The organism is Pontibacillus sp. ALD_SL1, from assembly GCF_017355605.1.
Genome location: NZ_CP062975.1, coordinates 719,185 through 775,239, shown reverse-complemented (window position 1 = coordinate 775,239; position 56,055 = coordinate 719,185). Strand labels below are relative to the sequence as shown.

Genomic DNA, 56,055 nt, shown 5'->3' with positions numbered 1-56,055 from the left:
TCCTCCACTAAAAAAATCCCTGTTTGATTTTTCATTAACATCCCTTGAAAAGGATCGCTAAATGTAGATAAACGCCACTCCCTCTGCTAGTGTTCGGAGAAAGGAGGTGTCCCATGACCCGTTCATTGAAATCGATCCTTGTGGTTCAAACGCTTTACGTCATCACCTTAACGTTTAACGAGATTTACCTGAATCTTTATTTTTATTCCCTCTTTGGTGACTTCCGCTACGTGATTCTGTATACAGCATTCTACTTCCTGTTCAGCATTCTGTTCTCCCACCTGAGTTACACGATGATTAAGAAGAACAGAAGTTTCAAAGGCAACCTCCGATATTCTTGTGTGGGAGGAGTTTTGGCATTCCTATACCTTAGTTTTGTTCCTGTTACAGGAGTAATGGATCTCGTTTTCGTCGGGATCGGCATGGGGATGTTCAATGGATTTTTCTGGTCCGTTGTGAACCTGAAGGTGACAAATCTAGAAGGAGGAGATGAAATAACGGACTATTTTTCGTACTATTATCTCATCAAGCAGGCCTGGTCGTTTTTCGGCCCTTTCCTCATCGCTCTTTCGATATGGGCCCTTGGCTATGATGTATCCTTCTTAGTTGTGGGATTGTCTCTCCTGCTGTTTCTCTACCACGATACCAGAATGCCGAAGGATTCGTTACCCGTACCCCCGTCCCCTTCGTTACCTCATCAGTTACGTCGCCTGTTCCCGAAACATCCGACCTATTTTCTGGCTCAAGGTGCGAAAATCCTGTTCCACCAATACACGGCCATCCTGATCATTTATTTTGGCATCACGATCACCACAAACGAATGGGGACTGGCTTTCATTAACGCTTCCTATGCCTTGATACTGGCTGTTATGATCATGTTGCTGCCAAAAAGAGCCCATAAGGGAAGGCGGATGGTTACAGGCCTTTTCCTGATTCTTATCCCTCCACTGGCGCTTCTTGTGAACACTTCTGCTCTCACGCTGTTTTCCGTCAGCGTCTGTTTTGTCATCGGGTTTTATCTGTACAGCACCTACTTTCAGGCGGAACAGTTCGAATACATCCGCTATCTCCCGTTCGAGAGCCAGTTGGTTTTTATGTATGGACGAGAGTGGATGCTGAATGGAACGAGGGCTATCACGCTTCTCTTTCTATTCTCTTTTTGGTCCAATCCATGGGTGGTCATCGCAATGGGCGCAATCGCTGTCCTTTCAGGCTTCCTCTCGCTTCATTTATTGAAAAAACTGTCGGATCAGCCCCTCTCGGATGATTGACTCTCCTTTTTTCCTCGTTTTCAACCTCCCCTTATGTATACTGTAAGAAAAAAGAGAGGAAGATTCGAATGCGTTTTTACATGAAGGCCCGAGCAGAGGATTTCATTTTCGACGAAGAACGAATGTATGGGTACATCCCAGAGGAAAAACAACTTGTCCGACAGGGGGATTTCCGAAAAGGGGCAGGAGCCTTTCGTGATGTGACGGGAAGAGGGTACAATGAATGCTTCAACATCCTCTCTGAGTACGAAGCATATGTCGTCGCCAAGCGAGATTTCGAGAACGGAGAAGCAGTATATGTGGATTACAAGCGAAAGCACGGGGATTTTTCTTCCCATGAAACGAATTAACTTCCCCAGTGAACCTCTCTTCTAAGAGAGGTTTTTTTCATGAAAAAACGCCTCTTTTTCATTCGTTGGAGGAATCCCCGCTTTTATAGACAAAGGGGTTTAAAAGGGAGGGCGGAGGAGATGACAGAAGCCGAAGTGATTGAGAGGAACCTTGCCTATTTGAAAGGATTTGTGACGGGTACGTACACGTTTGGCATTTTGCTTATGGCCTTGCTTCTCTTCTGTGTCTTCACGCGAAAAACGATAAGATTCCGCACTTCTTTGATGGCGGTGTCTGTCCTGTTTATGGGTTGTTTTTACATGACAGGTGTCACGGAAGAGCAGCTCACCAAAAACCTTTCCTCTTCGATGGAATCAGGGTATGTTAAAGAGACAACTTACGGGGTGCGAAACGTTGTGAAACAGCCTGATACAGGATGTTTCCTTGTCATGTACGGAAATTTAGAAGACCTTTTCTGCCAGGATGAGGTGGTATTCACAGAAGAATGGCCCCGTGTGATTTTAAAGGAAGCCACAGAACGTTTGTTGAATACTTATGGCCCCTACCAAAAACGAATTGCCTATCTTCCTCATTGAAACCGACCTTTCGACATCTATCAAACATAACCCAGAGTACCCCTTCAAAATCTTTGATTTAGTGGGGGGTGAATGGGTCTTTTTTATTTCCCGCCTTAATGTTTTGCTTCATTTGAACATATACTAGATGTATAGGGAGGTGGAAAATATGACTTACGAAACTCAACAGATTTGGATTAAGAAAGGCCATAAGATGTACGGCTATTGCCAGTCTTCCTGCCAAAACGCAAAAAACATGTACAATACAACCAACTTCTATATACGGCAGGTATTTACCGCTCTTCAAAGCGAAAAACCGTTACAGCCCCTTCAAGAAGAAGTCTTAAACGAGATCAGAACCAATCTTGACGGGATGAATGAGAATCAGCTCCTTGCGTACAAACGAAAGCTAGAAAAAGAGAATAAGAAACCAAAAGAGGAACGCAAAGAGATTAAAGCGAATCTGTTCCAATTGCCAACAAAAGAGAAGCCGTTTCTTTCGTACGGCTTTTTAGATGCTCTGTTTAAATACAGGGTTCAGGCTGATTATCGTTCCCTTCCCACCCAATCCAGTCAGTGGATCATGAAGAGTGCCTTCGAGGACTGGAAAAATTTCTTCAAGTCCCTTCGGGACTATAAAAAACTTCCTCATAAATATAAAGGCAGGCCCAATATTCCAAGCTACTCCAAAGCCAGTCAAAAAGAGCTCCTCCTAACCAATCAGGACTGTACAATCAAACAGGATAGGTATTTAAAATTCCCAAAAACCAAAACCAAGCTCAATATTGGGAAACTCGGTCATAGCGGGAAGAAACTGAAACAAGTTCGCATTATTCCGAAATACAATCACTACGTAATCGAGATTGTATTTCAGGGAGAGGAAACAGATCTTTTAGAGGACAATGAGCGGTATATGGGGATTGATTTAGGCGTAAACAACCTTGCAACCATCATTACAAACACAGGGATGACCCCTGTTTTGTATAAGGGCAAGCGTGCAAAAAGCGATAATCACTACTACAATAAAAAACGTGCTCACTACGTGGGGATTCTTCGGCATGGACAAAACGAAAAAACAGGTTTGTTTTCATCCGCGCGTTTAGAACGACTTCACCGTAAGCGCTTTTTAAAACTAAAGGATCAGTTTCATAAGGTGAGCCATGGAATTATCAGGATCGCCTTAGAAGAAAACGTAAACACGATTGTCATCGGGAAAAACCTTGGATGGAAGCAAAGCGTCAAAACTGGCAAAAGAAACAACCAAGCGTTTTGTCATATCCCCCATACCCTGCTTATTAACATGATCCGTTACAAGGCGGAACGCCTTGGAATTACCGTTAAACTCGCAGAGGAAAGCTATACGTCCAAAGCAAGTTTTTTAGACGGGGATGATCTTCCTCTATATAAAGAAGGCGAAACCCATTTGTTTAGCGGGAAGCGAGTCAAACGAGGGTTGTACCGCACGAAAAACGGCATTCTGTTGAATGCCGATGTAAATGGAGCCTGTAATATCTTAAGAAAAGTAGTTCCAGAGGCTTTTAACGGGCTGGACGGAATAGAGGGGTTGTTTGTGTCAACTCCACGGGTGTTAAGCGTCCGTTAGGACGATACATCTGAAACCCCTTCAAAATGCATAGCATTTGGTGGGGGAGTATTCATCACACCTAACCCCATCCGTGATACACTGAAAAACAGATGACCAAAGAGACCAGAAAGAAGGAACCCCAAGATGAGCACGGTTAACAAAATTCTATGCACCCGTTACATACGGTTAGTAAAAGAAATGGTCCTCGCATTTGATGATGCTGATCCTTCCGCGCTCTTGTTTATCGATCCTGTGCACGGAAATACGCTCGCCACTTTTCGAGAAGAATTCCCCGATCGCATTATCCTTCCCTCCTCTTCGCTTGAAGAAATTAAGCGGTACACGGAGCATTATGAAGCAGATACGATCTTCATCTTTTTGGCCAATTCCTTAAAGAGGCGTACTTCCCATTCGTATTGGGGTCGTACGCCTATCGAAGACCTTCACACCTTTTCGCAGGAAGAGGACATTTCCATCACGTACGGCGTGCTTTAATATAAGGCTCTGTTAAAGCTTAATGTTGATATTTATATAAAAGCAGAACTCCCAATTTATGGGAGTTCTGCTTAAAATATTGTCTTATTGAATTGAACTAATGCACCCTTTATTCAAAGAACTTTATTTTGAAATACTCTTAAAAATAAAAACCCCCAGTCCAACAAATACCGCAAATATAACTATGATTAGTAGTAAACCAAAAACCCCAAAGTTTGATAACATATTGTGCCCTCCTTACTTCATGATACTGCCAAGAAATAACCTTTATACAGTAAACTTAGATAATCTAAGTGTATCATAAGTTTCTATATTTGGAATTAAATTCCCTTTTATTATCATATCGTTCATTGTGATTTCATTTCGCTGATGATGAATGCTCTCTAACACTTGAAACCAGGCAAGATAATTGTTCAAATACTTGGTCGCCACACCGTTAAAGCGCTGTATCCAACCTTTCAGTCTTCGGTGGTAGTTATTGACGTTCTGGATGTGATATAGACCCTTGGTGCGAATTTTTCCATCAGACTTGAATTGATAGATATCCATCCCCTTTTCATAAGCATAGGTTTTAAAGGCACGCCAAGCATCGGTACATAACACATTCTCGTTGGAGAGTTTATGCCCGATGGCTTTATCTAGTTGGTCTTTTGTTAATCGTCCCATTCCTAACGTCTGGGAAAAGGTCACCTTGTCGCGGTCTCTTGCGACCAGAACACATACCTGCTCTTTACTTATGCCGCGCTTCTTTGCGGAACCGCCTCTTTTACGAGGCTTTCTATTTTTAATCTTTCTTTGTCCTTTTTCAGAGTACAGGAAATAAGTCTCGTCCATTTCAACGATACCTTGGAAATTTGAGATTTCCATTTGTTTTAGTGCTGTTAGGAGCTTGTGCCTCCAATAAAATAATGTGACGTGAGTAATGTTACCAATCAACTCTGCTGATTTACGAAGAGAATAACCTTCTATCATACATTCAATAAACTTCATCCAATGATTGAGATGACGAGTTCTATATAATGCCGTATTGGTTAGGTCAGTAAAAGTCTTTCGACAGGCTTTACAGCGATAACGTTGTTTCTTCACTTCTTCCCCATCTACGATAGTGGAGTATTTTCCAAACCGCACAATGTGCTCTGACTCGCAATCAGGACAACGATAGCCATCCTTATTTTTACGTTCCGAGATTTCTTCCAATACCGTTCCTGTTGACGATGAGGCAGTAAGAGCATCGATTAAATATTCCCGTAAACGATGCTTTTCCGAAGGATTAAGTTTTTGAATGGCTTTAAGGATATCGGTTGCTCTCACAGTTATCACCCACTCACATTTGATGACTTCATTATAGAACATTTGTTCGATTTGGGCAAATATCAACAACCAACTTAAACATAGCCTAATATAAAAAAAGAAAAACCCGTGAAAGGGTTTTTTTGTATTATAAGTAGCCTAATTCTTTCATGCTGGTGTATTTCTCTCCATCACCAATGATGATGTGATCCAATAACTCGATCCCGATCATTTTCCCAACTTCAATTAGCCGTCTCGTCATCTCGATATCTTCCCTGCTTGGTGTTGCATCTCCACTTGGGTGATTGTGCGCGCAAATAACGTGTGCTGCACTATGTGTGATGGCTTTTTTGTACACTTCCCTCGGATGAACGATACAGCTGTTCAAATCACCTACAAACACTTCCTCACGTGCGATCACACCTTGTTTGGCGGATAAATAAGCAACTGTGAAGTGTTCCTGACTGTATTGGTTCAGGTAGCGAAATATCTCTGCTGCATCTTCTTGCGAGCGAACAATGGTTTTTCTGTCGAGAGAACGAGATCCTAACTTTCGGGTCAGTTGAAGCATTGCGCGTAAGCGTTCGGCCGCCACTTTTCCGATTCCTTCATAAGACAGAAAATCCGCTTCACTCATTTCCAGTAGTCGCTGAGTTGGGATGCCAGCGATTTCCTGACAAACGTCTGGTTGCGCGTTTTTTCCAATTACCAAAGCCAACAGTTCACTAATCGACGCCTCTTCTAATCCGTATTGAACTGCCGCTTCCTTCACCATCATGTTATAAGACTTCATTAGAATCATCCTCTCTTTTCTTTCGTGTCATTATTATAAGAGCCCAAAAGAAAAAAGCGCGAATAAATGTTACATTTTTTAAACAAACACACCATCCGATCTCCTTTTCGGTGTACACTATAAAAAACGATAAGGAATGATGATGATGAAACGCCTGCCTATCTTGTTCTTCTTGCTGTTACTTGCTGCCTGTTCGGCAAACGGAGAAACGAAAACAGCCGCCCCAGATCCCTACCCTTCCCTTCATAACGAAGCCTTTACAACCACCTGCCTGGAAATCGGGAGCATTATGAAAGAGTTCCATAATTTTTACCTGGAAGCCACAGCGGATGAAACAATCATCACAAGTGGCGAAGCCACAGATCATTTCAACATGTTGTTCGATCAGTTGAACGAGCTGACGGAGGTTTATTTTGAAGAAGTCAATCATATTGTGAAAGATGATTTGTATCGGGCATTCGGAGATAGCTTTGATCCCTTTTTGGATAGTGTTACGGTGATGCAACGAGGAGCTTACACGGCGGACGTGAATCGTTTCAAAGAGGCCGAAGAAGGATTAACTTTGTCACTTGAGCGGCTAGCTGGGTGGAAGTCTTTATTACAGGAGGCCAAAGACGAAGAATAAAACAAAAAAAGCTGAAGGGGTATCCCTTCAGCTTTTTCATTATTTCGCTTGAAATTCCCAAATAGCAGGATCTCCACCCATAGATGCCATAGACTGATAATGAAGTTCCATCATGCCGTCTTGTTTCGGTACGTCATAGAACAGAGACCCTTTCACTTTCTTGCCACCTGCAATATCGTTTGACAACGCCATCGGATCAGACGGAAGAGCGGTTCCCTGTTCAAATCCTTCTGTTCCGTAAAGGGTAAACTCAGACGAGTCCACAAACACGGACTCTTTGTTTGTGTTTTCTACAATCACTTTGACTTCAATCGCGTGATCTTCTGTAAGAGGCTCGTACTGATTGATTTCCCCTTCGAAAACGGAAACGTCTGTTACCGTGATTTTTACCCCATCTACGTTTAAGGTGTCTCCCACTTTTGCCATAGATGGTTCCTCTGAAACCTCTTCTTTCGAGCTTTCGTCACTTCTTTCGGTTTCCGCATCCGCTTCAGCGTTTTCCTCTTCTTGTTGCTTGTCCTCATCCATTTCCTTTTGCACTTCGTCGCTTGCCTCATCGTTTTCTACACTTTGTTCGCTGCAAGCTGCTAATACCCCGATTGTCAGGATCAGCAGAAATCCTAGTATGTACCGTTTCATGTCTATTCTCCCCTTTTCATAGTATAACTCTAGTAAGTATAGTACAAACGGAGCAGAAGGGGAACCCATATTTCTCCAAAGGATAAAAAAACCAGCCTTACGGGCCTGGTTCCATGCGGTACCTTGTTGTTTCCTTCTCAAGCCGTTCAGCCAGACGCGTTAAATGTTGAATGCTGTCGTAAATTTCCTCAACAGATGCGAATTGTTCTTCGAGCGAACTGGCCACATAATGGGCACTTTCTGTTGTCTTCTGGGAATAAACAATGGCTTCTTCTGCCTGATGTTTCGCTTTTTGATTGTAATCAGCCACAGCTCCTGATTCTGATGAAATGGTACGAAACTTTTTGGCAGAGGTTTCGGCGGATTCGGATATCGTCTGAAACACCTGCTTGGTATCTCCGATGGTTTGAATGCTTTCGTGAACCTGTTGCATCGCTTTCTTGGATTCATCCCTCACTTCTCCGATCTCTGTCCGAATTTTGGCAATCGTTCCTTTCACGGACTGAGAAGCATTTTCGGACTCCTCGGCCAGTTTCCTTACCTCATCCGCCACAACCGCAAACCCTTTTCCATACTCCCCTGCCCGCGCTGCTTCAATCGAAGCATTCAATGAAAGCAAACTGGTTTGTTCTGTAATGCGTAAGCTTAGTTCTAATACACTTTCGATTTTTTCAGAATGTGTGTGGAGTCGTTCCAGCAGCTGTGTCGTGGTTTCCACAACGGCCTGTATTTCATACACCTGATCCGTTATGTGTTCAATCCCGATATGCCCCTCCAGGGCGCGTTCCCGTATGGTTTCACTCGATCGGGCAACTTCCTGGATGTGTTCATTCATCATCTTCGTGGTTTCACTTAAACCCGTGAAGAATGAGAGCGACCCTTCCGCCAACTGGAATTGTTTTTCAGCGTGTTCATTCATTTCTTCCGTCGATCCCGATATTTCCTGATTGACCAGCTTATTTTCCTCAGCGATCACCGACAACCTTTCAGATGATTGTTTCAGAGTCAGAATCGTTTCCTTTGATTGTTCCAGCATGTTTCCAAATGCTTTCACCATTCCGTTCAAACGACGGGACAGATCTCCGATCTCATCACGCGATAAAGATGGGTACGCTGCTGATAAATCCCCGTCCGCAATCTGTTCTGAAACATCACGGATGGTTTCAATGGGTCTGAATACACGCCGATGAAGCATCGCGATAAAGCCGATGCATCCGATCGTAATGAGGGAAGCAGATAAAATGGAACTCCACAGGACGTTTCGGACAACTTCCTCCTGCGATTTAAACAGATAAGCAAGATTGTAGGAGGTTGCACAGGCATAAATGATAAACAGGGACAAAAAGAATAGGTACACTTTGGATTTGATCGTACGTAACATAGCCTCACCTTCTTCCCTGCACCTTACCCTTAAGTTTCAGACAAGTCAAAAAAACGCCGATAAAAATGCAATACAAAAACCCCTGTCAGGGGTTTTTCTTATTTTTTTCGATAGTTGACATGTCCTTTTACCGTTGCCAAAAAAACGACTACCGCATAACAGCACCCAAATCCAACAGGAATCCGTGGCAACGAGCTGAACCAAAGGAGCATCAAAAACAGAATGAACATCAGAATGGAAAACCCGTAGAAGTAACGGATGGCAAACATTTCTCGATTGTCTCCCCATTGATTCTGAACCGCTCCTGCTATTGGTTTTTGCTTCATTTATTTTTCCTCTTTTCGCGTATGCTTTCTTATATCATACATCAATTCTGTGAAATGTTTAGATAAACTCTCGGAACACTTAATAGAAAACCCTGACCAAAGATCAGGATTACGGTCCTGCTGACAGTTCCCATTGAATCGTTGTTTTATAAACAACTATGCCTCCTGGATGATCTTCTGGGTCGATTAAAACTTTATCCGCAGGAACCGTTAACACGAGCGCCTCATTTGGGAACGATGCTGCACTTACCCCTGTCCCTTCTCCATTAAGAGATGATAAAATTGTACTGGCTGACCCGTCATCAAGCACAAAGAACCCTCCAGTCAAGCTTGGCGGATTGTCCCCTGTTATGGATTCAGGAGGAAGTAAGGCGATGCTGCCTGCTGGAAACGTGAGTCCCGCCCCCCCGACCTCTGCCAAAGGCGAAGCGGAAACAGTGACATGCCAGCCGTCAGGTGAAGCCCGTGTATCGGTAATCAGGAGCGGTCCTGAAAATGACCATGTCACTTCTGCTGTTTCTCCAATGGTTGCAGAAGGAACGCCTGTCACATCTGGCGCTTCTAAGGAGAATTCCTCCGAAATCTCATTCGTATCCGCGTCTGGCAGAACGTTTTGCAGATGCGGATATCCATCATTGATAGAAGGATCGATTGCCCACACGTTCGCAAAATCCCATCCTGTGTAGGTTGATTGTTGTTTCATCTGGGAAGTGGTTTTCCCTGTTCCTGAATCAGATACGGAAACTCCTGTTGTATCCACATCCCAAAAAGAACGTAGAAAAGCATTGTCCCCATAGAACACAAGTCCTCCATCATAATAGGGGGTTGTAATCGAACCAGTTGCATAAACATTTTCTAACAAATCATTGTTACCTTCAGTTGCAGATATTCCTCCAGCCCTTCGAAGAGATGCGTTTACACCTACTCTTGTGTAAATATTCGATAATGTAGAAAAACTCATGCCACCCACTAAACCACCTACGCGCTCAACGCCTGTCGCTGTTCCAATTACAAAAACAGAACTTATTTCAACGCGTTCAGCATATCCTACAAGGGTCCCCACTACATTTTTTCCTGTTACATTGATATTCTCGATCCCGACGTTTCGTATAACGGCATCACTGATAGACGCATTAAACATCGTGTGGCCGAATATCCCGAGCGTACTCTGGGACGGGCGATTGATTGTCAGATCCATGATTTTATACCCTTTCCCGTCAAACGTTCCTACGAATTCTGCGTTATTTACGCCGATAGGAGAAAAACCCTGTCCCCCGTACCAATAAACTGTTTCGCTGCAATCCAAATCGTTTCCTAAATGAAAGACCCCGTCGATTTCCACGTTATTTAAATTGGTATCAAGTTTTTGAATGCTTTGTAGTTCAACGCAGGTCGTGATGATGTACGGATCCCCACTTGTCCCGCTTCCGCTGGGGCGGATGGAAAGTTTTGAGTCGGGCGTAACACTCTGGAGATATGGATACCCTCCATTAATCAAGGGATCGATTGACCAAATATTTGAAAAATCCCAGCCTGAATAGGTTGTTTCTTGTTTCATTTCGGCTGTGGTTTTCCCCGCACCATCCGTTGAAGTACTTTGACCTGTCTCTTCCGTGTCCCAGTAACTTTCCTCTATCTCAGAAGGTCCGTAAGTGCCTCCTGACAGTCCGCCCGTATGTGCATTTCCTGTTACAGAACCTGCTGCATAGACGTGCTTAGACCAATCAAAATAGATCTCATAGATAAACCCAACCACGCCTCCTACTCCGTCATTCCCTGTTGTGATGACATGGGAGTAGGCATTAAGGATGGTGCTGTCATTTAAAAACCCCAAGACGCCTCCCACTTGGTTTTCGCCTGTTACCGCCCCTGTCGCATAAACCGTAGAGACGTCCGTATACATAATCCCTCCAGCTAAACCTCCGACATTATTCTTTCCTGTTACATTAACAGAAACCAACCCCACTCCTTCAATTGCTGCATTCGACACTTCCCCAAATAAGCCCACATAATCTTCAGCAGGTCGATTGATCGTCAAACCCGTTATCACAAACCCTTTTCCATCGAAATGACCAGCAAATGGGCCTCTAATCGGCTCGAACCCAAGTCCTCCGTTCCAATTCACCGTTTCCTGACAATCAATGTCCTTCCCGAGCTCAAAATACCCTTGAATAGCATTTGTTCCAGCATCCGCGTCATAAGCAGGGATATTTTGGAGCCCTTCGCACGTTGTGATGATGTACGGATCCCCACTTGTTCCGCTTCCTCGTAAAGCACCTTTAGCATGCGGTTCGATCCCCTGAAGATACGGATACCCACCATTGATCGAAGGATCCATCGCCCAGGTGTTTGTGAAATCCCAGCCTGTATAAGTCGATTGTTGTTTCATTTCGGCCGTGGTTTTCCCTGTGCCCCCTCGTGTCCCCACTACACCAGAACGTTCCGTGTCCCAAAAAGAGGATTGAAAATCTCCCTCATCAAGATAAGATGTTAACCCTCCGCGATCAACGCCAGAAAGGTTGGAAGCAGAATATATATATCCAAGTTCGTTCGCCAGTATATCCCCAACATAAGCAATCGCGCCCCCAGCGTCATCCGTTGCTTCCACATCTGCCAGGGAATAGACGTTTTGAACCAATCCACCACTCCAAATCCCGAGGATGCCCCCTGCTTCGTCATACCCTGCTACCTTCCCTGTTGCGAACAGCCGATAGAGATCCGCCCTATTGTTTTGTCCCGCAATAATGCCGACATAACGATCCCCAGTGATATCCGCATCCTGGACGCCGAAATTTTGTAAGATGGCTCCATTGCCTACCTTAGAGAACAAACCCGTATAATCTTTTGTAGGGCGATGAATATAAAGATCGGTTATAATGTGTCCGTTTCCTTCAAAACTCCCTTTGAATTGACCGCCGATTGGAGCAAATCCAGCGCCCGCATTCCAGTTCCTTGCTTCCAGGCAGTCTATATCGTTTCCAAGCTCAAAATATCCCTGTATACCTCCTGTTCCGCTATCTGTATCAAGATTCTTCACATCTTGGAGTTCAACGCAGGTTGTGATGATATAAGGGTCCCCGCTTGTGCCGCTTCCGCCCAAAGCGAAAAGGGATTCTTTCATTCCGATCCAAAATCCTATTGCAATCGCAATACTACAAACCATTCGTTTCACACCCATCACCTCTTTTTGAATTCGGGTATCACAGATTCTTCAATAAGGTACCTTTTTCTCCTACCCTTTATCATTGCACCTCTTCCTCCCTTTCCCTTTTCAACGTCTTCCGTGTATATGGAAATGGGACATGTCTTCTTCCTCGTAGTAAAACGATACGACATAGACGGATACCCCCTCTCTTTAGTATACTTGGACGATCACAAGGAGGACCGAAATGAAATACGAACATCTTATTCCAGAATGGAAACAACAATATGAAAACGGGGCATCCTTACGTTCCATTGCAGAAGAATACGGGGTAAACAAAATCACGGTTTCCCGAACCTTGAAGGGTCATGTAGTCACAAGACCAAAAAGCAAATGGGCCCGCTACGCAGAAGAATGGATGAGGTTGTATGAAGAAGGGGCGTCATACCGAGACATCGCTAACCGCTACGGGACGGAACCCTCTCTTGTACAGACCCACCTCAAAAAGCTTGGTCTGAAAACGAACGGAAAGAAAAAGTTCGCTCATCTGTCGAAGGCATTCAAAGATGCTTACGAAAACGGAGATTCCTTAGCCGTGATTGGGGATCGTTTCGGGGTATCGAGACAAACCGTTCTGGACCACCTGAATGAAGAAGGGGTTACTGCGCGTACATACGGAGAATCCTCCCGATCGATCCCTTTAAACGAAACCTATTTCGACCATCTTGACCCGCAAAAAGCAGAGCATCTCGGGTGGATGTTCGCAAACGCAACGTGCTTTCTTACAGAAAAGAGCTGGGCCACGGAGTTATATATCCATGAAGATCATCTCGACATTATCCAGGCCCTTCTGCTTGGGCTTCGGGGCATATATGACCCCCATTCATACTATAAAGGGCGTGATGGTATCGTTCGGATTCGCTTTCACTCAGCGCATCTGGCTCGAACCCTTCGATCCTACGGACTCCGTATGAAACATGAAAAAGCCCTTCCTTACTTGAAAGGGGAACTCGGGAAGATGTTGTTTCGCGGGCTCCTGACACTGGGTTCGTTTTATAACAAAGAAAAAAATGATTTAACCTTTTCAGGTCCGCTTCCACTGTTAAAGAGTCTTGAGCCCTATCTCCTCCCTTTGGCGGATGAGGATTCACTCTTTTGGTACTCGTATAACGAACACCACCGCTTAACGGTATATCGGAATGAGATTGTAAACCTCATTTTTGATACGTACTGTTAGCAAAAATAGAGCAGCGAATTGTCGCTGCTCTATTTGATTATTTTGAGTACCTTTCTCTCAAAATACGGTTGGTGTATTCTGAGATATAGTAGTCTTCCTCGTTCTTGTAGTCGACTTCATTTTTCCAATCCTCGTGAACTCCCACGAAATCTTCAAATGCAACATGCAAATCTCCAACAATGGCATCGGGAGAGATAACCCCTTCCGCTTGTAACGCACCCCATATGAAGGCCACTTCAGCCACCCTTGCAAAATCCTCTTCGTCGTATGTTCTGATTGTCATTTTAACGGACACCTGAATCACGTCTCCCTTTTGGTTTTATTTTATTCCGTCCTGCTGTGTACACTCCCATTATACCTCTTATGTAATCAGGTGGGAGAAAAACGATAGTGTTTCCTGGATTAGAGGAGAGGGCTCTGTCTGGACACACGTCCCCCTTTTTATCTTTTTTCCTTGATTATACAACTATATTGAATATAGTTGCTTTATTCGGGAGGTGGGGCCATGAAGGTTTTTCAAGAAAACCGAAAAGGGGTCGTCCCTTATATTATTGTACTTGCTGTTATTTTGCTGGTAGCGGTTCAGGCATTCCCCCAGCTCAATTTCAGAGCCAAATACCAGACGAAAGAAATCGATAATAAGATCTCCTACACCATGGAGGATTCCACTTCTGGAAGCGTACACACCTCCTCTGGATCTTCTGGATACACGACATCAGGTTATCTGATCGGAAGAGAAATTGAAGGCATTATCAAAAACGTGACGATCGATATATCTCCAGACGCTCCCCCATTCTTATACCATTACAATGACACATTAAAATTAACGGCTATACCTGAAACAACTGAAGGCTACAAACCCGCTCCCCCATTCAAATGTACATGGGGAAATTACCCTTCTTACACGGGCACGGACTGTACCAACACCCCTTCTGCTCGTTTTCCGATCGGGCAGACGGCTGTAACGGTTAAACTATGCGACTCTTATGGTGCCTGCGTGTCAGGAAGACGTTTTATAACAGTCGGATACAAAGATCCGATCCAGGTGATTCATGACGAATGGGAAAATCACGTCACAACAGGGTCGAAGTCAGGGAACTGGGTGTTCGATGAAAGCACGATGACGATTAAAACTACTCAAAATGTTGGGTTCACAGGATACTACAATCCTGATGACAAAGATTTAAAGGATTACAAGATTTCCTTCAGCATGGGCGTGACGGACAGCTGGGATGATGATGCGATTGGTTTCGTGTTCAGGAGGACGGATGATCGGAATATGTACGTGTTCTCCATCGACAATCGAACAGCCAACGGAGGTGTCGGGAGTTATCACAGCGGCCTTTATAAAATCCAAAACGGGAAGAAAACACGCCTCGTTGATCTGATGCCGATGAGCTGGACCCGAAACTCGTTCATGGACGTCGAAATACAAGCGGAGGGAGGCCAAATCGAGATCACCGTAGATGGTCAGCCTGTCGTGAATGTTCGGGATTCAAACCCACTTCTGAAGGGTTCTTACGGGCCATTCACCATTTCACAAGCCAACGGAGAATTCAGAAATTTGAGTGTTGAAACCCTGCAATAAATAAAAGCAGCCGTAAAGGGCTGCTTTTTCTATATACGCTTTAAGAATCCAATCAAACGAGTCAGCCATGTTTGTTTCTCTCTGATTAGAACAGAAGGATACAGACTTCTCAGATTCTCTATCGCTTCTTTTTTTGTTCGCCCAATACCAATTTTCTTCTTATTCAGCGTAAAAATAGCAACGAAACGCTCTCGCTCATCATCCCCCCTTGCGTTTTTAGAGAAAGTTTTGATATATCGCCTCGCGGTTTGATTTCGCTCATCCTCGTATGTTTTACCTTCTTTATCTGTCACCATAAGCTCACCTGCCTAAAACATTTCACGTATTGTAGCAGGTTTTCCTATAAAGGACACCCCTATTACCTGTTTCGAACCCATGATGACAGGACATCGAGCCCCTCTCTTGCGGTTTGGGTGGTCGCATCTGCTGATGAAATGTGAGTTCCCGCCACACCCGCGCCTCCTGCGATGACGGAAACGTTTGGGACCTTTTCTTTGATGTAAGCGACCGCTTCTTCGATCACGGGTATATTTTCTTTCATGGTGCAGGATATTCCGATGTATGAGATATTCATTTTCTCCACGTAATCCGCCAGAATCTCATAAGGAAGCGGGTAAGAGACATTCACCACATCCCACCCATTCGCCCGAAGCACTTCTCCGAACAGCTGAAGAGGCATCAAATGCTTTTCATCTCCGAGTGTGGTCGTCAAAATCACTCCTTCTTTAGAGGATCCGTTACGGACGTACGTTTTTTGCTTGGTGTGCAGAATCTCGCTTGCAGCCACACTCGCCACGTGTTCTTCAGCTACACTTATACGGCCCGTCTCCCAAAGATCACCAATTTCCCGTAACGCCCCGCCAATCAGGTCAATGTACACCTCTTCCACACGTTTATTGTCGGCCAGTCGATCCAGCTCAAACTCGGCCCGACCTCTGTCCCCTTCGATTAAGGCTTCGATAAATCGGTCTTTATCGCTGTTCACATATTTTTTTCTTCCTGCCCGTCCTTGGTACGAAGCAATGAACAGGGACCGATTTACTGGAAGTTCAAACGTCTCCCCGTTTGATTCAATAAGCGGGAGGAAAGGAGCGTTTTCTTTTATGTACATCACTTTTCCCTCTTCTCCGTTAGATAGGCCGACGATGGATTGAACGGGATAAATATGAAGCATCTCCATAAACCCTTTCACAAGGCCCTCATCATAAAGGGTTGGATTTCCTGCTAATTCTTCGAGCGCTTCAAAAGAGGGAAGGGGTTGTCTGTACGTCCGTTTCAAAGTCAGGGCTGAATACACATCAAGGATAGCTATAATAGCCGTATGTCTCTGTTCGTAAGGATGAACATGTATGCCGTCTGGATACCCTGACCCGTTCAACCTTTCGTGGTGAGAACGCGCCAATCTTGAAGCCATGCATGTTCCAACTTGTTCTTTAATCCGTTTTTCTCCAAAAATGGTGTGTTCCTGAATTGCTTTAAACTCGTCAGAAGTCAACTTCCCTGGCTTTTTCAGGATGCTCGTATCCACATCGATTTTCCCGAGATCATGATACAAACACGACTCCGAAAAGACTTCGAGATCTTCCATACCGATATACATCCCGTAAAGGGTGCCGAGTACAAACACATCAAACGAATGCTGATAGGAATACGAATCATCATCCCTAAGTTGAAGCAGCGTATCGAACAACTCTTTGTTATTCATATGAGTTTGAAATAATACGTCGAGGGTTTCCATATGATTTTCTGAAAGAAGTGCGATCCCGTACCTTTTTTCAGAATAAACTTCTTTCATACTCTCGGTAAACAAGGGGTGAAACGATCGATGTCTTCCGTGTCCCAAATGCTAGATCCCCCAGTTATGCAACCTTTTTTTCACCCGATCTGTTATAACTGTCCCCTTCTTCGCGATAAGCTGACCATTTACGTAAATATCCTCATTTATTTTGTTCTCTGTCAACGTACTTTGCGTGCGCACACCCATCAAAAGACACCCCCTGAAAGTCCTATAACACACCACCCTTTTACCCCTAATTTTGTAACTTTACACTACGAATTTCATTTTCGAATCATTTCATTCAAAAAAACCACCTCTTTTCGGGAGTAGTCGGATGGTTTTCTCTTTAAAGCTGTTATACTAAAAAAAAGATAAGGAGAGGATTCGTTATGAGACCAGGAGATCGTTACCTTCATTTCAAAGGAGACACTTATACGTTTTACGGCATCACGCAACACATTGATCAACCGCACATCGATCAAAACTATCAGTATTACACGACGGCAATTAAAGAAGATACGATGGAAGAGGTGAGTGTGTATAAACACAAGTTTCACGACTCATTACTGGCTGCATCGTTGGAGGATCCTCATGTGTTCTATCACAAGAACCGTTTTTGGCTTCGTCAAGTTGATGATTTCTTCGGATATAAAGAAGTGGACGGTGTGTTAAAAAGACGATTCACTCCGACCCCACAAGGTGAATATGGAAAAATGGTCGATGCTGTTGGTGGCCAAAAGATTACAGTATCATCACATTCGTCGCATCGTATTAACCCTCTTGATCTTTAATTTTTCAAACAATCCTTGGTTTGTACACGATGATCGAGGAAATGATACGACGAGAATTTAACACAAAAGAGCATGAACTCCGATGAATTCGCTGAAGAAAACTAAACCGCTTATCACAAAAAAACCGATCCCTTATGGCATCGGTTTTTGTTTGCTATCCTATTTTCTGATCTTCCTCGCTTACGGTTTCTCCGTAAATGGCAGGAGCGCATTTTTGCTCTTGCTCTCCATCACGTTCTAAAGACGTTTCCCCTCTTTGTTCCGTTAGTCTGTATACATCATGCACATAATCAACGATCGAGAAATCAGGTTCAGGGTGATAAACGATTCTTTCTGTCTTTTGCTTCAGAATTTCCTCATCCATCACCTGTTCCGTGCAGTAAATTTTATCATATTTCTTTTTCCCGTTTACCCACTCTTTCTTCTTGGATGCATTCACAAATTCAAACCGAACCCCATTGACACGGACGACGTTTTTCATTCTTTTCACATCCTCGAATCGATGGCACGCCGCTTCGTTCACGATAACCTCCTTCGCGAACCGCGCTGAAAACGTGTCCTGATCCCCGTAAACCACAGCAATTCTTGATGACTGTTTCATGGTGTCTCCCCCATTCACATTGCTTAGCTTCCACCTTATGCTATCACGGTTTTTTGGCTGATGATGCAATCATGCAAACTTTATTGCATCTATGATTGCATCCATGAAGGAATCCCATTCAACACGTTACCCTGAATGCTGACATTCCTTGAAAAACAAAAAAGCGGATGTATCTCATCCGCTTCTCGCAATTATTCTTGTACAACGGCTTCTGTTCCACACTCGCAACACGTCCATGTATTCCTTTCCCTCGGCCCGTGTTTGGTTTCCAAACATTCATGGCTAACTTCTATAAAATCCCCGATTTCATCTACAATCCATTCTTGCGTAATTTGGACTACCGTTACAAAACGTTTGTGATTTTTGTGGTTTGGACATATTGCTCTCATCCTAACATCTCCTTTTTATTTAAAGGGATTTATCCGATCAACTTCTTTTCGTACTCCAAAAGTTCTTCCCATGTTAACCACTCTGGCGTTTTTTCTTTTCCAAAACTGTCCCATAGCACTTTCATGGCTTGGAGTTGTCTCACTTCATCCCCAGCCCACAAATGCTTGGCATGGTGACCTCCGTTCCCTAAATAATACTCGCAATCCTGCTTCATCCGACTTAACAACATGTACCTGAACTTCTCATCATGTGTTAACAGGTCTTCGTATGCCATTAGGTTCATCCCTTCTTAATGCGATTGAAAATGCAACATACTTAACGCAATACACCACAATCCGTTACTTCACCACTGAAGTTCTCTTCGCTCTTCCCTTTTGATTTAAGGGTAAACGAAATCAAGTGATGACGTTTGTACTCATACTTTCTCGTCTTTCCCTTCCCAATGCGTTCCGTCGTCTCTTCAAGTTGAAGATTCTCCACTTCGGAAATCGAACATTCAAACAGATGAGCAATCGCCTGTTTGATTCGTTCTTCTTTATCCGTTTGTTTCCCCTCTGCTACGCAATTGCTGTAAGAGGGCTTTCCTAACGATCGCATTTCAGATTCCAGCCTGAAAAAGAAAACATTGACCCCGTCACTTGTTCGATCATTCGTTTCCTCTAAAGGTACTGTAAAAGCAAGCATACTCATCTTCCTCTCTTTGTTTTTCATTTAAACTACTCACACTATATCACCCATTTCAAAAAGAAGGGAAAACTCTAAAAAAAAGAGACTCCGACTGAGCCTCTTTTCGCAATTGTTTCTTATGAATCCCCGATCTTATCCCAATTGGAATGATTATCGTATGCATCATATTGATCCTATCCCTAAGTAACTACCGAAGCCTATACAAATAAAAACAGGGGAAATCCCTGTTTCAATTAAAAACTCTTCAAATCAAAACGATCGCTCTTTTTAACAGAAGTAAGCCATTCATCCCCCTTCAAAATCTACGATTTAGTGGGGGATGAATGGCTTTTTTGTTCTTATGTTTCTAAGTGTATCTGCATATACTAGGAACAGGAGGTGACATCATGCTAAAGTGCCACAAAATGACATTCCACGCCAACAGAACAACCATCGATCGTTTGTTCCAGTGTAACCGTATATCAGGCGAAATTTGGAACGAGTGTGTACGTCTATCAAAGGAATTTGCTCTCATTAACGGAGGGAAATGGATCAATCAGACCAACCTCCAAAAAGCCATCAAGCGTCGGTATCCCCTCCATAGCCAGTCGATCCAGGCTGTCGCTCATAAATATTTATTTTCCCGTGACAGTACTCGTAAAGCCAGAAAGAAGGGCTACAAAACCAAATACCCATATAAAACGAAACGCCATTTCAACACAAAATGGGCGAAAGACGGGTTTACTATTCATCCAAGCGGCAAAATCGAGTTAAGCATGGGAATATGGAATCGCAAGCAACAACCCCCTCTTACGATCTGGATCAAAGACGTTCCAATCGGAACGATTAAAGAGATCGAGTTGCTCTACGACCGCAAGCTCATGGTTTCTCTTTCGTATGAGGACGGGGCTAAAGAAGGGAAAGTTTCTGGTTCTCATGAGATTGCGATTGATCAGGGTGAGATTCACAGCCTCGCGGCTGTATCGACCAGGAATGAAAGTGTCATCATTACAGGACGGAAGATTCGGAGTATCAAGCGCCTTCGAAATAAGAAAATTGGAGCGCTTCAAAAGAAAATGGCCAAATGTAAAAAGGGATCACGTCAATGGAAAAAATACAATCGGGCCAAACAGTACATTCTGTCCAAGAGTGATGCCCAGCTTAAAGATGCCCTTCATAAGACGTCCAGAAGTTTTGTATCCTGGGCCGTTGAACAAGAGGCTAAACACGTCGTAGTTGGAGATGTAGAAGGTGTCCAGCGCGGAACGTCAGCCCGTAAGAAAAACAAGAAAAAACGTCGTCGAAAGACGACGAATCAGAAACTAAGCCAGTGGCAATTCGGGAAGGTAAAGAAGTACCTGGAATATAAGTTACAAGCAGAAGGGATTACCCTCGAAACCATAGATGAAAGCTACACATCGCAAACATGTCCTGTTTGCGGGTTGAGAAGAAAAGTCTCTTCCAGAACCTATACCTGTCGTTGCGGGTATACGGAACATCGGGATATTCACGGAGCTAAAAATATCCTAAGCAAGCACCTGTACGGGGATATACAGGATATAGGGCCCGTCACATTAAAAAAGTATCTACGGATTGCCTAGCATGAAGTAGTAGATGGTCTGGACCGACCCATACACGTATGTATGTTGCTCTATGGATCCAATCTTTCTGATTCACATCTTTTGAAGATGAGTATGAGGTGCCAACCACCCCTTACATCTGAACAGACGGTTTGGTTTGTGGAGAAACCCCTTCAAATTGCGAAGCAATTAGTGGGGGAGGTTCATTGGTTTTTGTTTATAAGTATGGTTCTTGCCCTTTGTATTCGTTTCGTAATTACTATCATCATAAGCATGCACCCCTTCGTAGGTGGAACCACCTATTGGTGCAGCACTTACCGAACCAAACGAAAACATCAATGCAAAAGCCAAACCTCCTGCCATTAAACTCTTTTTCACAAACATCGCCTCCTTTGACATCGGACACTTCACACCCAAAAAGACTTTAATGTCGAAAAAAGAGTCGCTTTTTTTTATAATAGAGAAAAGCCCAAAAGGAGGGGAACCATGAAACTGACCCAATCTAATGATTTACCAGCTTTGCAGCAGAATCTTTCCTCCTATCTTGGAGACGACGGCAACCCAGATTTGAAAGAGGGAAACGACCACGATCTGATCTCCCTTTTTTATGCTCTGACGCTTGAAAACCGTTCTGAGCCTCTTTCTGATCAAACTTTGCGAGCTTATAAAGCAGACGGAAAGACGCTTTTAAATTTCCTTTCCTCATCTCACCTAACCTTTAAAGAGCTGTCTTTTGTTCATATACAAAATTACAATGCATACGTTCGCGAACATTTTTCGAGACGAACTGCCATACGAAAACTAGACTTCTTTAAACGAATCCTTCGTTTTGGATACGAAGCCAACTTCTATCCTAAAGACTTATCTGTTTGGGTGAAAAAACCAAAACGAATTAAAGGACACATGTCCTCAAAAGGGAAAGAACAACGTGCAGAGTTTCGTGAACTTTCGGTTGAGGATGCAAAATCTATTATTGATGCCTTACCCGCTTTAGTACAAAATCCTGTATTGAAGAAACGCAATGTCCTCATAGGCATACTCCTTTTTACAACAGGACTTCGATCTAGTGAGATCATCTCCTTGAACTGGGGGAGCTTCCGTTACACGTCTCAGAATGAAGTCGTCGCAGATGTCTTAGGCAAGGGATCGAAACACCGCACGATCCCAATCAGACAAGAGACCGTTCCTTACCTTAAAGAGTACCGCTCCTTGCTAGGGAAAGATCCTTCTTTACAACCGAATGACGAAACACCACTTTTTCTGGCATCCAATCATCGGCATGAGACTCGATTGAGTTACGATACCCTTTATAAAATGATTAAAAGAGCGGTATCTTTGACTGATAAAAACCCTCATACGAGTCCACACTGGTTCAGGCACACGTATATTACGCATCTCCTCGAGCAAGACGTTCCGCTCGCTGTTGTAAAAGACCTTGCAGGACATGCGGACATCTCAACGACGAATATGTATCTTGAGCGAATTCAACAGGATCGGCTGCACGAACACACCAAACACATATCTTTCGGTATGTGAATTCATCCTAAAACCACGAAGAACGATAAATTCTTCGTGGTTTTTTAAAGCATTTCAGACACGTATAATAAGTTTCCCATGCACACCTAATCGCTTCTGTAATGTATGCATTATTGTTTCAATAAGGATTTTGTTACTTCAATAGCCTTTTGCTTTTCTTTTGCTGGCGCATACGGAGCCCAGCTTCCGTTAAACAACACCTTTCCTTCTACTTCGATTTCATATGTGTACCGATTAAAAAGATGTAAAAGACGATCCCGACAAATAATAATACGCACATCCTCCCTCTGGTACGTCACCTGATCATTCAAAACCTTCACTGTGCCTTCTTCGGGATACTCGCTTTTAACAAACGCCATTTTGTAAAGTTGTTTTAAAACTGATTTTGTTCCCATACCCTCCCTCCTCATCATAAGTTTGACGGAACATCCCTCATTCACCTTCGCGCATATACGAATGTCCCCCCCTCCTCACACTTTCCATATATCCACATTTAACTCCAGCTCTTCTATGATACCTATAAGATTAGAGAAAAACTCATACTCTACCTTCAGATCTTGCTCCGTTAAAGGTTTATTCAGACGACCTTCAAACAAATCCTCTCCTTCAAACTCCATCCCTATATAAAGCCGATTCTCCTTAAATGTAAGATTCACTTTGCGGCCCATATTTTCTCTCATGTTGTAAATTTTCTCCATCAAGGACGTCGAGAGTATGTAGCGTGATTCAATTTGACTGTCGGCATAAACATTAAAGACCTCGTTGAACTCCACATTTTCTAAATGCACCTTTTGACGCTTCCTCTTCCCGAAAACAAAGAAGAGGACAAGAGACACGACGATTGGAATCCATAACCCCTTGGCTCCTTCAAACGAGATTTCTGATCCCGTAAAAATAAATATAGAACCGAAAACGGAGGCAAATACACCAAAAACCAAAAGAACCATCAGCAACGAAAACCAATTACCTCCGCTCTTAGGGAGTTTCTTTCCGTTATCCCGAACAACGGTCACCCCTTTGAATTCTTTATTAAACAAACTTTCAAACAAGATTCCGTCAAATACCGTTCTGTAACGACTTTTGTTTTCATTGTCTCTGTAATGTTCTTCAGCCTTTACCTCGCTGAAAATAAACGGAACATCAAGATACGTTGACTCGAATGTATCTTCACTTTTAAAACGGTCCATACCACCAAGGTGCTGTTCGATGACCTCGCTATGATTAAAATCATCCATGTTTACACTTCCGTTTTGGGTGTACCTCACTTCTTTTTCCAACATATACTCTAACATGCGATGCAATATAGGTTTAAAAACCCTTTGATAAGCATCATAATGCGGTTTATAGATAAAAAATCCAAAACCCGTTAAAGCAAAGATTAAAGTAAACAAGGCTGGGTAGATAGACTGTAAAAACAACCCCAAACCCAAGCAGATAAACACTGCTATCACACCATAAATGATCCCTTTCTTTTTGAGACCTCCTAATTCCTTATTTCTCACTTCTTCCGCTTCTGCTCTTATATCGCTCAGGTTGGATACGACCTCTTCAAAGGACCTCATTCATGATCACCAAACATCCCTGAAACCGACACCCTCTGTTGAGCCCGTTCTTCAGCTTTGAATGAATCAATTCTCTTAAATTTCCCTCCGAACATCCCTGCTACTATATTTGTCGGGAAAGTTTCTAACTTATTATTAAACGCGTAAACCGCTGCATTAAACGCTCTTCTTGAAGCGGACAACTTATCTTCTAAAACATTAATCGTTTTTTGAAACACTTCAAAGTTTTCTGTTGAGCGAATATCTGGATACTCTTCTCCTACCATATTTATAAGAGATGCGCACTCATCCAATTTGTTATTTAACTCGATCTTCTCTTCCATTGTTTGAGGTACATACCCGCCCTTTCGCATCTTTACCACTTCCGTAAACACCTTGTATTCATGTTTCACTAACCCTGATAACGTTTCAGCCTGCGTCGATATATTATCAAAACGCTCTTGTAAATGCGCTTCTATTCCAGCGAACGCTTCATCAACTTTATTCTTTTTGGAAACAAGGCTATTATACTCTGAAACCAGATAAACTCCTCCGACCAAAATTAACCCTCCTGCTGCCCACAAAAACATAAAACCCCCCCTTTTTTTATAGAACTTCTATCTTACTTCCTTATTGAAAATTGTCAATAAAAGTAATAGGCACACTCGACAAGGGGTTTTATGGTTTTTGAAAAAAGATAGATTACATTCTATAAAGCGAGGTGGATGCCGTTGGACTCCTATGTGTTAAAAGATTTGCAAGTCGCCTCACCACAAGAGGCGCTGTATCCGATGGAAGAAAGAGGTCTTCAGTTTGGAGATGGCGTGTACGAGGTCGTTCGTATTTATCGAGGAATGTATTACCTTTTGGAGGAACACATCGACCGATTTTTTCTATCTGCCAAAGCGATTGGGATTACCCCCCTCTTCCGTAAAACAGAACTGCTTAACGCCCTTTTTGAACTACTAAAGCAAAACAACATAACAGAAGACTCCATACTCTATTTTCAAATCACAAGGGGTTCCCATCCACGAGACCATGCTTTCCCTTCGCAGGCCAGACCTAATTTTTATGCGTATACCAAGAAAGTCCCGCGCAGAACATACGAAATGAAAAACGGAGTATCAGCCCTTTTAAGTCCAGATGAGAGGTGGGCAAACTGTTATATAAAAAGCCTGAACCTCTTACCCAATGTGTTGGCCAAACAAGAAGCGGTCAGTCAAGGTCATTTCGAAGCGATTCTTCACCGAAATCATATGATTACAGAGGGGAGTTCATCCAACGTATTTATCGTTCAAAATGGTTGCGTTTACACACATCACACTAACCGAAACATATTACACGGCATCGTACGAGAAAAGATCAAACATTTTTGTTCTTCTGCCTCTATTCCGTTTTTTGAATCCGCTTTTTCGACTGAATGTTTATGGAAAGCGGACGAATGCTTTTTGACCAGCAGCACGTGCGAAGTAATGCCTGTAACCCGCATCGGTTATACTCCAATAGCTACGGGAAAAGTGGGCGAGATAACCAAAATATTGCAACAACACTACGAGAAAGACGCCAGAATCGACCACAACGAATAAAACACGTTCTAAGAAAGGTGGTTTCATTGTGAATGTTCATACCTTCTCTAAAAAAGAAGAGCTTGTTAACGCCCTTTCTCACGGCATCGGTCTTGTATTTAGTATTTTTGCCATAACGGTTTTGGTCATAAAAGCTTCTGTCTATGGAAATGCCTGGCATATCGTTAGTTATTCCATTTATGGCGTAACGATGATCCTTCTTTACGTTTCCTCTACACTTCTTCATGCCCTACCTGTGGGGAAGGCTAAAAGCGTGTTCGAAATCCTTGACCACTCATCAATATACTTTTTTATTGCAGGAACCTACACCCCTTTCTTGTTTGTAATCGCAGAAACGGCGGTAAGATGGACTCTATTCGGGATTATTTGGGGAATTGCTATCGGTGGAACGGTATTCAAAGTATTTTTCGTGCGAAAATTCAAGCTTTTCTCCACTCTTTTATACGTGGGACTCGGTTGGATGTTCGTTCTGATTTTAAAACCGACTATCGATTTTCTTCCCCAAAGAGGAACCATTCTACTAATAAGCGGTGGAGCATTTTACACTTTAGGGGCAATATTTTATGTATGGAGAGGCTTCAAACATCACCATGCTGTCTGGCACAGTTTTGTTTTACTGGGGACGTTTCTGCATTTTTGTGTAATCTATTTCTATCTAACACCATAATTCATGACCATTCTTCTTTACTTTATCATTCCATTCCTTATAATTCCCGCAATCACACAAGGAGGTATGGATATGATTAATCCTGAAGTATTTTCTGAGATGACATTATGGACCATTATAGGGAACGTAATTTCTTCATTTTTGTCTTTTCTATAAGCCAGTATGACCCCGAAAACCAACGGCTCTATTGCTCGTTGGTTTTTATATTCTTTAGCGCCCTTTGCCACAAGCAAATTTACCACGCTACCCCTTTTTAAGAAGGGTTTTTACTCCTTAAGTTTAATTTTAAACTGATAGGAGGTTACTGCCTTGGAGAACTATATTTATATTATTCTTACTGACACAGGGACTTGGTTATCAAAGTCCATAAAAACATATACTCGCGCTCCATATAATCATGTCTCATTATCACTAGACATCCAACTTGAGCGAATGTATAGCTTTGGCAGAAAACATGCTTACAACCCATTCATTGGAGGATTCACACACGAGGATGTACTAACGGGAACTTACAATCGATTTCCGCGGACCCAATGCGCCATATACAGGTTAAAGGTAACCCAACAACAAAAAGATCAGATCCATTCCCACTTGCAAAGCTTCATAGAAAATAAAGACGAATTCTTTTATAATTTCGCAGGTCTATTCGGCGTTGTGATGAACTATCCCTTGGAGTTCCAATCCTCTTATTTTTGTTCTCAATTCGTCTCAGAAATACTGAGAAAATCTGGTATTACTCTCTGGGATAAATCTTCTGCCCTTGTATCTCCCGATGACTTCAGGGTTCGACTGGACAAATCCCTCTTATTCCAAGGAGAACTAAGGAATTACCCGCCTATAAATATAAAGGTTTCCGTCTTGGACCCGCCACCACCAAAATTATCAATTTCGAACGATTTTGTTAAACCTATGAGTAAAACCTTTAAAAAAAGCACGTATCGTCACAGGACTTCTAGTCTCCACCTCTTAAAAAAAAGCCTCGACTACCTCAAACACTCTCTTTAACCCTTGTTTTAGAGGAGTGTTTTTTCTTTTGTGCAATTCGTATAAAAGAAAGGGAGGGATTCCATGTCATCTGTTCCGAAAGAGAACAAAAAAAGATTTATCCAGTGGCTTTTTGCCCGTTATAATATCCAGTCTCAAGAAGCATCCTGGGTGTTAAATCGTTTACTACGCCACGAAGACATGCTTGAACGCGTTCGCTTTGTTAACGATATACGGGAAACCCCGTTTGGCATTTCCATTACCATCGATCCAGGAACCAATTCGGACAGCATTTTATTTGTGAAACGAAACATGATTTGTCCTACTGATCAAGGGATGGAAACCATCCGCAGTTCCATGAATTTGATTATTTATATGCATGTTAACGTTAATTCTCTGTTAAGGCATTCTATATTCTTGTCGGTTATAGAAGACAACCCGCATTTCCCTAAAAAAACCTCTTATAATTCCCTTAAGTACGAAAAAGAGGTCGACGAATTCCTGGAAAAAGTGCTCGCTCAAAGGAAAATCAACACGATCCGTCAGCGCATCGATGCGTCACTTGATAAAGGGGACAAAGAAGCATTTTTTAAACTTACAAAAGAACTTAAAAGTTTGTCTCCTAACCAAATCACGCAGGAGAGGAATCCTCTTTAGCAGAAAGGAGATATGCACATCCAACCAAGCTTCTAGTGCTTGGTTTTTTATATCATCCCAAATGTTTCTCAACCTCGAATTCACACACGCACACAACAAGGAATGACGTCATTTATTTTGAATTCTCATTATCTATTTGAATTTAAAAGCTTTCAGCTCCTATTTTTTGACCCCCTTCCCCTTTTTACTGTCCGTTATATTCATTTAACCCATTAAATAAATTCGTTTTTTTGCCGTAGTCCGATGTTTTATGTCGTTAATATATGTAACCAGTTTTTGTTCGAAAAGGAGGGTACGTATGTTTAAATTACGATATATTTCTCTGCTGTTATTTTTCGTTTTTGTTTCAGCTTTTGTCTCTCAACCAACTTCAATGTTCGAGGAGGAAATCTCTCTTGGAGAGGTGAGCGACAAAACCATTTTTGCTCCAAGAAGTGTTACATATGTAGATAAGGAAGCAACCGAGCAACTAAAACAAGAAAAACTCTCTTCCATCAAAGACATCTATTCGATGGATGAGACTGTTTCAGAGACTATTATTCAAGATTTCGATCAATTCATAAAGGAATTGATTCTCGCAAAAGAAAATCTAGCTAAATCTAACAGTGAAGAGGAGAAGAAACCATCTAAAAATGAAATAATAAGCAATCTTCATAATCCATACAACCTAAGTGAAGAGGAAGTAAACAAATTCCTTTCTTTGACTATTGGCGAACTCGAAAAAATGAACGACATTTTCCAAAAAGAGCTGGAATTAATCTTTGAATCTGGCATTACTGAAGGGAATGTGGAAAGCGTCCGAAAAAACTTCCAGGAACTCAAAAACAATACGAATTTCTATTTATTCTTTTCAAAAGAGATAATCGAAACATTATCCCACCATCTAAGCAATCAGATCACCCCTAATTTCATTCTGGACGAAGAAGCCACCAATAAAAAGAAACTGGATGAACTCGCTAGCGTAGGAGACGTTGTGATTGAAATTAAGAAACGAGAAGCTATTGTGAATATAGGAGATCGGGTGAACGAAATACAAATCAAAAAATTAGAAGAATTAGGCATAATAAACCAGTCTTATAATTACGAAGAAGCTTTTATGCAACTTCCTTTATTCATCCTGTTCTTCGGATTGTTTTACATTTATGGTTTTACATTTAAAAAAGAAGCTTTTAGCAAAATGCGTACCTTTCTGTTTATTTTCAGTTCCATGTCGGTCGTCATTGTGCTCACAAACGTTATTCCTGAGTCATTCCTGAATTTTTCTTTGTTTTTACCTTTACTCACCATTTTAATGATTTTCACCGTTTTTTGGGGACGCTCGTTTATCATCGTTGCATCCATTGTCCTTGGTGCTTTGGTATCTCCTGGTGACCTAGACTATTTGCTGGTATCTGTAACAAGCGGATTCCTGTTGGCCGTAGGCTTCAAACCCAATAGTAAACGGATCAACATCTTGTTTTCAGGCGTTATACTGGGCATCGTGTTAGGTCTCTCTGAATTGGGAATTAGTTACGCCCTTAGTGCTGCCATCCATATTGACACATCGATCTCGCTTCTTGCCTGTTCGTTTATTGCCGCTGTCCTTACCGTAGGCCTCATCCCTTTAGTCGAGAACAGCTTAGGATTGGTTACATCTGTTCGCCTCTACGAATTATCAGATCCCAACCATAAACTTCTAAAAAATTTAATGAAACATGCTCTTGGCACATATACTCATAGCATTATGGTGGGGAATCTAGCTGAGATGGCAGCAGAAGAAATTGGCGCCAACGGCCTTTTACTGAAGATCGGAGCCTATTTCCACGACGTTGGTAAACTTAAAAACCCTCATTATTTTATTGAAAACACTACCCCAGATAACAACCCTCATGACTTACTCGACCCTTACGAAAGCGCCCAAATTATAAGAAGACACCCACTAGACAGTATTGAAATGTGCAGAAAATACAATTTACCAGAACCGATTATACGTTTAATCGCTTCTCATCACGGTGATTCATATCTCAATCATTTTTATGAACGCGCTAAAGAAAGCAATCCAGAAACAAACAAAGAGGACTTCAGATATCAAACCCCAACTCCTTCTAGCAAAGAAGAAGGAATCCTTTTGCTTGCTGATAGCACAGAAGCCTATGCAAGATTCCTTTCCTCTTCTGACATAGATCGAGATGATTTTGCGAGACGAATAGAATCTAATATCTTAGAAAAAGTTGAGGAAGGCATCCTCCGAAATTGTTCCCTAAGCCTTCATGATTTGGATAAGATCACTAAAGTTTTTGTGAATTACCTCGTGAATTCAAATCATGAGCGGATTTCTTACAAATAATCATTTTATTTCATGTTCCAATCTTCTAGACGAAATAAAAATTGAATCACTATTGTTTTTTGTCATCATACCCCATGTTTTTGTTTAATTACTAGTTTATACTAAAAAAATAATCTATTGGTGAATTTTGAATCTGAATTCAAAAAGGGCGTCGTTGTTTGCCCTTTTTCATGGCTTTCACAAGGAAAATGCCTATTGTGAACCCGATCAAATCAATGCCCACATCTGCTAACCTGCCACTCCTCCCAACAACGAAATATTGATGCACTTCATCTGAAAAGGCAAGGCCTGAAATAATAAAGAATGCAAAATGAGCGCTCAATCCCTTAAAAGATTTACATAGAAAGATCGTTAAAATGGCATAACAAAACACATGAGATACCTTGTGAACGATAAAATTCAACTCCCATATATTGTCGTAACCATGATAGAACGAACTTTCTTGTTGAATGAGAAATACCAACGAACGGATACCTTCTTCGTACATCGGCTCTGAAATCCAGGTTTTCGGTTCTAAAACCATCAAATTTGGGGTGTTCGACAAAAACCAAATAGCTAGTATCATGAGGAAGAATAGGGGTTTGTACAATATCCCCCCCTCCTTTTTATCATTTTATTGTTGAATAAATGATAAAAATCCTTATATTGGTCGAGAGGTGATATGAGATGAACTTATTTCCAAATGATTATACAAAGTTCCGACTTCATCCCATTGCGAAAGCCAGAAAAGCGCATGAACAAAAGGAAGAAACACATCGTGATTCTTATAAAGAAGAAAAAGGTCAGAAGAAAAAAGACCTTCAAAACGACCGCCAAATCGATTTCAGAGCTTGAGCCCGATAAAAAACCAATTCTTTATCAGAATCGGTTTTTTATTTTTTTTACGCACTCGCGGCTATTTTTGTTAATTTCACTGCCTGTGAACCGAAACACGACCCACCTGTTACGCAGGAGGTACTGGTTTTTTCTATGGTCGTGGTTCTTTTGGTTCCTGGTGCTGTGGTATACCTTGCCATCACATTCAACTGCCACTTTTTTACCCTTTACATACAAACCGATATCAATACGATAAGGACCGCTTTTCACCTGAGCATAGGGTTTAAAACCTTCATCATACAGCGTTTTAAGGAGTTCGATTTCAATAGGGCTTTCACATTTTTTTAACTGTTTTGACACATTATACCTCCTGAAATTAAAACTTATAAGAACGACCATGCATAACGTAAGAAAACCCATATACATTTCTCCCTCCTCCCTTTTTCTTATGATAACTAAAAAACGATGAAATGGTTATTTAATAAAAATTCCTTGTAAAAAGCGCCAATTCATGTAATATGAGCGAGATAAAAGGGGGCGATCAAGGTGCTGAAGCAAAAGATGTGGAAGTGGTACGAAGAAAAAAGAAGGGCCGTAGTGCCTTATATTCTTGTGCTCGCTGTTTTGTCTATCATAGGGGGATATTTCTATCCTGAATACAAGGACAAAATAAAGTGGTCCAAAGACAGATCTGTAAATGAGGTAGAGTACGGACTAGGGATCGACGACACCATTGATCCGATACCATCAAATGGACAAAGCGGGCCTTCTGTTATTGGGCAATCCATGAAGGCTGATGTTATAGCCTCTCCAAATAAAGGCCCATATTCTGAATCAACAGGCATTAGTTTTTCAGCTAGTATAACAGGGAGCGGTACACCGCCTTACACGGTCTCTTGGAGTAATTATCCTAACGGCTCGTCTGATATTGGCAAATTCGGTGGCATCGAGCAATACCCAATCGGTTCTCATACCGTAACAGCAACAATAAAAGATTCAAAAGGAAAAATTTCAAAATCCAATCACACCTTCACTGTTTTACCGTCGCTTAGTTTTTCGATTGATTCTTTAGATAGCGGCGATAACACGATAAGCCCCCCATACTTTATAAACGATGAAATTTTTATTAAAGCCAACATTAACAAACTCCCTGGTAAGTCTTACACTTGTGAGTGGGTCATCAACGGAAACACAACTTCGGCTCCATGCGATGACAAGATATCCATAAAAACCAATCAACCCAAAACCGTAAACACAAAAGTTAACGTATGTAACAATGAAGGCGAATGCAAAACAAAGTCAAAAAGCTTCTTCATGGAACACCCCCCAATCAAAGTAAACCTAACCCAATACCCTGACAAACCTAACATATATCGAGGAGAACAAGTTAAGTTTAAAGTGGATGCGGTCGGAGGCAGCGGGAATTACATCATTAAATGGAGCGAATACGGAGGGGCTGACAAAAACAATGTTTGGGGACCTTTCTCGCAATTTTCTATGGGGACCAATAAAATATCCGCTCAAGTTTGCGACGCCACCCAAGGCAATGTTCCGTGCGGAGTAGAAACCTTGCTATTGCAAGTCATTAATCGTCCTCCTTCGAAACCCTCTTTATCCATGTCCGCCTCTTTAGAAAATGTGATTCGCAAAAACGGCGATGATTTCACGAGCGAAAACAATGATAACATTGCCTACTGGAATTTTGATATAGCTTCACCTTCCATGCAAGAAATTCACACAATTGAATTCAAGACTCCAAGATATGCAGACGATTATATAACCTCGGGTTACCTTTACGGTTATAAATCCGATGGATCACGCCATTTATTGAAGACCTTTAATTCAAGCGACTACACATCTAATGAACAAATTTATTACAAAACATCTATAAAAGGAAGAGAATTTGTTCGTGTACGCTTTGAGAGTACGCTTTACGATCAGCATCCTAGCGCTCAAGGGAGCCCTGATGACTCGTATTATAAAATCACATTTGATGAGACCCTGCACACCACTTCGGACCTTTCTTTTGAAGCAACTGGATCCATAGATCCTGATGGGGATTCCATCTACTATGAATGGAAAACAGACCAAGGAGACTGGACCCAAAAAAGACCTGCCCAACCTTTTACCCCTGGTGAGCACACCGTATATGTTCGTGCTGTGGATGTCTATGGCGGCGTTTCTGAGTTTGATTCTACCCGTTTCACAATTGGAAACAGACCACCTGAAAAACCGAGTTTGACCATGACTCCGAGCGGGGACAGAGGAGAACTGTATAATTCTGATATTGATTTCATCAATGAAGGACGTCAGTCGGCAAACTGGAATTTTGATGCGAGCGCTCCTGATGATTCAGAAATCACTCGAGTGATCTTTAATACGGCTGACTTCAAAGATAACTATTTCCAACGTGGTGGTCTGTACGGATACACGAAAGACGGAACCGTTCATCCTATTAAGATCTACGGATACGAGGGAGCTGGGAGGGTATTCCAAGACATATCAGTAGAAGGGAGAGAATTTGTTCGAGTGCGCTTTGAGTCTGTTATGTATGACGCGGACGGAGACAGAAGGGCCTATGGATCAGGGGACCAGTCTTTCTATAAAATATATTACGGGAAGGCTATCTACGAAGGCGATCCTATTGAATTCTTCCCGAGCGGAGGATCGGACCCAGACGGGGATAATATATCATTCCAATACAAATTTGATGGAGGAGATTGGCAGAGTCAAACTCGTTCTAACTTCGACATCGGCGTTCATACAGTTCGCCTAAGAAGTGTTGATGAATGGGGAGCTGCATCGCCTGAAACAGAAATCACTTTCGAAGTCCTGAGAAAACAGATATCAGTAACAAATTCCTACACCATCGGCTTTCAAAGGAATAAGTCATATTCATTAACCCACATCCTGCCGAAAGGATATAGCACGTCAGATATCTCCTATATCACAGCCGAAATTCAGGCGGGAGGGGATATGAACCATAATACAGAGTATATCGAGTGGAACGTGAGCGGGGTACAACAAACGAACATACACACCACAGAACAAGATGATCGTTTCACATATGTTGGAAAATTTGATATCACCAGTGAATCGAAGAAATCTGATAACAGTTATGTCCGATTCTATTTCTTGCCTTCAACAGGTATGCATGATTTATGGGATGAAGGAGCTTTCAAAGGATATGCAGGCATGGTGAAATTAAAAGTGACTACAACGCTAGAATAATTCTTACTTGAAACACCAAAAAACGGACGCTGTCCGTTTTTTATTCTTTGTGAAAAATCCAAAAATAGCACGAACTTCCTTCGTCTTCTGCCTCCACTTCCATGACAGGCGCATGGACTTGCGGAGAATTTTCTTTGGTGACTGTTCTTTCAGTTATAATAAATGCGTTTTCCGTAACAGCCATCTTTTCGATTAATCCTCTCTCCAGAATGGCGCCTAATTCTTCCAGACAACTATGTGTCACCTCATCGGCATATGTTTTGTCCTTCGTTCCTCCCATCCCTTTCTCCAAGGCGAGAGCATACGGTTCTGGTAATCCTATCTTTAAGAGACAAAACACTTCCCCTTCAATACATAAATGCAAGACAAACATTGCCTCATCACAAGTTGACACCTGATTTCTTACAGCCACTTTCTCTAGTTCTCCGCTTGTTGTTTCATTCAAAAGATCACGACAATGATTCAGTATTGAATTTATCCATTTCGTTTCCACAAAATCACCCCCTCTATCTGACGACACTAGCGAAGTGCCCAATTTTCTTCAAATATTGAAACATCTTTTTTTTGTCGCATATAGTATCCATGAAACCATAATACAAGAATTTGGAGTGATGATAATGAGGCCTAGGTCTATTCTAATAGCTTGTCTTGTATGTGCTCTGACCTTGTTTGTGAGCGGGGGGGAAGTGGACGCATATACCCCTTCCTTTTACGCTGAAAAGATGAATGTATCGGAATCAGAGATATATCATCTTATGGAATATTCAAAGAAACATAATGTAGATTTCCCTATCGTTTACGGCTTGCTCTACACTGAAACGGGTGGAACGTTTGAGCATAGAGCAGTCGGCCCTCAAACTCGATATGGTAAGGCATACGGGATTGCTCAATTTATGGAAAATACAGCCCCTTGGGTCGCTTCTAAAGCACACCTCCCTTATAAGGATAAAAAGGATTTGTTTGATCCTGTTTATTCTACGAAACTGGCAATCACTTACCTTCACTATTTGCAATACGGGGATGGCGCGTGGTCAGGATATCAAAACTGGCACGCCACACTTACAGCATACAATCGTGGTATGGAAGGGTTAGAGAGATATACGAAACATAATCATTCGTATGTTTCCTCCTATTCAACAAAAGTCTTGAATATAAGCAATGAATTGAAGTTTTAGTCACATTTATAGAACTCTTGCATAACTTATTGTAAGGGGGAACAAACATGAACGAAAATACACTGGATTATTGGGTAGCGCTCGCTTGGGAAAATCCTCAAGACCTTTACTACCAAAACAAAGTAATGTGTTTTTTATACAAATCCTATGACAATGGGGCATTAGGGGCGAATGAAATCCAACGCATCCTTGAAGCATTGGAGTACTCTACCGTGGATTGGGATGTATTTTTAAAATTCAGATCAAGAATTGATCAAAAATCGCTATATGAAGAAGTCGTATTAGCTTAAAAAACAACGAGGTGCTACTAACCTCGTTGTTTTTTATTTTGAATCTTTCTGAAACATTTTCAAAGCGCTACCGATTGCGTGTAACGTTTTGTCAATGGAACTCGCCCCTTTTAATAAGGAATCAATGGTTTGAGCTTTCTTCTGTATGTTTTCTGTCAAAGCATCCACCTTTTCCAAGGAACTGTTTAATTTTTGGAGTGTTGTAATGATAAAACCCACCAGCACGATAAAAGCGCAAGAAGCCGCAAGAACACTTAATTCTATCACCGTCATAAGTCTTCCCTCCTTATTCTTACTATTAGACTGTTAGGCGGAAAGAACTTTTAATTTTTTTATATTTTCAATGCAATTTCTTCTTTTTCTCGAATCTGTAAATACATCATAAAAAGGATGTGATACGATGAGCAGAAGATTTTTGGAGATAGGCAAGGTGAGTCTTCGCGTTCCAAAAGGAATTTTCGAAGACTGGATGCTTGATGTTTATATGAAATGTTATAAGAAGAAACGGTTGAAACACATTGCCTCAAACGATAAACGTATTCCTATATTAAAAATAACTGGAGACATTTTTTCAGTTGTCCTTTATGTGAAGGATGGATTAGGAAGGGAATACCGTTTCTTTATAGATGGAGAGATTTTTTTGAATGACTTGCACATCTATTCCATTACGCTGGACGATATCAACCCGCTAGACATAGATGCTCATAACGCGATTCAATCTACATTAAAACAATTGTCATCCATAAGTCAGGGATATATGTATTTATCTACGAATAGAAAGGCGCAAAAGTTGAAAAGCGGCCACTTATACCACAGTCACCAACTGTTAGAGGAGATTTACAATCAATCAGATAAAAACGAAGAAACCGTTGCGGGATACGAGTGGCTCATTACTTGTTTAAAGCGACAAATGTAAAGAAGAGTAAAAAAGCTTACAACGCGTAAGCTTTTTTACTCTTCTTCGGATTCAGTGTATTCTTTTGCACTGAATTGTTTTCGTTCTTCAATTTCCGTGAATTGCTCGATCATTTCTTCTGTCAATCTCCCCTCGTTTGTCAACTGTATAATGACTTGCGGTTTGCTCAATTCTTTCTGCTTCATATCAAGAGCTTGCGCGAGGGCTTTTTTGTTCAAAACTTCCCTCTCGGGATATGTAATAGATAATTCCACAAGTCCATCCAATCCTTCAATGATGACTTCATCCACGCCATCTTCTTCCATTTGATTCATAATCTCATCTTTAATTTCTTTGGCTCTCAGTTGTTTTTCTTTAGATTCCGCTTTCAACTCTTCAAATTCCGTATACAACTCTTCTAAATTAGCATCCCCCATTTCTTATCACCTCTTTACACTATTATATGTATAAAGGAAGCGTTGGGTTTAAAAAATCACCATTTTACATTCTGTTGAATTGTTCCTCGTTGTTTTGCCATATTAATAGAATCTGTCATCAATATATTCCCTTTATCCCGTTTTTTCCTCATCACATCGTAAATCTTTTCTATTTCGTTTTTCCTTATTAATTCTCTGATATCATCATCGACTATCATCACCTCAAGCGTTGCTGTGCGACCTCCTTTGGGATTCTTGAACAACCTTTGACTTACAACTCCTCGCAAAGACTGAGCCAGTTGCTCCCTGATCCGTTCGTGTTCGCTTGATGGATACTCGTGCAAAATTCGGTAAATGGTCTGAGGTGCAGTATTTGTGTGAAGGGTAGACATGACCAGGTGCCCTGTTTCCGCGCTCGTCATGGCCGCTCCGATCGTGTCATGATCCCGCATTTCTCCTACGAGGATAACATCAGGGTCGTTGCGCATCGCATCAACCATGCTTCTGGCAAACGTTCCGACATCAGAGGGAACCTCACGTTGTGTTATGATGGATTTTTTGTTTTGGTGAACATACTCAACTGGATGTTCAGCTGTGTAAATCTTAACCTTCCTATTACGGTTAATATAATCAATCCCTGATGCAAGAGTGGTGGTTTTCCCTGAACCTGTCGGACCTGTGACGAGCAGCAACCCCCATGGAGACTCGAATAAATCAATAACGGCTTTCGGGAGCTTCAATTCTTCTATCGGGATGATCTTTGATGGAATGATCCTCATAGTACAACTTGGCTGATCCATACTGGATATCATACTTCCCCTAAAACGCACGCCGTTCAGCTCATAAGCAAAATCAACTGTGCCAGTCTGTAAATATGTCGTTTGCTGCCCTTTTGTTAATGCTGGTAACATCACCTCGAAAATAGACTCCCCTGTAATGATATCGCCCAGTCTGCTTCCGACTTGTTCCATTTCACCGTCAATTCGATAAGAGACCTTTGCCATGTGATTGAGATGCATGTCTGAAGCCCCGAGAGCCATCATTTCTTCTATTAATACATCAATTTCTTTCATTAGAGCCACCCCCTTTAGCGGTCTTTATATACCAAAAAAAAACAATAAATAGAAGTTTTTAAGTGTTTTTGTGTAAGAAATACAAGGGGGGTGTTAACCGAATGCTGCTTATAGATGGAACGTATTTAATCTATAAAAGCTATTATCGAGCTAGAAAAACCAAAAAAAGATTCGGACTAAACAATCTAACGCATTTCAAAAAAGTGGCTCGTAACAATTTTTTAAGGATGGTCATTTCCATATATAAAGAACACGGGAATGGCACGTTGTTTATTGCATTTGATGGTGAGGGTTTGAATTATCGGCATGATTTGCTGCCCTCCTATAAGATGCATCGCAAGGAAAAGCCCGAGGAACTTTTATCCATTAAAAAGGAAATTTATCGATTCCTAAAACAACACCACTTTTCATTTCAGATATCAGACCAAGAAGAAGCAGATGACCTCATCGCAAGCATGGTAGAACAAAACCCAGAACGGACATTTTCGATCTTCAGCGGAGATTTAGATATGGGGGCTTTGGTTCGCCGTAACGTAACCTTGCTTTTCGACAAGAACCAAAAAGAGATTCATAAAATCTCGTTACATAATTTCCATTCCTTCTTCCCCACCCCTCCTTCTCTTCTGCAAGAATTCAAATCTTTTCAAGGTGACAAAAGCGATAATATTAAAGGCATCAAAGGGTTATCCAAGACAGAAGTTCTGCACTTGCTGATGGAATATCAAAACATCGATCGTTTTTTAACGGATGGGATCAATCATCACCTTTACCCTAAAATTTCACAACACGAACACCATATAAAAATTAATCGGGAGGTATTAAAATTAAAGACCGACTGTCACCTAACTCACAAACCAGAACAATGTCAGTTCGATCAGATACAGCTCCCTGATATTTTGGCCAAAAAAATCAATTGGTCGTCCTCGAAAAAGCTCTAAAAAATCAAAAAACCCCATATATTTATGGAGTTTTTTTAGATATGGAATTCAATTATAAAAGTTGGGCACCTTTTTCGGCTAACGGTGATCGTTCTGTTTTTTCTAATTTTACCACTCCGATATTTGCTTCTGGTTTCAACTTTTCAATAGCGTAGATCAGTCCGTTATTCGTCGAATCCAAATACGGGTGATCAATTTGATCAGGATCTCCTAATAATATGACCTTCGATCCTAATCCACAACGAGTGATAATGGTTTTGACTTCATGCGGAGTGAGGTTTTGTGCTTCGTCCAACAATATGAGCTGAGCAGGTATGCTTCTCCCACGCACATAAGTTAAAGCTTCAATTTCTATTTTCAAACCCTCTAGTGCCTCTTCGACATTAATTTTCCCTTCAGGCGAACGAGTCCCCTCAAAGAAATCCTCTTTGTTGGCATCCAAAATGTATTCCAGGTTGTCATAAAAAGGTTGCATCCACGGTCTGAGCTTCTCCTTCATTTCTCCAGGAAGATACCCTAAATCTTTCCCCATAGGAATGACAGGTCTTGCGGCTAACACCTTCTTGTACAAGGTTTCTTTATGTGTCTGATAAATCGATGAAGCCAATCCGAGAAGGGTTTTCCCTGAGCCCGCCTGTCCGACAATGAAAACGGCGTCTACGTGGGGATCCATTAACAATTCAAGCGCTAATTTTTGTTCTGCGTTTTTAGGCACAACACCCATAACGCCATCTCGATATTCCTTTCTTTCCACCTCAAGCGTTGTAAATTTGAAACGATTCTGAACTTTCAGAAGTCGGGATAAAGCAGACTTTTTTTCAGATTCCAATGCTTTAAAAATGAAACCATCTTGCGGGAACACAACTTTTTCTAACTCATGTGCTTCTTTCAAGCCCATCTCTTCCATTAAGTACGGAACTACTTGTTCGTAAGGAAGTTCTTCATTCTCGTAAAAAGCATCAATCATCTGCCCTGGAATATGGACGGTATGCAATCCTGTATGGCATTCTTCTGGATTCTTTAACCGATCATTATCATACATTTCAACGAATAAACCGAGAGAGTCAGCTTTAGCAATGACTAAACCATCATTCGAAACAAGCTTGAACAGTTTGCCCGTTAACTTGTGATAATCGTTCATATATTGCTCAACTGTATAATGGGCTTCCGTTTTAAACCGAACCTTTAATTGCTTAAGATCGAGTTTGTCAGCATCGTTAAGCTTATTTTCATGCTCATCTTGCAAGTTCTTCGTAACGGCGATGATCCGATTATCATTTGTTTTTTCTCCGAATATGTTTGATAGGTTATCGAATGAAACGTGATTCAACTCAATTCGTAAACTCCCGCCATTTTCTAATGGAATTCCGTGACTGAGCTTCCCTTCGTGTCCCTTCCTTAAATTCTTAATAAACCTCGTGACCATTCTCGCGTTCCGTCCCACTTCACCTTGTTCGCGTTTTTTGGAATCCAATTCTTCTAAAACGATTGCAGGAATAACGATTTCACTTGGTTCTAATTTTAGTATAGAGTACGGGTCATGTAGCAGAATATTTGTATCCAGCGTATGTACTTTCATAATTGGTTTACCCCTCTCGGATTAACTGTTTTTAAGTTGCCACTCATCTATCTATTTGAAGTAAACAGGTATAATCCTTACAAGAATCACAAATGGGGTAATCTTTGTTCTTTAACTATGGTTTATTGAACTGAACGTGGCAATTAATCCACTTCGAACATAGATCTTAGCCTGGAGTTTGCCTCATCGAAACGGGGATAATACTCCCAAAAATGTTGTCCGCACAACAAAATGTCTGAATGTAAATGTATCCCCTCATCAGAATAGGTAACACCGTCACTGGTCCCTGAGTTTCCCGTGCTTCCCACACGTTGTCCTTTTTCGACCCTGACGCCTACTTCCATCATCGGATCCACTTGATACAGATGAGCGTATCGAACAGCGACCCCTGTTTCGGATTGAATCCAAACCTGTCTTCCTCGCATTTTGTCTAAAATATATGCAGGAGTGGTACTAAATTCCTGAGCGATTTCCAGAAATTGATTTCGATCTTCTTCTTCCATCTCGTTATACTGATGATCCGCTCTTACCACAACCCCTTCCGTCATACTGAAAACGGCTGTATCAAACGTTACCATCTGATTGTCGCCATCATAATACCAATCGATTCCTTGGTGAATGCCGTTTCTATACGCTCTCTCGCCTCCTGCCAGCTGACCTGGCAACGTTGGGAAATTCACGTTCGGTAAAGGAACCCTCATACTTCTCATTCTCTCTTCGTTAAGTTCGGCATCTCCTGGTCTGCAAACGACGGTTGGCAAGGTACGCTTTTCCAAACTAATGGTTTGTCCTTCCGATCCCGTTTCGTAAAAAGGGAATACCTTTTTAAAAGATTCATATTCTACTAGCAGTTTTCCCGCATCCATCTTGTATGACAAAGGTTTATAATAACCGTTCACCAAGACAACAGCCTCCCCTTTTGTCATGTGAAACCGATCCCCAAACCATTCGATAACAGCTTGTTTATCAATTGGGTCGTACTTATAAGCGCCTCCTGCTTTTTCGACTAGCTCAGGCAAAGGAAGATAGCTTGTCCCCTTTATACTTATCAGGTCTACCTCATAGACGGAGAGCGGTTCCGTTTCCTTTTCATCCCCGCTTTCCTCATGGATTTGCGAAAGAAAAAGACCAATTCCACCTATTAAAACCAACATGAAACCAATCAGGATGTACGCCATTTTTTTCATACTTCTTCACCTCTGCTTATAGAAAAACACCCCCGATCTCGGGGATGCTTCTATTATGATTTATTGTCGGGGTTTCCTTCTATTTCTGACCCTTCTTCAAGCTCAGTTTCTGGCTCTTCTGTTGTTTCGTTCTCATCCGTATTTTCCTCAGCAGGTTCTGTCTCCTGCGACTGCGCTTCTTCATTTGGTAATGTTTTCACAACTACTTGTGCGCCTTCGCTCATCACTTCTCCTCTGACAGTGTAGACATCATAAATGACTTCTTGGTCACCAGTTAGACCTGTGTCCTTGTATCCAGGTTCGTTCCCTTGGTAGATGATTTCACCATTTCGTTTAACAATATAGGAATCCGCATCACCTGCGTTGAAGGATAACACCACAGCAGAAGTAGTCGTTCCACCGACCGTTACATTAGGCCGCGGTGGCTTCGGAGGTTCTGGCGTTTTAATGGTTACAACATTTGATTGATAGGTTTGGAATAATGTATAACGATTGTATCCGATTACTTTATACGTATACGTTTTCCCTTTTTGGATATCCGCGTCCGCAAAAGATGTTTCATCCTCGAGTTTCACCAAGTAATCCCCATCTCTGAATACTTTGTATACTGTATCCTCTTCTTTATCCCAACTGAGTGTTGATGATAAAGGTTGTTGAACTAAACTTCCCTTTAATTTCATGTCCTTGATTTCTGGTTTAATCTCTTCTGGTTTCTCATAATCCACTGTCACTTCTTTAGGAGGATATAACTTTACTAATTCTTTTCCGATCTCCCCCCACATTTTTGCTGCGACGTAACTTGTTACTCGTAGATTACGCTCTGGGCTAGTGTGATCGAAGCCCATCCACACAGACATGGTAAAGCTATTGGTGAAACCGCTAAACCAAATGTCTTTGTTCAGACCTGGGTGGCCAGGGTATTCCGTTGTACCTGTTTTTCCTGCAACAAAGGTGTCAGGAATCCTTGCGTTTGTGCCTGTACCGCTTTTCACGACATTGTTTAGCATAAACCTCATTTGCTGGAAGGTGTTGGTTTTCATGACGCGATTCGTTTGATCGAGCTCCTCATTTACCTCATGGACGACTTCGCGTTCATGATTGACCATTCTTTTAATAATATGAGCTTCCACCCTGTAACCCCCATTAGCAAAAGCCTGGTAAGCATCCGCCATCATGAGGGTGTTGACCCCTTCGTCTAATCCTCCAAGAGCAATTGGAAGGCGGGTGTCCTCTTCCGAAAAATAAATACCGAGTCTTTTTGCGAAATCTTTCGCATAATTGATTCCTGTCTGGTCTAATAAATAAACAGCAGGTACATTTTGAGACCTGGTGATGGCATCGATCATCGTGATTCTTCCTTGTTGAGTACCTCCAAAGTTTTTAACCCTGTATCCCCCGCCAAAATCATGACCCTGATTATCCATCAGGACTGACCAAGGATGAAATTTCCCGCTTTCGATAGCGGGCCCGTACGCTATAATTGGTTTAAATGAAGACCCTGGTTGTCTATACGAATCATAGGCTCTATTGAACTCCGTGAACCTCGGAATATCTCGTCCGCCTGTGAATGCAATAATTTCACCGTTTGTCGGGTTCACAACAGATACGGCCCCTTCTGCTGGCGTTCCATCTGAACCACTGGCAGGAAAAAGTTCATCACGATCAAATTGTTCTCGTATCAAAGCGTAGGCAGCAGGGTCAAACGAAGTGAATATTGTAAATCCGCTGTATTTTGCCTTCTCTATTTCTTCGGCTGTTACCTCCGCGATAGGTCCTTCTGATATTCCTGATTTAATAGCAGCTTCTCTTAGTGTGTAATCCACGATTTCTCCGTAGTGGATATACTCGTCCTCGTGGACATCATTCGGTTTTTCTAAAATTAAGAATGGCTTTTTCACAGCTTGTTCGTATTCTTCTTTTGTAATGAAACCCGATACAAGCATGTTGTGCAACACGTCATTTCTCCTCGACAACGATTGTTCAGGATTAGAGTAAGGGGAATATGTGCTAGGTAATTGAGGCAGTCCTCCGAGTAGTGCCGCTTTCGTTATACGGTCGATGCGATCGCTCTCCTTAAATTCTTCTAAGGTTTCCCCGAAATACGTCAATACAGCACTTTTAATCCCATACGAACGATGACCGTAAAAAATGTGGTTGAGGTAATACGAGAGAATTTCGTTCTTTTCCAATTCTTTTTCGATTTGACTGGCTATAACGGCTTCTTCCATCTTTCGGGCAATGCTCTTTTTAGGGGTTAAGTATATATTCTTCACCAATTGCTGCGTAATCGTACTTCCTCCCTGACTGAATGAATCTGATTGGAAGTTGGTGATGGCGGCTCTCGCAATGGCTTTCACGTTGATTCCTGCGTGATCATAAAAAGAACGATCTTCTGTCGCAACGATGGCATCTAATATTTCAGTCGGTATGTCTGCGTAATGAGTGGCATCTTTGCGTTCTTTTAAGAAACTGGCCAGCACTTTTCCGTTCTGGTCATAAATCACAGTGGGTTTTGGTTCTATAAGTAACTTTTCTGTATCCACTTCATATCCTGCGACTCGATAGTAAACAGCGCCGCCAATCAACCCTGTCAGTATACCTGTAATAATAAAAGAAAATACAAACGCTTTAATAAACGATCGAATGTACTTCATGATTCACTCTCCTTTTTCATCAATATCCATTCGTTTATTGCAAATATTCAGGAGAAGTCTTTGTTTCTTTTTTAAGTTTTTGTTGATTTCGGAGTTTTTTTCTATATAATCCACGTGTACTACAAAACATCATGGAAAGGATGAATGAAAATGTCGGTAGCGGCGTTGCAACACGTGAACGAAAAAAGCAAGTACAGTTTTGTGTTCGACAATATGAAAGAGGAAAATCTTATTCAAGAACTGGTCGAAAGAGCTTATACAGACGAGCTCACGCAATGCAACAACCGTCGTTATTTGTCGGAGTATTTTCAAAATAGAAGAAAATTTCCTGCTGGCGAGGAGGAATTTTTGTTTTATTTTGATCTGAACGATTTTAAACCTGTTAATGACAGGTACGGTCACAAGGTAGGGGATGAATTGTTGAAAGGATTCGCAAATCTTTTGAAAGAAAATGTACGCCAAGAGGATTTTGTCTGCCGTTTAGGCGGGGATGAATTTTGTTTATTTGTAAAATTACAGTCGCAGGATGAAAAACACGTCCTGATGAAAAGACTACAAAGCAGTTTTCGTTCTCCTATTGACACGTCTGTCGGCAAGCTGAACGTTCAGGCTTCAATCGGATACGCTCAATTACGAGATAATAATTGGGAGGAAGCCTTGGCTAAAGCCGACGAAAAAATGTATGAGGCAAAAAAACACAAAGAAAAAGTTAAGGTTACTGGGCATTACCGCAACACCAAAAAAGGAAAAACATGGGTTAAACCTCACACCCGTAAAAAAGCCATTTAAGCGATCCTGCGATCGCTTTTTTTTGTGAATAAAAAAGTTCCCCCACTCCTAGTTTTTAAGATGAAGTATCTCTATAATCCGTTTAACGACTAAACGCACAGGAGGAAGTAGGATGATTGATGTTTATATAGGGCAAAACAATTGCGGGAAAACTGACACCATTAAAAGACAGTTGAAACACAAAGAAGGAAGGATCGTCATTCTTGATTTTGGGAACGGGAATAAATACGACGATTTATCGGATCACCATGTATATTTAGATGAGTTGAACCCGACTCTTTCCCCTCTCGGATTAATAGATTTAAAGGCAATGAATGCTGGTTATTTGCGTTCTAGCCAATGTTTCTACAAAAAAGGAGAAGATATCCTGAGAGAATGCCTTCACACTCTCCGAAAAGAAAGCCCTGAAACAGAAGAAACAATCGATAGTATCCGAAAAGATTACCTTATAGAAGAGACCATTGAACGTTTAAGGGCATCTTGGGATCAAAACGAAAATATCAGAGGGAAGAAGTTACACGAACGAATCCCTATGAACAAACACAAGAAACATATCTCGTTAACGGACGTATTAGAAAGTATAAATGAACGCCCTGTTACCCTGCTGAAAGCGAAAAACATGTACTCAGAACACCTAAGAGCTATGACGTTCCTCATTCTTTCTCGCCTGTCAAGAGAAAGCGTCCCTTGTACAGTTGTATCAGATGAACAAAGTACGATCTTCAACAAAGGAAATATCAAATTATTCATGAGTTCTTTAGGTGAGAGCATGACGTTTATCATGGGTTCGAATAAAATCAGCACGTTCCCGAAACCCCTTCTCCCATATATTGATATGTGCTATTTGCATCGCGTCGACTCAGCTTCTGAAATAAGAGCCTTAAAAAACCTTGATCTGGTTAAATCAACCAATCCTAGTTCTCTTCCGAAAGGCTCCTTCACCAAAATAAAAATCAAGGAGTTGGTATAAAGTGAGTTATACGCCGCTTTTTTCAATAACGGAAACCATTCACGAGTCCATTAAACGATGGTGCAACGTTAAAAAAGTAGATGATAGTGATTCGTTATTAACCCTTTCTGGTGGCAACAACATGCTGATTGGACTCGTACTCTTAGATGCAATTGAGACACTTGAAATTCCTCATCTTTTCAATGAAGAAACCATTTTCAGAGACTTTACTACCGTAGAGGATTTAATTGTTTACATAGCGGACCATAATTGAGTTTCATAATCTCACAAAAAAGAGAAGTATCTACTTCTCTTTTAATATGTAGCGGTACCGCTTTGCAGGAACCCATACTTCCTTTTGCCAGAAGGTTTTTTTCTTCCACTTCCCATGTTCTATAATTAAAACATCTTCTTTTCCGTGTTCCAAAGCTGACGCACAAACCCTTGCGTTCCCACTTTTGCATTTTACAGGCTCATACTCATCGTTTAGTTGATCACTTCCCAGGAACGTAAACTGTATTTGCCCATTTTCCTCATGCTTGGTTACAAAATAGATCCCTTTCTCTTTTGGATTAGAGACGTAATAATCTCTGACAATGATATACCTTTCCTGATCTTCCAATTCGAATCCATAGTACACCATGAACACCCCCTTTTCCTTATTCTTTCACCGCTCCCTCCCTTTTTACTTCTTACGACAAAAACTTGTCGGCCGCAGGGTGTTTCTCTAATATACGGTTGTGAAGGAGGTGAGCCGCATGGCGTTCGATCTTTTAAGAGGCGAAGAAGTCCTTTGGAAGAGCCATCCAGGTAAAAAATATCGAAATTACGTCTTTTTACGGGATTTGCTTTTAGCGGCACTATTTGTTGGCATTATTCATTATATGTTTAAAGAAATTGAGACGGAGTTGTTCTCTGAAACATGGTTCCTTTATATCCAACTCTTCATCGGAGGACTGGGATTGTCACTGGCCATTATAAGGCAATTGGGGTTTTTGTTTATACAATATACCATCACGACTGATCGGGTCCTGATTACCCGAGGGTTTCTGAATAAAAAATTAACATCCGTGAAACACGAACATATAGACGAAACCAAACAGATAAACAGCTTCTTCGAGCGAATGCTTTCAACGGGCAACATCTACATATTCACAGCAAACGATGGGAATGTGAGTGAGAATGATTCCAATCCTCTCAATAAAGTGCCTTGTTTTCGATCTATTGATAATCCCCGCAGCGTTCATCGTATTTTGCATCAGGCAATGGAAGACAACGCAAACACTCATTAAGTTGGGTGTTTTTTATTTCCCTAGTCTTTACAGATGAAGCCCCATTGGAACATTCTTCAATAGACTATCTTTTTTATCATGTGTACAAACCTAGTTATATTAAGGCTTTTGATGACCCTTCCTTCTATTTTTTTACTTTTTTTATAAAAATCATTCTCCCTGATTCGTTAACTATATTGAATCAGGAGGTGCATGATATGTACATAAACACAAATATCAATAGCCAATTAACTCGGGTGAGTATGGCGGAAACACAAGATCGTTTAAATAATGTAATGGAGCGTTTATCTTCAGGGTTACGAATCAATTCAGCGAAAGATGATGCAGCAGGACTTGCAATTTCGACGAGGATGACAAGTGAAATTTCTGGAATGTCTATTGCAGCTCGTAACGCACAGGACGGGATTTCCATGCTTCAAACAGCAGAAGGCGGTTTGTCAACTGTAACAAGTATCCTTCAGCGTATGCGTGAATTAGCAATCCAGTCTGATAATGGTACAAACTCTGCTACTGACAGAGCTGCTTTACAGGATGAATTTGCTGCGCTTGGTGCTGAGATCGAAAACATTTCGACTTCTAGCAAATTTAACGGCATCCTTTTATTTGATGGAGATGGTTCAGGAGGAGCTAAAACAGTCACACTGCATACAGGATCAGGAGCTAGCGATACAATGGACGTAATGCTTGGTCAAATCGACACAACTGTACTAACCATTGCTGCCGATGACATAAGTACAAGCGCTGGCGCTCAAACAGCTCTTGGTACTCTCGACGCAGCTCTTCAAATCGTTTCGGACGAACGTGCATCTCTCGGAGCGAGTATGAATCGCTTAGAATTTACAATCAACAACCTAAACACAATGGGCACGAACTTAAGCGCAGCGCGTTCTCGTGTTCTTGACGCCGATATGGCCGCTGAATCTAGTAATCTTACGAAAGAGAAAATCCTTAGTCAGTCTTCTCTTCAAATGCTTAAGCAAGCGAATTCAAACCCCCAGATGGTTCTTGGTTTGCTGCAATAACCGAAAAACCCTTCTACTAGAAGGGTTTTTGCATTCTTCTCTCATTTACAAATGAAAAAAAATGGACTATTTTCTAATTTTCCTCCTTTAGGTTCCGTTTATGGGAATAAGCGAAAGGCAAAAGGGGGGATTTTGATGTATATCAATACAAATATTTCGAGTATCAACACGCGTTTTTCATTGGCCAATAATCAGGAAGATTTAAACAAAGCCATGGAGCGTTTATCTTCAGGGTTACGCATTAACTCGGCAAAAGATGACGCGGCAGGGCTTGCCATTTCGACGAGAATGCAAACTAACATAGCAGGCATGAACATTGCTGCCCGTAACGCACAGGACGGGATTTCCATGCTTCAGTCAGCCGAAGGCGGACTATCCACAATGACAAGCATTCTTCAGCGTATGCGCGAACTGTCTGTGCAAGCGGATAATGGCACAAACGGAACTTCAGATGTGGCCGCTCTTCAAAATGAAGTCGATGCGCTAGTCTCAGAGATCGGAAATATCTCTTCATCTTTACAGTTTAATAACATCGTATTGTTTGGAGGAGACGGTGTAGCGGCTTCTGGTAATCCATTGACCGTTACCTTACATATTGGCGCAGGCGCGACCGAAACAATGGACGTTACCATCGATCAGATTGACACTACGTCTCTTACGCTGGATATTACAGGTGCTCTAGACTTATCAACAAGTCCTTCGGCTGCCATTACGGCTATCGATGCTGCCCTTCAGACCATTTCAGACAACCGTGCGAATCTCGGAGCAACAATGAATCGTCTTGAATTTACGATAACGAACCTAAATACAACTTCCACCAATATGAGTGCAGCGAAATCACGCGTATTGGATGCCGATATGGCCCGCGAAACGAGCGTCATGACAAAGCAAAAAATTCTAAGTCAGTCGTCTCTTCAAATGCTCAAACAAGCTAACTCCAATCCTCAAATGATTCTATCATTGCTACAAGGCTAAAAAACTCGCTTTTATGCGAGTTTTTTTTATAGCGTTGTGTTCTCGTAAATGTAGTAAACGCCTGTTAACCATATCGTGTAAGGAAGCAAAATTCCTAACAGCTTGTACGCCCCTTTTCGTTTGACGAAAGAACGTTGGAAAAGCAGTACCACAAAAGCCATGAATAAAGGGCAAATATGATAAATGTAATAATTCAAACTCATGAATACAGGATCAAGCATCCAAAAAGCAAACGCCCCTATAACGAGAACGCATTGAATAAGAAAATAAAACATGATGATTCGACCTCCTCTGACGGGTTATAATCTATCATGTTTCTTTTTTTCTTAATCCTTCCTTCTTGAAGGTTTTGGATTATCCACTACGAATGTATAGAGGAAGACTTATAAAAGCGGGTGATGCTGTTGGATACAAAAATGATTTTAGAAGAATTGAATAAGAGGTCGTTCTCCCCTGAATTAAAAAAGGTTTTTTTAACGTTTTCAAGCAATGCAGACCGTATCGAATTTGTGAAGGATCATTACGGTTTTACGAATTTCATTTATCTACCTGAATTATCGAAAGATCACACCGACTCAGACGAATATTTCCTTTCCCTTGAATGCACAGAAAAAGAAGAAGAAGAAACCGCTGTTCTGTATTTCGAGATAAAAGACATCGAATCAAATCTTGATCTCTTCTTCCAGGAATCCTCTGAACGTTTATACATTCATATAGATTTTAACGAAAGCAAAATGATGCAAGAAGAAGTTTTCAGAGCATACAACGACTTGATTAAAGAACCATCAAAGTCACTAGATCAGGCCCTGTCTTCGTACAGGTCATTTCCTGATTGGTATCCGAACCAGACTTCAAGAAGCGTTTTAGAAAGAGAGGATTTGATCGAACAGATGGATTTGCTTGACCAACGAATGCACGAGAAATTCATCCCCACCATCCTTCCTCTTATTGAGAGTTCTGTGGCCAAAGGGGACCACGAACAGTTTAAGGTCCTTACCCGCCGATTGATAAACTTCCATAACACACAATAACGAGATAAGGAGCCAAAAAGGCTCCTTATCTCGTTATTTTTAAGAGTAGAGGGATAATCTTCTCGAGATCCTCCACATGATCAGCAACCCCTTTTTCGATCACTTGTTTAGGCATCCCATATACCGTAGCCGTTCTATGGCTTTCGCATATAATAGTGCCCCCTTCTTTTTTGATTGCTTCACTCCCCTTCGTGCCATCTGATCCCATACCTGTTAACACGACACCATACCGCGGAACCGCGGTATTTAACCTGGCAACAGAAGCGAACAACATATCAACAGATGGCCTGAACCCCTCCATCTTCCCTCGCTTATTAAGCACGCAATGATAATCTTCTCCTCTTTTAAAAACCTCGGCATGATACCCTGAAGGAGCGATTAAGATCGATCCATTTTTGATTTTTTCCCCGTCTTCCGCAACTTTTACCTCATTTAAACTGTATTCATTTAAACTTTTGGCCAGGGATTTGATATATTCACCTTCTAACATATGTTGAACGATAATCAGTCCAAAAGGCGGGTCAAGCGGAATTTGCTTCACAAGGCTCCGCAACGCCCTTGGTCCCCCTGTTGATACGCCAACACATACAAGGTTATGCAGGGCATTTCCTTTTGGAGGGGAAACATCACTCCGAATGATCGGTGCTTTTTTACAGGCGATCTGTACATTTGAATAATAGGCCGTGTTCAGTTTTTCGTATATCTCATATTTCAAGGCAGGCAAATCAGAATGCTTATCAGGCTTTGATATAAAGTCAACAGCCCCGATAGACAAAGCTTCCATCGTTTCCTTTGCTCCTTCTTTAGTGGCGGAACTCAACATCACAACAGGAATATCATAAGAAGCCACAATCCGTTCTAATGCCGCCAGACCATCAAGGTTTGGCATATGAAGGTCTAATGTGATAACGTCTACATCTTTCATCCGCTTCAACTTATCAAGGGCATCAATTCCGTCCTTTGCGGAGGCGACGACTCTAAAACGGTTGTTTTCATCCTCGTGTAAGATTTCCTTTAAAAAAGCTCGAATTAATAACGAATCGTCTACAATCATGACATTGATGTAAGGCTTAATACCCACCCACCTCCTCAAACCATAGGTCTATTAGCATTATATCGCCAGATTTTTAGGAAGTGAATAATTTGCATAATAAACTTTAAGTATGGATATACTAAAAAATAATGTCATCGAGGTGATATGTATGTCAAATGTAGCTGAAATCACGAGCGACCTCGCCCTTTCTCAAATTCTTGTATTGGAAAAAAACGTTACTCATAAGGGCGGTAAACTTTCTTTTATACACAAATTTATGTTCGTAATAAAAAAAGACGATGAGCATTCCTATGTTAAGATGAATTTATATGACAAAGAGTATTACTTGTTTTCGAAGAAACATCCAACACAAATCTTCTCCACGTTCGATGAGTTGGTTTTGTGGGTAGAAAACAACATCCTCTAATAAAGGAAGGCACACTATGGAGAACTGGGACAATTACTCATTTCTGTATTTCCTAAAGGAGACGAAAGAGTTCCAATTGATTAAACAGACTGTATTCCACTTCTACCGTTTCCTTTCATTGAGAAAAAACATCAGCTGGGAAAAATACTTCGTTGTACTAAATGGAGACGTACATGATCTTCAAGAGGACCTTACTATTTCGAATTTAATTCATCATAAGCTTATGACAACAAAAGGCGAATTAACTTCAGAAGGTGAACGTTTCATTAGAGAACATATCGAAACCAACGAGACGTTCATGCATCACGTTCGTTCTTTCCTCAAAGAATATCGGGGTCAAACGGTACGCGAAAACACCTGTTATGACAACAGGGACTACTATACGATGTGTTGTCATTTATGCAAAGACCCCATATGCGTTAATCTGAAGATCTCATTCCAGGACATCAAGGAATTTATTGGTTACAAAGGAAAGAAGAAACCCTACCAAGAAAAATTTTTATGAGCACCAACTCCCTTTAGGGGAGTTTTTTTGTTATAAGAGGGATTTTAAGCTCCTTTCATAATATATAAAGGGTAAGTCCGTTAGGAGGGATGATTTGAGTATCTTCCTTATAGGTCATGATAACTTCTTGCCTTTGCACCATGTTGTTTACATAACCGACACGCGATCCAATTCATCGAGGAAACTTTCTTCCCGCAAAGGCGCAGAAAGAAAAATAATTGATGCTGCTAAACAAAAGAAGAAAAAAAGCCTTATTTTAACAGATGATGCGTACCTCATCGTTTCCTCCATAACGCCACAGGGTCTTCATAAACGATTTAAGGAAAAGGGGGGATCACCTTTGAAGGGTGTAATATCCATCGGTCACGGAAACTTTGTTCCAATTTCCAAAATCGTCTCCATCCAAAACATCAATTCTGAACCCATTAAAGAATTTATAAAGCAAAAGAATTTATTGGACTTATTTATAAGTTCTACGAACGGCAGAAAAACTAAATCCATCATTTTAACCTCTAACCATTATTGCATCGCCTCTTCCCTTAAGACGATAACGCTCAAGAATCGCATCAATCAATTTTCTTCTTCCTCCCTTATGGTGGACGTCGGACATGAAAACTATGTAAATAGGTCGTTGATAGAAAGTATTTTAGATTCTGATACAAGACCTGTAAAAACGCTTATTTCAAAATCGAAAGAATCACACCATTTTATTAATTTAACCATGGGCAGGAAAACAAGGGCATTGCTTATAGCTGAAAATGGCCTGTTGATTTCCTCTTCAGTATTGCCTGAAACAATCGTACAAAAAGGATTCGAAAAGGGGGGTTCCGATGAATTATGATACTGATTTTCTTGGATTCAAAGGAAAAGTAAGTTTTGAATTTACGTATGATGCATTTAAGTCCGTGGCAAGTGATATATGCACCTATTTCAAAAAAAACAGTTCCTCTGGTCAAAAACTTGTTATTGGCTACGATACCAGAATGATGGCTAAAGAGTACGCACAGGAATTCAGTCGTATTGCATCTGGCCTGGGATTAAAAGTTTTTTTGGGGAATCGATGTGCACCTTCATCCGTCATGGTTAAAAACGCTTTACATAAGAAATCGATGGGAACTGTTGTAATAACAGGTGACATGCATGACGCTGCTATACTTGGCATCAGACTTTTTGATGACAAAGGGTCCCCTGTGAGACCTTCTCAATTCACATCACAACCTTCAAACAAGAAAAAACTCCCAAAATTCAAAGATTGTTTAAAAACAGGCGCAGTCGAAATGTTCGATCCGTGCATTATTTATGAATACCTAGTATCTCAGATGCTATCATCCTTTTCTCCGACAAACTCAGAAAATATGGTCTTCAGTCCATTGCACGGTTCTGGCATGTGGTATTTTGACCATATTTTACGAAACTTCCCTGTTGCAGGTTATACAACCCATTCAGAGATTCTGGCGGATTTAGGGGGTTTAGAGCTTGACCCGTCCTTCCACACTGAACAACTCTACCAAGATATGCTCGCCACAAACTCTAGCATAGGAATTGTTTTATCACCTGATTGTTCCACATTAAATTGCCTTTATGGCAAGCACCGCCTCACGACGAAGGAATCCTTGCAATGTATGAGTAAAACGCTCTCTCATATAAAAGGTTCTTCAACACGAGTCGTAGTTGACAAGGAATTCCCTCTGGGGGACATGCCGACCGAATCCGAAATGTCCATAGAATGGTTAGAGAATGGAAAATTCCATGATGAGTTGAAGTTTCTCGATTTCGATATTGCCATTGACCACCTTGGACGTTTTTACTTTCATTCTCAAGGATGTCCTGACGCGCTTACGGCTTCCTATTTATTAACGTACTTTGCCCTTGTTTTGTCAGAAAGCAATGGCGCGATTAGCGAAGAACTAAAACGGATTAAAAAATTGTAAACCAGGAGTGATGGGGTAATGGCTATCTGTAAAAACTGTGGACTGGGAAGGTTTAAACTCGGTAATTCTGAAACAAAAGTGTACTCTGAAGATCACAGAGTGATGGTTATTTATGAAAATGCATTGGTGGAAACATGCAATGTTTGCGATTACAAAAATATCCCTTTAGAAAGCAAGCGGGATATTGATCTCGTAAAATCTGTCATCGGAAACTACCAAGTTGACACAAAAGTGAAACCAGCTCCCGCCAAAAAATACAAAGGTTTTATCAATGAGCTTTTAAAGAAAGTCGTTCAATAAGTTCCGTTTTCATTAAAGGAGGGTTTCTATGAAAAAGTACTATTTAGTACACCAAGTTAGCAAACTCGCAAAAGAAAAGGTCCGTCTCGACCGAATTGGCCATGAGGAAGAAAATACACAATTGTACCGCAGCATTAACAAGCCGCGTGAAACCAAAAAACCCATTTTAGAGGCCTACTCGGAAATCCTGAATGCTGAAAAGAATGAGATCGATGATTAAAAGCATTCATTTCAAAGGGTTCAAATCATTTGCCGATGATGTTTTCGTCCAATTTGACAAAGGTTTGACGGGGATTATAGGTCCGAACGGATGCGGCAAAAGTAATATATTTGACGGAATTCGCTGGGTCCTGGGAGAACAGAGCGCTAAAAGTCTGCGCGGTGGCAATATGCAAGATGTCATATTTAGTGGGAACGAAAAACGAAAATCTCTTTCTGTGGCGGAAGTTACCTTGACATTGGATAATAGCCAAAATATGTTCCGCAATTGTTCAGCAGAAGAACTTGTCATTACAAGAAAAGTGTTCGCTAAAGGCGGATCGGAATACTTCGTTAATGGCCAAGAAAGTCGTTTGAAAGATGTACAAAACGCTATTTTAGACTCAGGCGTTGGCTCAAACAGCTATTCGCTTATAGGCCAAGGCCAGGTTGACCGCATTTTATCAAGCAAGACGGATGAGCGACGCGCCGTCTTTGAAGAAGCCGCAGGTATTGTGAAAATGAAGCAACATCGAATTCAAACAGAAAAGAGATTAGCAAGTATCAATATAAAATTAGATCGTATAGCAGATGTCGTTCGAGAAATCAAAAAACAATTAATCCCGCTGGAGAAACAAGCAGAAACAGCTACCCTTTATCAGCATACGTTCAACCGACTGAAAAATGTTGAACTTTCTTACTCTCGAAATCGGATGACAGAACTATCCTCCTCCCTCTTATCCAATACGGAAGCACAGGGTGAATTAAGTAAAACGATACACGAATTTGAAACCGAACTGGCTATTCTTGAAGAAGAATGTGAATCCGTCAAACAGTCATTAAAAGAGGGGCATGAACAACTATTTTCCAATCAGGATGAGTTATCTTCAATGATCCAATCTGTTGAAAAAAAACACGGATCTCTTTCTTTGCTGCAAGAAAAAATAAA

General features: G+C 41.4%; 65 protein-coding genes (1 of these 65 only partly in view). 35 read left to right on the top strand and 30 right to left on the bottom strand.

Annotated features, from left to right (window positions below):
- Nucleotides 1-113: 113 nt before the first annotated feature.
- From IMZ31_RS23415 to IMZ31_RS23395, 5 genes are all read left to right on the top strand, one after another.
- Nucleotides 114-1,271 (top strand): hypothetical protein, encoded by a 1,158-nt coding sequence (locus IMZ31_RS23415; RefSeq protein WP_207530858.1) that lies wholly within the window; start codon nucleotides 114-116, stop codon nucleotides 1,269-1,271.
- A 68-nt stretch (nucleotides 1,272-1,339) separates the two neighbouring features.
- Nucleotides 1,340-1,621: a hypothetical protein gene (locus tag IMZ31_RS23410; RefSeq protein ID WP_207530857.1), complete on the top strand. Its 282-nt coding sequence runs from the start codon at nucleotides 1,340-1,342 to the stop codon at nucleotides 1,619-1,621.
- 120 nt (nucleotides 1,622-1,741) lie between these two features.
- Nucleotides 1,742-2,197, top strand: a complete 456-nt coding sequence (locus tag IMZ31_RS23405; protein WP_207530856.1) for a hypothetical protein — start codon at nucleotides 1,742-1,744, stop codon at nucleotides 2,195-2,197.
- Between the two features lie 148 nt (nucleotides 2,198-2,345).
- Nucleotides 2,346-3,779, top strand: a complete 1,434-nt coding sequence (locus IMZ31_RS23400) for an RNA-guided endonuclease InsQ/TnpB family protein (RefSeq protein WP_207530855.1) — start codon at nucleotides 2,346-2,348, stop codon at nucleotides 3,777-3,779.
- Nucleotides 3,780-3,905: 126 nt separating this feature from the next.
- Complete coding sequence (locus IMZ31_RS23395; protein ID WP_207530854.1) at nucleotides 3,906-4,256, top strand: hypothetical protein; 351 nt, start codon at nucleotides 3,906-3,908, stop codon at nucleotides 4,254-4,256.
- A gap of 267 nt (nucleotides 4,257-4,523) precedes the next feature.
- On the opposite strand, the gene IMZ31_RS23390 is transcribed toward IMZ31_RS23395, so the two are convergent.
- Together IMZ31_RS23390 and radC are read right to left on the bottom strand one after the other, a co-directional pair.
- The gene (locus IMZ31_RS23390) at nucleotides 4,524-5,567 is read right to left on the bottom strand and encodes an IS1595 family transposase (RefSeq protein WP_207530853.1); all 1,044 of its coding nucleotides are present in this window, start codon (nucleotides 5,565-5,567) and stop codon (nucleotides 4,524-4,526) included.
- A gap of 127 nt (nucleotides 5,568-5,694) precedes the next feature.
- Nucleotides 5,695-6,339, bottom strand: a complete 645-nt coding sequence (radC, locus tag IMZ31_RS23385; protein ID WP_242705741.1) for a RadC family protein — start codon at nucleotides 6,337-6,339, stop codon at nucleotides 5,695-5,697.
- Between the two features lie 145 nt (nucleotides 6,340-6,484).
- On the opposite strand from radC, the gene IMZ31_RS23380 reads away from it, so the two are divergent.
- On the top strand, nucleotides 6,485-6,964 hold the full coding sequence (locus IMZ31_RS23380; RefSeq protein ID WP_207530851.1) for a hypothetical protein: 480 nt from the start codon (nucleotides 6,485-6,487) through the stop codon (nucleotides 6,962-6,964).
- 39 nt (nucleotides 6,965-7,003) lie between these two features.
- Here IMZ31_RS23380 and IMZ31_RS23375 read toward each other — a convergent pair whose 3' ends face one another.
- From IMZ31_RS23375 to IMZ31_RS23360, 4 genes are all read right to left on the bottom strand, one after another.
- Nucleotides 7,004-7,603, bottom strand: coding sequence for a DUF4352 domain-containing protein (locus tag IMZ31_RS23375; RefSeq protein WP_207530850.1), 600 nt, complete (start codon nucleotides 7,601-7,603; stop codon nucleotides 7,004-7,006).
- Between the two features lie 97 nt (nucleotides 7,604-7,700).
- Nucleotides 7,701-8,984: a methyl-accepting chemotaxis protein gene (locus tag IMZ31_RS23370; RefSeq protein ID WP_207530849.1), complete on the bottom strand. Its 1,284-nt coding sequence runs from the start codon at nucleotides 8,982-8,984 to the stop codon at nucleotides 7,701-7,703.
- Between the two features lie 98 nt (nucleotides 8,985-9,082).
- Entirely contained in the window at nucleotides 9,083-9,310 is a 228-nt protein-coding gene (locus IMZ31_RS23365) for a hypothetical protein (RefSeq protein ID WP_207530848.1), read from the bottom strand.
- A 109-nt stretch (nucleotides 9,311-9,419) separates the two neighbouring features.
- The gene (locus IMZ31_RS23360) at nucleotides 9,420-12,473 is read right to left on the bottom strand and encodes a WxL domain-containing protein (protein ID WP_242705765.1); all 3,054 of its coding nucleotides are present in this window, start codon (nucleotides 12,471-12,473) and stop codon (nucleotides 9,420-9,422) included.
- Nucleotides 12,474-12,699: 226 nt separating this feature from the next.
- Between IMZ31_RS23360 and IMZ31_RS23355 the strand changes: the two genes are divergently transcribed.
- The gene (locus IMZ31_RS23355) at nucleotides 12,700-13,689 is read left to right on the top strand and encodes a helix-turn-helix domain-containing protein (protein ID WP_207530846.1); all 990 of its coding nucleotides are present in this window, start codon (nucleotides 12,700-12,702) and stop codon (nucleotides 13,687-13,689) included.
- Between the two features lie 37 nt (nucleotides 13,690-13,726).
- Here the strand turns inward: IMZ31_RS23355 and IMZ31_RS23350 are convergent, their stop codons facing one another.
- Nucleotides 13,727-13,972, bottom strand: coding sequence for a hypothetical protein (locus IMZ31_RS23350; RefSeq protein WP_207530845.1), 246 nt, complete (start codon nucleotides 13,970-13,972; stop codon nucleotides 13,727-13,729).
- Nucleotides 13,973-14,194: 222 nt separating this feature from the next.
- Here IMZ31_RS23350 and IMZ31_RS23345 point away from each other — a divergent pair, with 222 nt between their 5' ends.
- Nucleotides 14,195-15,277 (top strand): 3-keto-alpha-glucoside-1,2-lyase-like domain-containing protein, encoded by a 1,083-nt coding sequence (locus IMZ31_RS23345; RefSeq protein ID WP_207530844.1) that lies wholly within the window; start codon nucleotides 14,195-14,197, stop codon nucleotides 15,275-15,277.
- 29 nt (nucleotides 15,278-15,306) lie between these two features.
- Here IMZ31_RS23345 and IMZ31_RS23340 read toward each other — a convergent pair whose 3' ends face one another.
- The 3 genes from IMZ31_RS23340 to IMZ31_RS23330 form a co-directional block, all read right to left on the bottom strand.
- A complete protein-coding gene (locus tag IMZ31_RS23340; RefSeq protein ID WP_207530843.1) occupies nucleotides 15,307-15,570 on the bottom strand; it encodes a hypothetical protein in 264 nt (87 codons plus the stop codon).
- A gap of 65 nt (nucleotides 15,571-15,635) precedes the next feature.
- Nucleotides 15,636-17,120, bottom strand: a complete 1,485-nt coding sequence (locus tag IMZ31_RS23335; RefSeq protein WP_207530842.1) for a B12-binding domain-containing protein — start codon at nucleotides 17,118-17,120, stop codon at nucleotides 15,636-15,638.
- Between the two features lie 3 nt (nucleotides 17,121-17,123).
- Nucleotides 17,124-17,261: a hypothetical protein gene (locus IMZ31_RS23330; RefSeq protein WP_207530841.1), complete on the bottom strand. Its 138-nt coding sequence runs from the start codon at nucleotides 17,259-17,261 to the stop codon at nucleotides 17,124-17,126.
- 182 nt (nucleotides 17,262-17,443) lie between these two features.
- On the opposite strand from IMZ31_RS23330, the gene IMZ31_RS23325 reads away from it, so the two are divergent.
- On the top strand, nucleotides 17,444-17,845 hold the full coding sequence (locus tag IMZ31_RS23325) for a hypothetical protein (RefSeq protein ID WP_207530840.1): 402 nt from the start codon (nucleotides 17,444-17,446) through the stop codon (nucleotides 17,843-17,845).
- 154 nt (nucleotides 17,846-17,999) lie between these two features.
- Here IMZ31_RS23325 and IMZ31_RS23320 read toward each other — a convergent pair whose 3' ends face one another.
- The 4 genes from IMZ31_RS23320 to IMZ31_RS23305 form a co-directional block, all read right to left on the bottom strand.
- Complete coding sequence (locus IMZ31_RS23320) at nucleotides 18,000-18,446, bottom strand: hypothetical protein (protein WP_207530839.1); 447 nt, start codon at nucleotides 18,444-18,446, stop codon at nucleotides 18,000-18,002.
- 191 nt (nucleotides 18,447-18,637) lie between these two features.
- Nucleotides 18,638-18,835: a hypothetical protein gene (locus IMZ31_RS23315; protein WP_207530838.1), complete on the bottom strand. Its 198-nt coding sequence runs from the start codon at nucleotides 18,833-18,835 to the stop codon at nucleotides 18,638-18,640.
- Nucleotides 18,836-18,864: 29 nt separating this feature from the next.
- Nucleotides 18,865-19,110 (bottom strand): LPD11 domain-containing protein, encoded by a 246-nt coding sequence (locus tag IMZ31_RS23310; protein WP_207530837.1) that lies wholly within the window; start codon nucleotides 19,108-19,110, stop codon nucleotides 18,865-18,867.
- Nucleotides 19,111-19,151: 41 nt separating this feature from the next.
- Nucleotides 19,152-19,520: a hypothetical protein gene (locus IMZ31_RS23305; protein ID WP_207530836.1), complete on the bottom strand. Its 369-nt coding sequence runs from the start codon at nucleotides 19,518-19,520 to the stop codon at nucleotides 19,152-19,154.
- A gap of 389 nt (nucleotides 19,521-19,909) precedes the next feature.
- On the opposite strand from IMZ31_RS23305, the gene IMZ31_RS23300 reads away from it, so the two are divergent.
- Nucleotides 19,910-21,103 (top strand): RNA-guided endonuclease InsQ/TnpB family protein, encoded by a 1,194-nt coding sequence (locus IMZ31_RS23300; RefSeq protein WP_207530835.1) that lies wholly within the window; start codon nucleotides 19,910-19,912, stop codon nucleotides 21,101-21,103.
- Nucleotides 21,104-21,271: 168 nt separating this feature from the next.
- Here the strand turns inward: IMZ31_RS23300 and IMZ31_RS23295 are convergent, their stop codons facing one another.
- Complete coding sequence (locus tag IMZ31_RS23295) at nucleotides 21,272-21,460, bottom strand: hypothetical protein (protein WP_207530834.1); 189 nt, start codon at nucleotides 21,458-21,460, stop codon at nucleotides 21,272-21,274.
- Nucleotides 21,461-21,568: 108 nt separating this feature from the next.
- On the opposite strand from IMZ31_RS23295, the gene IMZ31_RS23290 reads away from it, so the two are divergent.
- Nucleotides 21,569-22,618, top strand: coding sequence for a tyrosine-type recombinase/integrase (locus IMZ31_RS23290; protein ID WP_207530833.1), 1,050 nt, complete (start codon nucleotides 21,569-21,571; stop codon nucleotides 22,616-22,618).
- Between the two features lie 110 nt (nucleotides 22,619-22,728).
- Here the strand turns inward: IMZ31_RS23290 and IMZ31_RS23285 are convergent, their stop codons facing one another.
- The 3 genes from IMZ31_RS23285 to IMZ31_RS23275 form a co-directional block, all read right to left on the bottom strand.
- Nucleotides 22,729-23,013, bottom strand: coding sequence for a hypothetical protein (locus tag IMZ31_RS23285; RefSeq protein WP_207530832.1), 285 nt, complete (start codon nucleotides 23,011-23,013; stop codon nucleotides 22,729-22,731).
- Between the two features lie 75 nt (nucleotides 23,014-23,088).
- Nucleotides 23,089-24,180, bottom strand: a complete 1,092-nt coding sequence (locus IMZ31_RS23280) for a DUF3137 domain-containing protein (RefSeq protein WP_207530831.1) — start codon at nucleotides 24,178-24,180, stop codon at nucleotides 23,089-23,091.
- A complete protein-coding gene (locus IMZ31_RS23275; RefSeq protein WP_207530830.1) occupies nucleotides 24,177-24,749 on the bottom strand; it encodes a LemA family protein in 573 nt (190 codons plus the stop codon). Before IMZ31_RS23275 ends, IMZ31_RS23280 begins: the two co-directional genes overlap by 4 nt.
- Nucleotides 24,750-24,884: 135 nt before the next feature.
- Here IMZ31_RS23275 and dat point away from each other — a divergent pair, with 135 nt between their 5' ends.
- From dat to IMZ31_RS23255, 4 genes are all read left to right on the top strand, one after another.
- Entirely contained in the window at nucleotides 24,885-25,745 is an 861-nt protein-coding gene (gene dat, locus IMZ31_RS23270) for a D-amino-acid transaminase (protein WP_207530829.1), read from the top strand.
- A 28-nt stretch (nucleotides 25,746-25,773) separates the two neighbouring features.
- Nucleotides 25,774-26,412 (top strand): PAQR family membrane homeostasis protein TrhA, encoded by a 639-nt coding sequence (locus IMZ31_RS23265; RefSeq protein WP_371825515.1) that lies wholly within the window; start codon nucleotides 25,774-25,776, stop codon nucleotides 26,410-26,412.
- Nucleotides 26,413-27,480: 1,068 nt separating this feature from the next.
- Entirely contained in the window at nucleotides 27,481-28,053 is a 573-nt protein-coding gene (locus IMZ31_RS23260) for a YpiB family protein (RefSeq protein WP_207530828.1), read from the top strand.
- Between the two features lie 298 nt (nucleotides 28,054-28,351).
- Nucleotides 28,352-30,379, top strand: a complete 2,028-nt coding sequence (locus IMZ31_RS23255) for an HD family phosphohydrolase (RefSeq protein WP_207530827.1) — start codon at nucleotides 28,352-28,354, stop codon at nucleotides 30,377-30,379.
- 139 nt (nucleotides 30,380-30,518) lie between these two features.
- Here IMZ31_RS23255 and IMZ31_RS23250 read toward each other — a convergent pair whose 3' ends face one another.
- Complete coding sequence (locus tag IMZ31_RS23250; RefSeq protein WP_207530826.1) at nucleotides 30,519-30,968, bottom strand: VanZ family protein; 450 nt, start codon at nucleotides 30,966-30,968, stop codon at nucleotides 30,519-30,521.
- A 77-nt stretch (nucleotides 30,969-31,045) separates the two neighbouring features.
- Here IMZ31_RS23250 and IMZ31_RS23245 point away from each other — a divergent pair, with 77 nt between their 5' ends.
- Nucleotides 31,046-31,213, top strand: coding sequence for a hypothetical protein (locus tag IMZ31_RS23245; RefSeq protein ID WP_207530825.1), 168 nt, complete (start codon nucleotides 31,046-31,048; stop codon nucleotides 31,211-31,213).
- Between the two features lie 24 nt (nucleotides 31,214-31,237).
- Here the strand turns inward: IMZ31_RS23245 and IMZ31_RS23240 are convergent, their stop codons facing one another.
- Nucleotides 31,238-31,555 (bottom strand): endonuclease domain-containing protein, encoded by a 318-nt coding sequence (locus IMZ31_RS23240; protein WP_207530824.1) that lies wholly within the window; start codon nucleotides 31,553-31,555, stop codon nucleotides 31,238-31,240.
- Between the two features lie 186 nt (nucleotides 31,556-31,741).
- On the opposite strand from IMZ31_RS23240, the gene IMZ31_RS23235 reads away from it, so the two are divergent.
- Nucleotides 31,742-34,426: a hypothetical protein gene (locus IMZ31_RS23235; protein ID WP_207530823.1), complete on the top strand. Its 2,685-nt coding sequence runs from the start codon at nucleotides 31,742-31,744 to the stop codon at nucleotides 34,424-34,426.
- A gap of 40 nt (nucleotides 34,427-34,466) precedes the next feature.
- Here the strand turns inward: IMZ31_RS23235 and IMZ31_RS23230 are convergent, their stop codons facing one another.
- Nucleotides 34,467-34,919, bottom strand: a complete 453-nt coding sequence (locus IMZ31_RS23230) for a hypothetical protein (RefSeq protein ID WP_207530822.1) — start codon at nucleotides 34,917-34,919, stop codon at nucleotides 34,467-34,469.
- Between the two features lie 193 nt (nucleotides 34,920-35,112).
- On the opposite strand from IMZ31_RS23230, the gene IMZ31_RS23225 reads away from it, so the two are divergent.
- Nucleotides 35,113-35,601 (top strand): transglycosylase SLT domain-containing protein, encoded by a 489-nt coding sequence (locus IMZ31_RS23225; protein ID WP_207530821.1) that lies wholly within the window; start codon nucleotides 35,113-35,115, stop codon nucleotides 35,599-35,601.
- A gap of 47 nt (nucleotides 35,602-35,648) precedes the next feature.
- On the top strand, nucleotides 35,649-35,891 hold the full coding sequence (locus IMZ31_RS23220) for a hypothetical protein (protein WP_207530820.1): 243 nt from the start codon (nucleotides 35,649-35,651) through the stop codon (nucleotides 35,889-35,891).
- 33 nt (nucleotides 35,892-35,924) lie between these two features.
- Here the strand turns inward: IMZ31_RS23220 and IMZ31_RS23215 are convergent, their stop codons facing one another.
- Complete coding sequence (locus IMZ31_RS23215; RefSeq protein WP_207530819.1) at nucleotides 35,925-36,164, bottom strand: DUF948 domain-containing protein; 240 nt, start codon at nucleotides 36,162-36,164, stop codon at nucleotides 35,925-35,927.
- Between the two features lie 127 nt (nucleotides 36,165-36,291).
- Here IMZ31_RS23215 and IMZ31_RS23210 point away from each other — a divergent pair, with 127 nt between their 5' ends.
- Nucleotides 36,292-36,807, top strand: coding sequence for a hypothetical protein (locus tag IMZ31_RS23210; protein WP_207530818.1), 516 nt, complete (start codon nucleotides 36,292-36,294; stop codon nucleotides 36,805-36,807).
- A gap of 35 nt (nucleotides 36,808-36,842) precedes the next feature.
- Here the strand turns inward: IMZ31_RS23210 and IMZ31_RS23205 are convergent, their stop codons facing one another.
- Nucleotides 36,843-37,223 carry a hypothetical protein gene (locus IMZ31_RS23205; protein ID WP_207530817.1) on the bottom strand — a complete coding sequence of 127 codons (381 nt, stop codon included), beginning with the start codon at nucleotides 37,221-37,223 and terminating at the stop codon, nucleotides 36,843-36,845.
- A gap of 56 nt (nucleotides 37,224-37,279) precedes the next feature.
- Nucleotides 37,280-38,296, bottom strand: a complete 1,017-nt coding sequence (locus IMZ31_RS23200; RefSeq protein WP_207530816.1) for a type IV pilus twitching motility protein PilT — start codon at nucleotides 38,294-38,296, stop codon at nucleotides 37,280-37,282.
- Between the two features lie 101 nt (nucleotides 38,297-38,397).
- On the opposite strand from IMZ31_RS23200, the gene IMZ31_RS23195 reads away from it, so the two are divergent.
- Nucleotides 38,398-39,234, top strand: coding sequence for a 5'-3' exonuclease H3TH domain-containing protein (locus tag IMZ31_RS23195; RefSeq protein ID WP_207530815.1), 837 nt, complete (start codon nucleotides 38,398-38,400; stop codon nucleotides 39,232-39,234).
- A 52-nt stretch (nucleotides 39,235-39,286) separates the two neighbouring features.
- Here IMZ31_RS23195 and IMZ31_RS23190 read toward each other — a convergent pair whose 3' ends face one another.
- The 3 genes from IMZ31_RS23190 to IMZ31_RS23180 form a co-directional block, all read right to left on the bottom strand.
- Complete coding sequence (locus tag IMZ31_RS23190; protein ID WP_242705740.1) at nucleotides 39,287-40,813, bottom strand: PhoH family protein; 1,527 nt, start codon at nucleotides 40,811-40,813, stop codon at nucleotides 39,287-39,289.
- 143 nt (nucleotides 40,814-40,956) lie between these two features.
- A complete protein-coding gene (locus IMZ31_RS23185) occupies nucleotides 40,957-42,000 on the bottom strand; it encodes a M23 family metallopeptidase (protein WP_207530814.1) in 1,044 nt (347 codons plus the stop codon).
- A gap of 53 nt (nucleotides 42,001-42,053) precedes the next feature.
- The gene (locus IMZ31_RS23180) at nucleotides 42,054-44,654 is read right to left on the bottom strand and encodes a transglycosylase domain-containing protein (RefSeq protein WP_207530813.1); all 2,601 of its coding nucleotides are present in this window, start codon (nucleotides 44,652-44,654) and stop codon (nucleotides 42,054-42,056) included.
- 150 nt (nucleotides 44,655-44,804) lie between these two features.
- Between IMZ31_RS23180 and IMZ31_RS23175 the strand changes: the two genes are divergently transcribed.
- From IMZ31_RS23175 to IMZ31_RS23165, 3 genes are all read left to right on the top strand, one after another.
- A complete protein-coding gene (locus IMZ31_RS23175; RefSeq protein WP_207530812.1) occupies nucleotides 44,805-45,443 on the top strand; it encodes a GGDEF domain-containing protein in 639 nt (212 codons plus the stop codon).
- A 112-nt stretch (nucleotides 45,444-45,555) separates the two neighbouring features.
- Entirely contained in the window at nucleotides 45,556-46,413 is an 858-nt protein-coding gene (locus IMZ31_RS23170) for a hypothetical protein (protein ID WP_207530811.1), read from the top strand.
- Between the two features lies 1 nt (nucleotide 46,414).
- On the top strand, nucleotides 46,415-46,666 hold the full coding sequence (locus tag IMZ31_RS23165) for a hypothetical protein (protein WP_207530810.1): 252 nt from the start codon (nucleotides 46,415-46,417) through the stop codon (nucleotides 46,664-46,666).
- Nucleotides 46,667-46,696: 30 nt separating this feature from the next.
- Here the strand turns inward: IMZ31_RS23165 and IMZ31_RS23160 are convergent, their stop codons facing one another.
- A complete protein-coding gene (locus IMZ31_RS23160) occupies nucleotides 46,697-47,032 on the bottom strand; it encodes a hypothetical protein (RefSeq protein WP_207530809.1) in 336 nt (111 codons plus the stop codon).
- Between the two features lie 118 nt (nucleotides 47,033-47,150).
- Here IMZ31_RS23160 and IMZ31_RS23155 point away from each other — a divergent pair, with 118 nt between their 5' ends.
- From IMZ31_RS23155 to IMZ31_RS23145, 3 genes are all read left to right on the top strand, one after another.
- Nucleotides 47,151-47,684, top strand: coding sequence for a PH domain-containing protein (locus IMZ31_RS23155; protein WP_207530808.1), 534 nt, complete (start codon nucleotides 47,151-47,153; stop codon nucleotides 47,682-47,684).
- A 197-nt stretch (nucleotides 47,685-47,881) separates the two neighbouring features.
- Nucleotides 47,882-48,706 carry a flagellin N-terminal helical domain-containing protein gene (locus tag IMZ31_RS23150; protein ID WP_207530807.1) on the top strand — a complete coding sequence of 275 codons (825 nt, stop codon included), beginning with the start codon at nucleotides 47,882-47,884 and terminating at the stop codon, nucleotides 48,704-48,706.
- 135 nt (nucleotides 48,707-48,841) lie between these two features.
- On the top strand, nucleotides 48,842-49,681 hold the full coding sequence (locus IMZ31_RS23145; protein WP_207530806.1) for a flagellin N-terminal helical domain-containing protein: 840 nt from the start codon (nucleotides 48,842-48,844) through the stop codon (nucleotides 49,679-49,681).
- A gap of 26 nt (nucleotides 49,682-49,707) precedes the next feature.
- Here the strand turns inward: IMZ31_RS23145 and IMZ31_RS23140 are convergent, their stop codons facing one another.
- Entirely contained in the window at nucleotides 49,708-49,956 is a 249-nt protein-coding gene (locus tag IMZ31_RS23140) for a hypothetical protein (RefSeq protein WP_207530805.1), read from the bottom strand.
- 129 nt (nucleotides 49,957-50,085) lie between these two features.
- Here IMZ31_RS23140 and IMZ31_RS23135 point away from each other — a divergent pair, with 129 nt between their 5' ends.
- Nucleotides 50,086-50,712: a hypothetical protein gene (locus IMZ31_RS23135; RefSeq protein WP_207530804.1), complete on the top strand. Its 627-nt coding sequence runs from the start codon at nucleotides 50,086-50,088 to the stop codon at nucleotides 50,710-50,712.
- 25 nt (nucleotides 50,713-50,737) lie between these two features.
- Here the strand turns inward: IMZ31_RS23135 and cheB are convergent, their stop codons facing one another.
- Complete coding sequence (cheB, locus tag IMZ31_RS23130; RefSeq protein WP_207530803.1) at nucleotides 50,738-51,793, bottom strand: chemotaxis-specific protein-glutamate methyltransferase CheB; 1,056 nt, start codon at nucleotides 51,791-51,793, stop codon at nucleotides 50,738-50,740.
- Nucleotides 51,794-51,914: 121 nt separating this feature from the next.
- Here cheB and IMZ31_RS23125 point away from each other — a divergent pair, with 121 nt between their 5' ends.
- From IMZ31_RS23125 to smc, 7 genes are all read left to right on the top strand, one after another.
- On the top strand, nucleotides 51,915-52,172 hold the full coding sequence (locus tag IMZ31_RS23125; RefSeq protein ID WP_207530802.1) for a hypothetical protein: 258 nt from the start codon (nucleotides 51,915-51,917) through the stop codon (nucleotides 52,170-52,172).
- Between the two features lie 16 nt (nucleotides 52,173-52,188).
- Complete coding sequence (locus IMZ31_RS23120; protein WP_207530801.1) at nucleotides 52,189-52,677, top strand: hypothetical protein; 489 nt, start codon at nucleotides 52,189-52,191, stop codon at nucleotides 52,675-52,677.
- Nucleotides 52,678-52,771: 94 nt separating this feature from the next.
- Entirely contained in the window at nucleotides 52,772-53,518 is a 747-nt protein-coding gene (locus tag IMZ31_RS23115) for an extracellular matrix/biofilm biosynthesis regulator RemA family protein (RefSeq protein ID WP_207530800.1), read from the top strand.
- Complete coding sequence (locus IMZ31_RS23110) at nucleotides 53,508-54,608, top strand: phosphohexomutase domain-containing protein (protein ID WP_207530799.1); 1,101 nt, start codon at nucleotides 53,508-53,510, stop codon at nucleotides 54,606-54,608. Before IMZ31_RS23115 ends, IMZ31_RS23110 begins: the two co-directional genes overlap by 11 nt.
- Nucleotides 54,609-54,626: 18 nt before the next feature.
- The gene (locus IMZ31_RS23105; protein ID WP_207530798.1) at nucleotides 54,627-54,908 is read left to right on the top strand and encodes a hypothetical protein; all 282 of its coding nucleotides are present in this window, start codon (nucleotides 54,627-54,629) and stop codon (nucleotides 54,906-54,908) included.
- Nucleotides 54,909-54,936: 28 nt separating this feature from the next.
- Nucleotides 54,937-55,128, top strand: coding sequence for a hypothetical protein (locus IMZ31_RS23100; RefSeq protein ID WP_207530797.1), 192 nt, complete (start codon nucleotides 54,937-54,939; stop codon nucleotides 55,126-55,128).
- Nucleotides 55,121-56,055, top strand: partial view of a chromosome segregation protein SMC gene (smc, locus tag IMZ31_RS23095; RefSeq protein WP_207530796.1) — the 5' portion only. 2,620 nt of this gene lie beyond the right edge of the window; only the first 935 of its 3,555 coding nucleotides appear in the window; it begins with the start codon at nucleotides 55,121-55,123; the stop codon falls past the right edge of the window. The genes IMZ31_RS23100 and smc overlap by 8 nt, the downstream gene beginning before the upstream one ends.

Excerpts from the sequence above, each read along its gene's own strand:
- IMZ31_RS23415 (WP_207530858.1), top strand. The coding sequence starts at position 114 with ATGACCCGTTCATTGAAATCGATCCTTGTGGTTCAAACGCTTTACGTC.
- IMZ31_RS23410 (WP_207530857.1), top strand. The coding sequence starts at position 1,340 with ATGCGTTTTTACATGAAGGCCCGAGCAGAGGATTTCATTTTCGACGAA.
- IMZ31_RS23405 (WP_207530856.1), top strand. The coding sequence starts at position 1,742 with ATGACAGAAGCCGAAGTGATTGAGAGGAACCTTGCCTATTTGAAAGGA.
- IMZ31_RS23400 (WP_207530855.1), top strand. The coding sequence starts at position 2,346 with ATGACTTACGAAACTCAACAGATTTGGATTAAGAAAGGCCATAAGATG.
- IMZ31_RS23395 (WP_207530854.1), top strand. The coding sequence starts at position 3,906 with ATGAGCACGGTTAACAAAATTCTATGCACCCGTTACATACGGTTAGTA.
- radC (WP_242705741.1), bottom strand. The coding sequence starts at position 6,339 with ATGAAGTCTTATAACATGATGGTGAAGGAAGCGGCAGTTCAATACGGA.
- IMZ31_RS23380 (WP_207530851.1), top strand. The coding sequence starts at position 6,485 with ATGAAACGCCTGCCTATCTTGTTCTTCTTGCTGTTACTTGCTGCCTGT.
- IMZ31_RS23375 (WP_207530850.1), bottom strand. The coding sequence starts at position 7,603 with ATGAAACGGTACATACTAGGATTTCTGCTGATCCTGACAATCGGGGTA.
- IMZ31_RS23370 (WP_207530849.1), bottom strand. The coding sequence starts at position 8,984 with ATGTTACGTACGATCAAATCCAAAGTGTACCTATTCTTTTTGTCCCTG.
- IMZ31_RS23365 (WP_207530848.1), bottom strand. The coding sequence starts at position 9,310 with ATGAAGCAAAAACCAATAGCAGGAGCGGTTCAGAATCAATGGGGAGAC.
- IMZ31_RS23360 (WP_242705765.1), bottom strand. The coding sequence starts at position 12,473 with ATGGTTTGTAGTATTGCGATTGCAATAGGATTTTGGATCGGAATGAAA.
- IMZ31_RS23355 (WP_207530846.1), top strand. The coding sequence starts at position 12,700 with ATGAAATACGAACATCTTATTCCAGAATGGAAACAACAATATGAAAAC.
- IMZ31_RS23350 (WP_207530845.1), bottom strand. The coding sequence starts at position 13,972 with ATGACAATCAGAACATACGACGAAGAGGATTTTGCAAGGGTGGCTGAA.
- IMZ31_RS23345 (WP_207530844.1), top strand. The coding sequence starts at position 14,195 with ATGAAGGTTTTTCAAGAAAACCGAAAAGGGGTCGTCCCTTATATTATT.
- IMZ31_RS23330 (WP_207530841.1), bottom strand. The coding sequence starts at position 17,261 with ATGGGTGTGCGCACGCAAAGTACGTTGACAGAGAACAAAATAAATGAG.
- IMZ31_RS23325 (WP_207530840.1), top strand. The coding sequence starts at position 17,444 with ATGAGACCAGGAGATCGTTACCTTCATTTCAAAGGAGACACTTATACG.
- IMZ31_RS23320 (WP_207530839.1), bottom strand. The coding sequence starts at position 18,446 with ATGAAACAGTCATCAAGAATTGCTGTGGTTTACGGGGATCAGGACACG.
- IMZ31_RS23315 (WP_207530838.1), bottom strand. The coding sequence starts at position 18,835 with ATGAGAGCAATATGTCCAAACCACAAAAATCACAAACGTTTTGTAACG.
- IMZ31_RS23310 (WP_207530837.1), bottom strand. The coding sequence starts at position 19,110 with ATGGCATACGAAGACCTGTTAACACATGATGAGAAGTTCAGGTACATG.
- IMZ31_RS23305 (WP_207530836.1), bottom strand. The coding sequence starts at position 19,520 with ATGCTTGCTTTTACAGTACCTTTAGAGGAAACGAATGATCGAACAAGT.
- IMZ31_RS23300 (WP_207530835.1), top strand. The coding sequence starts at position 19,910 with ATGCTAAAGTGCCACAAAATGACATTCCACGCCAACAGAACAACCATC.
- IMZ31_RS23290 (WP_207530833.1), top strand. The coding sequence starts at position 21,569 with ATGAAACTGACCCAATCTAATGATTTACCAGCTTTGCAGCAGAATCTT.
- IMZ31_RS23285 (WP_207530832.1), bottom strand. The coding sequence starts at position 23,013 with ATGGGAACAAAATCAGTTTTAAAACAACTTTACAAAATGGCGTTTGTT.
- IMZ31_RS23280 (WP_207530831.1), bottom strand. The coding sequence starts at position 24,180 with ATGAGGTCCTTTGAAGAGGTCGTATCCAACCTGAGCGATATAAGAGCA.
- IMZ31_RS23275 (WP_207530830.1), bottom strand. The coding sequence starts at position 24,749 with ATGTTTTTGTGGGCAGCAGGAGGGTTAATTTTGGTCGGAGGAGTTTAT.
- dat (WP_207530829.1), top strand. The coding sequence starts at position 24,885 with ATGCCGTTGGACTCCTATGTGTTAAAAGATTTGCAAGTCGCCTCACCA.
- IMZ31_RS23260 (WP_207530828.1), top strand. The coding sequence starts at position 27,481 with ATGTCATCTGTTCCGAAAGAGAACAAAAAAAGATTTATCCAGTGGCTT.
- IMZ31_RS23255 (WP_207530827.1), top strand. The coding sequence starts at position 28,352 with ATGTTTAAATTACGATATATTTCTCTGCTGTTATTTTTCGTTTTTGTT.
- IMZ31_RS23245 (WP_207530825.1), top strand. The coding sequence starts at position 31,046 with ATGAACTTATTTCCAAATGATTATACAAAGTTCCGACTTCATCCCATT.
- IMZ31_RS23220 (WP_207530820.1), top strand. The coding sequence starts at position 35,649 with ATGAACGAAAATACACTGGATTATTGGGTAGCGCTCGCTTGGGAAAAT.
- IMZ31_RS23215 (WP_207530819.1), bottom strand. The coding sequence starts at position 36,164 with ATGACGGTGATAGAATTAAGTGTTCTTGCGGCTTCTTGCGCTTTTATC.
- IMZ31_RS23210 (WP_207530818.1), top strand. The coding sequence starts at position 36,292 with ATGAGCAGAAGATTTTTGGAGATAGGCAAGGTGAGTCTTCGCGTTCCA.
- IMZ31_RS23205 (WP_207530817.1), bottom strand. The coding sequence starts at position 37,223 with ATGGGGGATGCTAATTTAGAAGAGTTGTATACGGAATTTGAAGAGTTG.
- IMZ31_RS23200 (WP_207530816.1), bottom strand. The coding sequence starts at position 38,296 with ATGAAAGAAATTGATGTATTAATAGAAGAAATGATGGCTCTCGGGGCT.
- IMZ31_RS23195 (WP_207530815.1), top strand. The coding sequence starts at position 38,398 with ATGCTGCTTATAGATGGAACGTATTTAATCTATAAAAGCTATTATCGA.
- IMZ31_RS23190 (WP_242705740.1), bottom strand. The coding sequence starts at position 40,813 with ATGAAAGTACATACGCTGGATACAAATATTCTGCTACATGACCCGTAC.
- IMZ31_RS23185 (WP_207530814.1), bottom strand. The coding sequence starts at position 42,000 with ATGAAAAAAATGGCGTACATCCTGATTGGTTTCATGTTGGTTTTAATA.
- IMZ31_RS23180 (WP_207530813.1), bottom strand. The coding sequence starts at position 44,654 with ATGAAGTACATTCGATCGTTTATTAAAGCGTTTGTATTTTCTTTTATT.
- IMZ31_RS23175 (WP_207530812.1), top strand. The coding sequence starts at position 44,805 with ATGTCGGTAGCGGCGTTGCAACACGTGAACGAAAAAAGCAAGTACAGT.
- IMZ31_RS23170 (WP_207530811.1), top strand. The coding sequence starts at position 45,556 with ATGATTGATGTTTATATAGGGCAAAACAATTGCGGGAAAACTGACACC.
- IMZ31_RS23155 (WP_207530808.1), top strand. The coding sequence starts at position 47,151 with ATGGCGTTCGATCTTTTAAGAGGCGAAGAAGTCCTTTGGAAGAGCCAT.
- IMZ31_RS23150 (WP_207530807.1), top strand. The coding sequence starts at position 47,882 with ATGTACATAAACACAAATATCAATAGCCAATTAACTCGGGTGAGTATG.
- IMZ31_RS23145 (WP_207530806.1), top strand. The coding sequence starts at position 48,842 with ATGTATATCAATACAAATATTTCGAGTATCAACACGCGTTTTTCATTG.
- IMZ31_RS23140 (WP_207530805.1), bottom strand. The coding sequence starts at position 49,956 with ATGTTTTATTTTCTTATTCAATGCGTTCTCGTTATAGGGGCGTTTGCT.
- IMZ31_RS23125 (WP_207530802.1), top strand. The coding sequence starts at position 51,915 with ATGTCAAATGTAGCTGAAATCACGAGCGACCTCGCCCTTTCTCAAATT.
- IMZ31_RS23120 (WP_207530801.1), top strand. The coding sequence starts at position 52,189 with ATGGAGAACTGGGACAATTACTCATTTCTGTATTTCCTAAAGGAGACG.
- IMZ31_RS23110 (WP_207530799.1), top strand. The coding sequence starts at position 53,508 with ATGAATTATGATACTGATTTTCTTGGATTCAAAGGAAAAGTAAGTTTT.
- IMZ31_RS23105 (WP_207530798.1), top strand. The coding sequence starts at position 54,627 with ATGGCTATCTGTAAAAACTGTGGACTGGGAAGGTTTAAACTCGGTAAT.
- IMZ31_RS23100 (WP_207530797.1), top strand. The coding sequence starts at position 54,937 with ATGAAAAAGTACTATTTAGTACACCAAGTTAGCAAACTCGCAAAAGAA.